Below are 56501 nucleotides of genomic sequence, written 5' to 3' on the forward strand. Positions count from 1 at the left end.
GGCGCCCGCTGTCGCGGTCTGGTGAAATCCGACCTCATAGTGCGACCGCCCCAGCCACAGGCCAAGCCGGATGGAGACCTCCATTCCGATCAGTGCCGCCTCAAGACAATCCTGCAAGCCTTTGTCTTTCCAATGCGCGATGGCAAAGGCAGCCGGAAAGATCGCGACCGAGGGGTGGCCGATATGGGCAAAATGCGTGTCATCATAGTCGAGCGCATGACTGACGGTCCCGTTGACCAGAGCGGCCATCCGAGCAGGCGCATGACCACCGCCAAACACCGCCGCCTGCGGCGTGCCGCTTTCCGCTTTGGCAAGGTTGCGCAGGATGTGGCCAACCGGTTCGCCAGCCCCGGCGCGCCCGCACGAGAGCCAGTCCAGGGCCGAAAGTCGCGCAATTTCAGTGGCAAGCGCACTGGGACGGACAGGCCCACAGGAAAATGCCGCCAACTCTTTGGTGAAACCGTCGCTCATCTCGCCTCCCGCCGCGCGGGAGGCCCTATCCATAAAGCTCGGCCGCGCGTTTCTCGAATGCGCGCACGATGCGCTGCATTGCCTCGTTGAATACCACCCCGATAATGCCCTGAAGCACCGCGTTCTTGAACTCGAAATCGACAAAAAAGGCCACATCGCAGCCCCCATCGGGGCGATCCGCAAACGCCCAGTTGGATTTCATATAGCGAAACGGACCATCCAGATATTCTGTATCGATCTTGTGCTCGCCGGGGAACAGCGTCACCCGGCTGCCGAACCGTTCACGGAACACCTTGAAGGAGATCACCAGATCGGCCTCCATCACCTCGGCCGCGCCTTGGGGAGTGCGGCTGCGAATGCGTGCTGCGGCGCACCAGGGCAAGAATTTGGGGTACTCTGCCACATCCGCGACCAGGTCGTACATCTGCTGTGCCGTGTAAGGCATCTGGCGGTTTTCCGAGTGGGTAGGCATGGCTGAGGCAATATTCCTGCTTTGATCGTGCCGCGTCATGTCCTATGAACGCGCGGGAAATTCAAGGGGTCAGCCATGTCACAGCGTCCATATGTCATCGATGTGATGATTTCAGCCAAGGCCATTGCCGCGCGGATCGAGGAGCTGTGCGGCGATATTCATGCGGAATTTGCTGATACCGACAAGCTGGTCGTGGTCGGCCTCCTGCGCGGCAGTTTCGTTTTCATCGCGGATCTGGTCCGCGAACTGGATCTGCCGATCGAGGTGGATTTTCTCGAAGCCTCATCCTATGGCGACGCCATGGAAAGCAGCCGGGAAGTACGAATTCTCAAGGACTTGCGCGGTGCCATTGAAGGGCGTGACGTGCTGGTCGTGGAGGATATCGTCGATACCGGCCACACGCTCAACCACGTGATCAAGCTCCTCGAAAGCCGCAAGCCCGCGCGGCTCAAATCTATCGCGCTTCTCGACAAGCCGTCCCGCCGAGAGGTAGATTTCCGCTCCGACTGGATTGGTTTTGAGATCCCGGATGAATTTGTTGTCGGTTACGGCATCGATTTTGCCCAGAGAAACCGTAACCTGCCCCATATCGGCAAGGTCCGCTTCCTTGAAGAAGGCTGATCGCTAGCGGTTACCTTTTGGGGTTTCGTTCAGGATCGCATCAATAACACCGGCAAAAACCGCGGATCCCACCGGGATGATCTCGTCTGGAAAGTCATAGTCGGGATTGTGCAGCTGGGGCATACCTTCACCGGCTCCCAACCAGAACATCGCTGACTTGGAGACCTTGGCGAATTGGCCAAAATCCTCCGACCAGGGCTGTGGTTGCTGCCACACCTTTGGATCGTACCCGTTTGACTTTGCAGCATTAGTGAGGATTTCCGCGGCCTCGGGGTGATTTGTGCAGGCCTCGAACACATCGTCAAAGGAAACCATGCATTCCAGCCCCTCATCGGTGCAGACCCGGCGTGCCTCCTGCGTGACGGCCTCGACCAGCACTGACATGCGTTCGTCCGTCACGGTCCGCAAAGTGAGCCAGATTTCAGCCTCTCCGGGAGCGATGCCAAAGGTGGCCTCGCCCAGCCACGCATGGGTCAGCGTGACCAAGGCGTAATCGGGCGTGCGATCACCGCCCGGCCCCAAAGCCACAAGCGACGGCATAAGCCGTGTCATGGCCCCCGCTGGCGAGCGCCCATCCTGGGGCGCCGCAGCATGAGAGGTCTTGCCCTTGAGCTTTAGCCGCATCCCGCACGAAGCGCAGTTTGCCGGGCCAGTGCAGATGGCAATCTGCCCTCGAGCCAGCCCAGGGTAGTTGTGCAGTGCAAAGGAATAATCCGGTTTGATCCGCTCGAACTGCGGATCTGCAATGACGGCCGCTGCGCCCTTGCCGGTTTCTTCGGCAGGCTGGAAGAGCAAGACGACCTGTCCACATGCCGGGCGTTGTTGCGACAGGCGATCCGCAAGGGCCGCCACCATGACCATATGCCCGTCATGGCCGCACAGATGTCCACGCCCGGAGTGGATGGAGCGATACGGCGCCGCCGACTGCTCTGTGATCGGAAGGCCATCAAGCTCGCAGCGGATCAGGACCGCAGGACCGTCTTCTGCGCCCCGAAAAACGGCTGCAACGCCGTGTCCCCCAAGGCCGGTCAACAGCGCGTCTGGTGAATGCTCGCTCAGGTATCTGGCGATATGCGCAGCAGTTTTCTCTTCAGAGCCAGAGACTTCTGGGATCTTGTGAAGGTCGTGGCGCAGCCGGGTGAGCCGCGCCAGCTGTTCTGGCGTCATGCAAGCCCCAGCTTGGCATTGCGGGCCTCACGCAGGCGGGCAAAATCATCTCCAGCGTGATAGGAGGAGCGTGTCAGCGGCGTGGCAGAAACCATCAGGAAACCTTTGCCATAGGCGGCTTTTTCGTAGGATTCGAACTCTTCCGGAGTTACGAACCGGTCCACCGCATGGTGTTTGGGCGTCGGCTGCAGATACTGTCCGATGGTCAGGAAATCGATGTCTGCCGCCCGCATGTCGTCCATGACCTGACGCACGGCCTGCGCGTCCTCGCCAAGGCCCACCATGATACCGGATTTCGTGAACATGGAAGGATCCAGTTCCTTCACCCGTTGCAGCAGCCGCAGCGAATGGAAGTAGCGCGCACCCGGTCGCACCTCGGGGTAAAGGCCGGGCACTGTCTCGAGGTTATGATTGAACACATCCGGGCGGGCTTCCACAACGGTTTCAAGTGCTTCCGGGCCGCACTTGATGAAGTCCGGGGTCAGGATTTCGATGGTTGTCCTTGGGCTGCGGTGGCGCACGGCGCGGATGGTCTGGGCGAAATGCTCGGCCCCGCCATCCTCGATGTCATCGCGATCAACCGAAGTGATCACCACGTGGTTCAGACCGAGTTTTTCAACCGCATGGGCCACCCGGCCCGGCTCAAAAGCGTCCAGCGCCTCTGGCGGCTTGCCGGTTGCAATGTTGCAGAAGGTACAGGCACGCGTGCAGACCTCGCCCATGATCATCATCGTGGCGTGTCCCTGGCTCCAACACTCGCCCACGTTCGGACAACCAGCTTCCTCACACACCGTGACGAGGTTGTTTTCCCGCATGATCTTGTGAGTGTCCGCATACCCCTTGCCACCGGGCGCCTTGACGCGAATCCAGCTGGGCTTTTTGGGCTGAGCATTATCGGGGCGATGCGCCTTTTCCGGGTGGCGCTGCGCGGGGATTTTCAGGTCTCTCACGGGGTTTTTCCCTTGCGGCAACAGTTTGATGTTCCATGTAGCACAGGCGCATGAGGATGACACGGCCATTTCTGCATGGCTGGCTTTCAAGAATTGCAAAGACGCGTGAATATTGCCTTTCCATTTCAGGTCCCGAACTTCGTTCTGCAGTGCCGCAGGCCCATTCGCACCCGCAGCATTTCCCATTGCACCTTTTGCGTTCGTTTAATAGGTCAGCGCACAAAACCAACTTGTCGATGGAGACTGTCATGAAAGCCGGCGTCAAACTGCCCGAAGTAACCTACCACACCCGCGTGCGTGACGATTCGATCGAAGGTCCGAACCCGTTTCGCTGGGAAGACAAGACCACAGCCGACTACTTTGCCGGAAAGCGGGTCGTCCTGTTCTCCTTGCCCGGCGCCTTTACCCCGACCTGCTCGACCTACCAGCTGCCCGGGTTCGAAAATGGTTTTGCGGATTTTCAGGCCGAGGGCATCGATGCCATCTACTGCATGTCGGTCAATGACAGTTTTGTGATGAACAAATGGGCCGAGGCGCAAAAGATTGAAAACGTTCAGGTCATCCCCGATGGGTCCGGCGAATTCACCCGCAAGATGGGTATGCTGGTCGCCAAGGATAACCTCGGTTTTGGCGCACGTAGCTGGCGCTATGCGGCCGTTGTGAATGATGGCGTGATTGAAGCGTGGTTCGAAGAGCCGGGCCTGTCCGACAATCACCCCGAAGACCCCTATGGCGTGTCCTCGCCGGACACCGTGCTGTCCTACCTGAAGACTGCGAAGTCCGAAGTGGCTGCCTGATAGCAGGCAGGAGTGTTGGCTCAGCGGGCATCAGACAGGCGCCTGCTGAGCCGTTCTAGGTACCGGCATCCACCGCAGGTGCTGCTCTGCTCTCGGTAACGATTTGCAGGCCGACCGCGCCGACGACCTCCAGCAGTTGCTCAAACCAGTCCGTTGCCTCGGTTGTATCACGCCGCACCAGGCCGATCCGCCGATAGGGTTCGGGCGAAGGAAACCGCTGAACGCACAGCCCGTCGGCAGCAGCACATTCGGCACGCATGGCCAGTTCCGGCATCAGGGTCAATCCGAACCCGGCGGCCACCAGCCGAGACAGGGTGGCAAGGGAGCCGGCCCCCATGTTGATCTCGGGCGCGTTGCGCTGCATGCCGCAGATTTCCAGCGCCTGATCCGTCAGGCAGTGACCGTCCTCCAAAAGCATCAATTGTTCCGAGTGCAGATCCTGCGGGCGGATCTCGGTCCCTTCTGCATTGATCTGGGCCAGCCGTTTGGCCGAACCGGCAAGCAGGAAACGATCCTGAAACAGTTCCACCTCCACCAGCCCATGCCCGCCGGTCGGCAAGGCCAGGATCGCAGCATCCAGATCTCCGGTTCGCAGCGCGGCAAGAACACGTTCCGTGGTCGCCTCACGGACCTGAATCGACAACTGAAGATCGGTCGCGCGCAACCGAGCCAGGACCCCCGGAAGCAGATAAGGCGCGAGCGTCGGGATAACCCCAAGCGCCAGGCTGCGCTGACCATTGGTTTGCTCGCGCGCCATGCGCCCCAATTGTTCGGCCGCGGTCAGCACCGCCTCGGCTTGCTGCAGAACCTGACGGCCCAACGGCGTCAACACAACGTCCCGCGCCCGGCGCTCCACCAGCAACCCGCCCATCGCTTCTTCCAGGGACTGGATTTGCACAGAAAGCGCTGGCTGAGACACATGGCAAAGCTCGGCAGCCCGGCCAAAGTTCCGCTGGTCGCACAAAGCCCGGAAATAGGTGAGTTGACGCAATGTGAAGTTCATAACTTCAAATTATTCAGTTTCACCATCACCGCAAGCCTTGATTATGGGCTGGCAAATGGCGCCGCTCCTTCCGGTTCACCCGATTTTTCGTTCGCCGGTTTCTGTGCCATCGATTGCGTCGTAGTGTGACTTGAGCTGTTGCAGGGCAATCCGCAGCACGATCTTCCCCGAACGCGCAGACCAGCCCAATTGCCGCTCCGCCGTTTCAAGACCTTCAAGATAGCAGCAACAGCGCAGGGCAATATCGCTGAGCCCTGCCCCAAGTGCCGACAACGCCTGTTTCGCGCGGCGTTCCGCGTCTCGGGCGCAGGGGCTGGACAGTTTTACTGTTCGGCTTGTACCGCAGGTAAGGCTGTCAAAATGACTTGCCTCTTGCGACAGATGCTGCCCAACCTGGGCAACCTCAAAGTCTTCCCGCAGGCGTTTGCCGGCCTGAACCAGATCTGCAGGCAGAAACGGTTCGCCATTCTTGTCGAACAGGCGCGCCAGCATGTCCAAAGGGGTCTCGCCCGCCCCGTACCGCGACCTTCGCGGACGGGGCTGTTGTTTGCCATTCGGCGTGGCCATGCCTGGAGACAGGTTGCATTCGACCCGGCTCCGCGCCCTGTTTTCCCGTTCGGCCACGATGCGTGTCAGTGCATTGCGCCCATTCTGCGTGATCTGGTAGCGGCTCAGCCGTCCCGCTCGCGTGCAGGAAATCCACCCGAGCAAGGCCATGGCACCGGCAAGCCCCCGGTGAACGGGAAATTTGACCTCTGCCGTATCGCCCTGCCGTACAACGACGGCATTTTCCATTCCATCGGCGACGGCAAGAACCGCACCGGGCTGCGACAAGCGGGTCAATACCTCTGCCGATCGCTCCTCCAGCGCATTGGCCTGGTAATTGGTGGGACCAGCCGCACCCGCCTGCCTAACATGCCAGCGGGCCAGTTCTGTCAGCATGCCGTCAATCAACGGGTCTTCGCGCTGGTTCTCGATCCTGCGCACCTGACGCAGAACGGTTGAGGGATGGCATCCTGCACGCCGTGCAAGTTTGCGGATGGATTGCCCGGTCTCGGTGTGTTCCAGATAACGCAAGGCATCTTCGGGAACCCAATCCGGCAGCTTCGAGACAGTCAGTGTACACATCTTAAAAGATCCCCAATCGTCACAGAGGCAAATACTCCACCATCCGCCCCCTTGGTTCTCCACAGGCACGTCGTGGCCTACCCACCTGTTTTTGAACAAAACTTCGCGACTCCCCATCATTGTTGCCAAATTTGTCTCAATCAACAGGCAATAGACCGTTCGCCGAAAGTGTCGAGCCCGCAACACCCGCTTTGGTTGTGTTATGACAACGCTCGTTGTCGTTCAGGAAAGGATCTTTCGATGCAAGATGCCCTAAGCCGCCTGTCTTCGCTCCACCGCCCCCGTTTGCTGGTGCGCGCCGCGCGAATTGGCGCCGCCACCTACATCCGGGACAAGACGCTTCATCGTCTTTTGGGATACGGCACCTTGCCGAAACCGTCGGCGGCCATCCTGAAGCTTCTGGACATTGAATTCGTGCTGAATGCGCGCCGCCTGTCCGGCGATGCGGGATACACCATGGCACGTCATATCGATGTATTGATTGCCCTCATGGGAGAGGCCAATCTCTTGCGCCTCAGCAAAGCCGGCTGATCGCGCAAAGAAAAGGGCGGCAGCCCGAACGCCACCGCCCCAAGAGGAATTGTTGTCTTGCCAGTGCCAGCGACCCGACGTTACAGGAAGGAGTCCGGCATTACGGCCTTTCTTTCCAGTACGAAGGCTTCGAGGGCCTCTTTGACGGCCGGATCCAGTGCAGGCGGCTGATAGGTCGCCAGCAGATGATCCACGCGGGCCGAAGCAAGCGCATAGGTATCCCGCGCGCCCTCTTCTTCCCAGGTCTCGAACGGTTTGTAGTCGAGCAGATCGGATTTCCAGAAGGCGGTCTTGAAATTGGCCTGCGTATGGGCGCAGCCAAGGTAATGCCCGCCGGGGCCGACCTCGCGGATCGCGCCCATGGCCTGGTCTTCCTCGCTGACGCCAACTCCCTTTGCCAGCCCGTGAAGTGCGCCAAGCTGGTCCGCATCCATGACGAATTTCTCGAAATCGGCAACCAGCCCGCCCTCAAGCCACCCACAGGCATGGAGCATGAAGTTGACGCCGGACATCAGGCCCATGTTCAGGCTGTTTGCGGTTTCATATGCGGCCTGCGCATCGGGCAGTTTCGAGCCGCAGAACGAGCCGGCCGAGCGGAACGGCAGCCCCATCCGCCGGGCAAGCTGCCCCGCGCCATAGGTCACCAGCGACGCTTCGGGCGTGCCGAAGGTGGGCGCGCCCGAGTTCATGTCGATCGAAGAGACAAACGCCCCGAAGATAACCGGCGCACCGGGACGAACCAGCTGGCTGTAGGCCACCCCGGCCAGGACTTCTGCCAGAACCTGCGTGAGCGTGCCCGCGACCGAAACCGGTGCCATCGCCCCGCCCACGATGAAGGGAGAGATGATGCAGGCCTGGTTGTTCTTGGCATAGACCTCAAGCGCGCCCATCATCACATCGTCGAATGTCATCGGAGAGTTGATGTTGATGAGCGAGGTCATCACAGTGTTGTCCTGAACGAACTCCTTGCCGAACAGCACCCCGCACATGTCAACGGAGTCTTGGGCGCGGCTCGGCTCGGTGACCGACCCCATGAACGGCTTGTCGCTCAGCGTCATATGCGCCAGCAACATATCGAGGTGGCGTTTGTTCACCGGGACATCCGTCGGCTCGCAGACCGTGCCGCCGGAATGGTGCAGCCACTTGGACATATAGGCCAGCTTCACGAATTTCTGGAAATCCTCGAGCGTGGCATAGCGGCGCCCCCCCTTGGCATCACGTACGAAGGGCGGGCCATAGACCGGCGCCAGCACCAGGTTGCGACCGCCGATCTCGACGCTTTTCTCCGGGTTGCGGGCGTGCTGGGTAAAGCTGGACGGCGCTGTTTGGCACAGTTTGCGCGCCAGGCCGCGCGGAATGCGGACCCGTTCGCCCTGCACATCCGCACCGGCATCGCGCCAGCGCTGCAAGGCTGCCGGATTGTCCACGAAATTCACGCCGACCTCTTCGAGGATCGTGTCGGCGTTGGCCTCGATGATCTCGATGGCTTCCTGGCTCAGGACCTCGAAGTTGGGAATGTTCCGCTCGATGTATTTTGCGGTCTCGATTCGAATGCTCGAACGTTCGGCGCGGCGGGCGGCGCCCCCACCCCCGCGGCTGCGCCGACGCGGTGCTGCTTCAGCCATTGCTTATCCTCATCAAAGGCATGTCGTTGGGCAGGTTCTACCCCGTTGCCCGCGCCCGGCGCAGAAGGATAACGGCCAATCCGGTTGAAAACCGACATGAAACCATCAAAACAGCCAAGTCTCCTGCCCAGACTCCCGCAAGACTTACGCCCGCAACGTCCAGTCGCGCTGCCAAGCGTTCAGGCCGCAACAGGCATCGAATCCCATTGCCGGCTTTGGCGCAGCTACTCCCGTCGCGCGATCTGCCCCCTTGCAAGCAGGCCTGTCACGCCCTATGAGCCAGACATGAGCCAGACATCCCACGAACGCCTCCTGATCATCGACTTTGGCAGCCAGGTCACGCAGCTGATTGCGCGCCGCCTGCGCGAGCTGAACGTCTATTGCGAAATCCACCCCTATCAGAATGTCACAATGGACTTTGTGCGCGAGATGGCGCCCAAGGCCGTGATCTTCTCCGGTGGTCCTGACAGTGTGACACGCGAGGGTTCTCCCCGCGCGCCGCAAGAGATCTTTGACTACGGTGTGCCGATCCTCGGCATCTGCTACGGCCAGCAGGTGATGATGCACCAGCTGGGCGGCAAGGTGCAGACCGGACATGGCACCGCGGAATTCGGTCGCGCCTATGTGACGCCGACCGTGAAATCCCTGCCGCTGCTCAAGGGCTGGTTTCAGGACGACAGCGACCGCGAACAGGTCTGGATGTCGCACGGCGACCACGTGAGCGAGATCGCTCCGGGGTTCGAGGTTTACGGTACCTCCCCCAATGCGCCTTTTGCCATCACCGCCGATGTGAACCGCAATTTCTATGCGGTTCAGTTTCACCCCGAGGTGCATCACACCCCCAATGGCGCAAAGCTCTATGAGAACTTTGTGAAACTGGCAGGGTTCACCGGCGACTGGACCATGGGCGCCTACCGCGAGCAGGCCATCGAAGCGATCCGTCAGCAGGTCGGCGACAAGCAGGTGATCTGCGGTCTGTCGGGCGGCGTTGACAGCTCGGTTGCTGCCGTGCTGATCCACGAAGCCATAGGCGACCAGCTGACCTGCGTTTTCGTCGACCATGGCCTGTTGCGCAAAGGTGAGGCCGAAGAGGTCGTCACCATGTTCCGCGACCATTACAACATGCGCCTGATCCATGCGGACGAACAGGAGTTGTTCCTGGGCGAACTCGACGGTCAATCCGACCCCGAGACCAAGCGCAAGATCATTGGCAAGCTGTTCATTGACGTGTTCCAGAAGCACGCCGACACGATCGAGGGCGCCGAGTTCCTTGCCCAAGGCACCCTCTACCCGGATGTGATCGAAAGCGTCTCCTTCTCCGGTGGTCCGTCGGTGACGATCAAATCCCACCACAATGTGGGCGGCCTGCCTGAAAAGATGGGCCTGAAGCTGGTCGAACCCCTGCGCGAGTTGTTCAAGGACGAGGTGCGCGCGCTGGGCCGTGAACTGGGCCTGCCCGAAAGCTTCATCGGCCGCCACCCCTTCCCGGGGCCGGGTCTTGCCATCCGCTGTCCGGGCGAAATCACCCGCGAAAAGCTGGAGATCCTGCGCGAAGCCGATGCGATCTACATCGATCAGATCCGCAAGCACGGTCTTTATGACGAGATCTGGCAGGCCTTCGTGGCCATCCTGCCGGTGCGCACCGTGGGCGTCATGGGCGATGGACGCACCTATGATTACGCCTGCGCCCTGCGGGCGGTTACCTCGGTCGATGGCATGACAGCGGATTACTATCCGTTCAGCCACGAATTCCTGGGCGAGACAGCCACCCGGATCATCAATGAGGTCAAGGGCATCAACCGCTGCACCTATGACATCACCTCAAAACCCCCGGGCACGATCGAGTGGGAATGATCTGAAACGGTTTTGGACCAGTGCTTTTTGCAAAGCACTGGTCCTCTTTCCTGTTGGTCCGCGATATCTCTCAACGAGACGGGCATCATCTGCCCTTTATTCAGCGGCTTCAGTCTTGACCTTTGGCGCGATTTCCCCCCTTCTGCAGCCCAATCACGGGGAGTGAGGCACCATGGACAAGCAACCGGCTGAAATCGCAAAAGCTGCGCTTTGGATGACCGGTGCGATCGTATCCTTCTCCTCCATGGCCATCGCCGGCCGAGAAGCCGGTCTTACGCTCGATACATTTGAAATCATGACCTACCGAAGCCTTGTCGGGGTCATTGTCGTCGTCGCGGCCCTGACCGTGTTCCGTAAATGGCATCTGGTGCGCCGGGATCGGCTTGGGCTGCACGCGGTTCGCAACCTGGCGCATTTCACCGGGCAGAACCTGTGGTTTTTTGCTGTCACGGCTATTCCCCTTGCGCAGGTCTTCGCGCTTGAGTTCACCTCCCCCATATGGGTGATCATTCTGTCTCCCCTGATGCTGGGGGAACGTATGACGCGACTGCGGGCGGGGGCGGCTGTGCTTGGCTTCATAGGCATTCTGATTGTCGCACGCCCGTCCCCCGAAACGATCAGCCCCGGAATCCTGACCGCAGCGGCCTGTGCGATCTTCTTTGCGCTGACGGCGATCTTCACCAAGAGACTGACCCGCCACGAAGACATCACGTCGATCCTGTTCTGGCTCACCACCATGCAGCTCGTCTTTGGACTGGTGATGTCCGGCTGGGATGGAGACATTGCAATCCCGGACCTGAAAACCCTGCCCTGGCTGGTCCTGATCGGTCTTGCCGGCCTGGCCGCGCATTTTTGCCTGACGACGGCATTGTCCCTGGCCCCGGCCACAGTGGTAATGCCCATCGATTTCACCCGTTTGCCGGTCATCGCCATTGGTGGCATGCTGATCTACGGCGAAGAAGTGGTGATCTGGACCATCGTCGGCGCCATTGTGATTTTTGCCGCCAACTACATCAATATTCTGGACGCATCCGGGAAACTGCGTGCGCGAAAGCCGCATATCCAATAAGCCGCAGGAACCGGGTCGTTTTGGACCCGGTCAGGGGTCATGGTGGCGGCATGACACAGCAAAAATCACTCTCCACTCGTGCTCTGCTTGAGCTTCTCGTCCTGGGCACGCTCTGGGGCGGATCATTCCTGTCCATCCATGTGGCGCTTACCGAGGTTCCGGTGCTCACCTCGGTCCTGCACCGCTGCGGGTGGGGCGCTTTGGTTCTGTGGGGGGCAGTCCTGGTCTTGCGCCTTCCGGTGCCCCGCGCCCCCGGGATTTGGGGCAGCTTCCTGGTCATGGGTCTGTTGAACAATCTTCTGCCCTTCAGCCTGATGGCCTGGGGGCAGCTTCATATCGAAACCGGTCTGACCTCGATCCTGAATGCCACAACCGCGGTTTTTGGGGTCCTCGTCGCCTCGATTGCCTTTGCCGACGAGAGGCTGACTCTCCGGCGCTGTATTGGCGTATGCTTTGGCTTTCTGGGCGTTTCCACCGCAATCGGCCTCGATAGCTTTGCAAGTTTGGACCTACGAAGCGGCGCGCAGCTCGCGGTTCTTGCCGGCACCTTCTCCTATGCGCTGGCCGCCGTATGGGCGCGCCGGTTTTTGTCCGCTCTTGCCCCGCAGGTGGCGGCTGCCGGAATGCTCACGGCTTCGGCCCTGTGCCTGGCGCCTTTTGCCATCTTGATCGACGGCAAGCCAAGCTGGAACCTTGCGCCGACAACCTGGGCCGCCATTTTTTACTACGCTGTCTTTGCAACCGCCGGGGCCTACCTTTTGTACTACCGGATCCTTGGCATGGTGGGCAGCGGCAACCTCATGCTGGTGACGCTGATCATCCCGCCAGTCGCAATTGTCCTCGGGGCGCTCGTTCTGGATGAGGCTCTGCAGCCTCAGGCCTTTGCCGGATTTGGCCTTCTCGGGCTGGGCCTGCTGATCCTGAACGGCTGGTTCAGATGGCCGCTGCCCCCGCGGCGCAATTGACCCCGCCTCCGACACTGGCTAGCAAGGCGCGAAGACCTCAAAACCGATCTGGAACACACATGCTCTATTCTTCCGCACAGGACTGGCGCGATGCTGCCCACAAACGTGTCCTCTTTTTTGGCATGTCTGGCCTGGGCAAGACCTATGTCAGCAATATCCTGCGCGGCGCCGGAGACTGGTTCCACTACTCGATCGATTACCGCATCGGCACCCGCTACATGGGCGAATACATCGCCGACAATGCAAAGGCCGAGGCGATGAAAGTACCCTTTCTGCGCGATCTGCTGTTGTCGGACTCGATCTACATCGGCTCCAACATCACCTTCGACAACCTGACGCCCGTCTCCTCTTATCTGGGCAAGCCCGGCGATACTGCAAAAGGTGGCCTGCCAATGGACGAATACCGTCGTCGGCAGGAACAGTTTCGCATGGCAGAAATCCATGCGCTGCTCGACACCGAGTATTTCATCGACCGCGCCGGGCGGCTCTATGACTATCCGCATTTCATCTGCGACACCGGCGGGTCGATCTGCGAATGGGTCGATCCGGAAGACCCCAATGATCCGGTCCTGTCTGAACTGTCAAAAAATGCGCTGATGATCTGGATCAAGGGCGATGACGCGCATACCGAAGAGCTGATCCGCCGCTTTGACCGCGCCCCCAAACCCATGTCCTATCAGGCAGAGTTCCTGACCCGCGTCTGGGAAGACTATCTTAGCAAAAACAGGATATCAGAGGCGGATGTCGACCCAGATGCCTTTATCCGATGGACCTATGCACAGGCCCTTGCCCATCGCCAGCCCCGCTATGAAGCGATGGCGCGCAACTGGGGCATCACTGTCACTGCCGATCAGATCAGTGCGGTGCGCGATGAGGCCGGTTTCATGGACTTGATCGCAAGCACCCTTGAGACGGCAGCCTAAGCGCCCTATTTCTGGCCCTCCAACCCTCCACACCAACCTTCAGGACCTGACATGCCTATCAAGATCCCTTCTGACCTGCCCGCCTATGACGTTCTGACGAACGAAGGCGTGATGGTCATGTCGCCGGATCAGGCGGCGCGTCAGGACATCCGCCCCTTGCGCATCGGTCTGCTCAATCTGATGCCCAAGAAGATCCAGACCGAAAACCAGTTCGCGCGTCTTATCGGGGCCACCCCGCTGCAGATCGAGCTGTCGCTTATCCGCATGACCGAGCATCAGACCAAGAACACCGCCGCCGAGCATATGGCAGAGTTCTATCGCCCCTTTCAGGAGATGAAGGAAGAGCGGTTCGACGGGCTGATCATCACCGGAGCCCCGATCGAACACCTGGACTTCACCGATGTCACCTATTGGGATGAGCTGTGCGAGGTCTTTGACTGGACGCAGACCAATGTGCATTCCACATTTGGCGTCTGCTGGGGCGGCATGGCCATGATCAATTACTTCCACGGCGTGAAAAAGCACATGTTGGATCACAAGGCCTTTGGCTGTTTCCGGCACCAGAGCCTTGTGCCCGCCTCACCTTACCTGCGCGGCTTTTCCGATGACTGCGTGATCCCGGTCTCGCGGTGGACGGAAATGAAGCAGGATGAGATCGACAGCCACCCGGAACTGACCACCCTGTTGGGAAGTGATGAAGTCGGCCCCTGCCTGGTCGAGGATCCGGGCCATCGTGCCCTCTATATCTTCAATCACTTCGAGTACGACAGTGACACGCTCAAGCAGGAGTATGACCGCGACGTGGCCAATGGCACCGAGATCAATGTGCCGATCAATTATTACCCGGGGGACGATCCAAGCTGCCCGCCACAGAACCGTTGGCGCAGCCATGCGCATCTGTTGTATGGCAACTGGATCAATCAAATCTACCAGAGCACGCCCTTTGATCTGAACAACATCGGGCAATAAATCCTTGATTTCCCTTGTCGCAGCTCTTGGTGCGGGGATCGGCGTGACGGCCCTTCAAAACCGTCGCCGCCAAAGCCGCGCCCGCACCACGCATCCGCCCCGGGGACAGTTTATCGATGTCGGCGGCACCCGGATTCACGCGGTCGAAATCGGCCAGCCCGCAGGCAGCGCGCCGGAGGTGGTCCTGATCCATGGCTCCAACGGCAGCACCCGCGACATGAGCTTTCGCCTCGCACCCGCCCTAGCGCCCCGTTACCGGGTGCTGATGCTGGATCGGCCGGGTCTTGGCTATTCCGACCCGCTCGGAGCACAGCCTGCCACCCTTGAAGAACAGGCCACCGTTCTGTCTGAGGCTGCAAGAACGATGCGGTTTGAACGCCCAATCGTGCTGGGTCAAAGCTATGGCGGAGCTGTGGCGCTGGCTTGGGCACTGCATCGCCCGGACGGCCTGTCGGCCTTGGTGTCGGTCTCGGGTGTCTCACACCCCTGGGATGGGTCATTGGACCTGTTTTACCGAGTGACTTCGACCCGCGCCGGGCAGCATCTGTTGATCCCCCTGATCACTGCCTTTGTTCCCGACCAGACGGTGCGACGCGCTTTGACGGACGTTTTTGCTCCGCAAGAGGTTCCGCAAGGCTATGCAGAACACCTTGGCATCGGTTTGACCCTCCGAAGTGGCACCCTGCGGGCCAATGCCCGCCAGCGGGCAGCGCTGTTCGAAGACATAAAAAAGCTATCCCCGCACTATGACCGCATCACCGCCCCCGCCGAGCTGGTCCATGGTGATGCCGACACTACGGTCGGCTTGCAGATTCACGCCAGAAGGCTGGCTGAGGACCTGCCAGCGGCAAATCTGACCGTCCTCCCCGGAATCGGCCATATGCCCCACCATGTCTCGACGCCCGAGGTGGTCGATGCCGTCGACCGCGCTGCCCTGCGGGCAGGATTGCTGTAAATCGGGCTCACATTGCCCGGTCCGATCCCCTATATAGAACAGATGACAGAAAGGCTTTCCCCATGACTCTGCCATTTGACGGCGCCATCAGCCGCTATTTTGAGACAGAAGCGCCGGATGCTGTTCGCAGCGCAATCCAGTCTGCGGACAAGGATGACATACTGGACCCGAGTTATCCGCACGAACAGCGGATGAAGGGAAAGCTCTATAATGCCGAAATGGCGGCCCTGCAGATCGAACTTGTGAAACTGCAGTCCTGGGTGAAATCCACCGGCGCCCGCATCTGCATTGTCTTTGAGGGCCGCGATGCGGCTGGTAAGGGCGGAACAATCAAGAGGTTCCGCGAGAACCTTAATCCGCGCGGCGCGCGGGTTGTTGCACTTTCGAAACCCAGCGAAGCCGAACAAAGCCAGTGGTATTTCCAGCGCTACATCGATCATCTGCCTTCGGGTGGCGAAATCACCTTCTTCGATCGCAGCTGGTACAATCGCGGCGTGGTCGAACATGTCTTCGGCTTCTGTACCCCTGAACAACGCGAACGGTTTTTCCATCAGGTCACGAGCTTTGAGGAGGCCCTTGTCGAAGACGGGATCCACCTGTTCAAACTCTGGCTGAACGTCGGCCGCGCCGAGCAGCTGCGACGCTTCCTGGCACGTGAAAACGACCCCCTAAAGCACTGGAAGTTAAGCGACATCGACGTCAAAGGCCTGGCGCGCTGGGCGCCATACACAAAGGCCATCGGTGAGACGTTGACCCGAAGCCACACTGCGATTGCGCCCTGGACGATCGTCCGGTCGGATGACAAACGTCGCGGCCGCCTCGAAGCGATCCGATCGGTTCTTCACAGGATCGATTACGACAACAAGAACGCGGTCGCCATCGGCAATACCGATGAGATGATTTGCGGCGGGCCTGAGATCTGGCATGCGTAAACGCGGCTATCATCATGGCAACCTGCGGCAGGCTCTGGTTGAGGCCGCCCTGGGCCTGATCGAGGCCAAGGGCCCCACGGGATTCACCCTGTCCGAAGCGGCAAAGCAGGCGGGCGTCACGCCGGCCGCTGTTTACCGCCACTTTGAAGGGCGCGAGGATCTCATTGCAGAGGCAGCGAAACAGGGTTTCGTGATGTTCGCCGACCTGATGCAGCACGCCTATGACAAATACCAGCCGTCGGCCCTGGCAGCCTTTGAGGCCACAGGCCGGGCCTATCTGGCCTTCGCACGCAAGCATCCGGGCCATTACATCGCCATGTTCGAAAGCGGCATCTCGGTCAATCGCACACCCGAGCTTGCAGATGCGGCTGCCCGCGCCCGCCGCATTCTGGAACAAGCCGCATCAGATCTCAGCCAGCACATCCCGGCAGACAAGCGTCCGCCCGCCTCCATGTTCTCGGCCCATATCATGGCGCTGAGCCATGGTGTCGTTGAGCTCTACGCCCGCAATGCACCGGGTGCGGCCTCTCCGTTTTCACCGGATGACCTGTTGGAGAGCGGGATCATGATCTACCTGCGCGGCCTGGGCCTTATCGATCCCGATCGATAAGGCCGCAGCATCACAGGAACTGCCTCCGACAACAAAAAAAGGCCGCAGATTTCTCTGCGGCCTTTTCCATCTGTGAACCCAGGCGATTAACGCTTGGAGAACTGGAACGAGCGGCGGGCCTTGCGGCGGCCGAACTTCTTACGTTCAACGACACGGCTGTCGCGGGTCAGGAAGCCTGCTGCTTTCAGTGCGCCGCGCAGCGACGGATCATAAAGCTGCAGCGCCTTGGAGATGCCGTGCTTGACCGCACCGGCCTGACCGGACAGACCGCCGCCCTTGACGGTTGCGACGACGTCGAACTGGTCTTCCACACCGGCCACGGTGAACGGCTGGCGCAGGATCATCTGCAGCACGGGACGGGCAAAATACGCCTTCATTTCCTTGCCGTTCACGGAGACCTTGCCGGAGCCCGGCTTGATCCAGACACGGGCAACCGCATCTTTCCGCTTGCCGGTGGCGTAGGAACGTCCCAGCTCGTCACGGACGGGCTCACGGGAAATGGTTTCTTCAGCGACAGCTTCCACGCCTGCAACGGCGCCCAGCTCTTCGAGAGTGTTGATCTGATCAGCCATCGGTCTCAGCTCCGCGTGTTTTTCTTGTTCATGGATTTGACATCCAGAACCTCGGGGGCCTGGGCCTCATGCGGGTGCGCGGCACCGGCATAGATACGCAGGTTGGTCATCTGCTTGCGCGACAGGCGGTTGCCCGGCAGCATGCGCTTGACGGCCTGGTAAACAACACGCTCGGGGTGCGCGCCTTCCAGGATCTGCTGCTTGGTGCGGGACTTGATGCCGCCCGGATGGCCCGTGTGCCAGTAGAAGTGCTCTTCGCGCTTCTTGCCGGTCATCTGCACCTTGTCGGCGTTGATGATGATGACGTTGTCGCCCATGTCCATGTTGGGCGTGAACGAGGCTTTGTGCTTGCCACGCAGGCGCATGGCAACGATCGAGGCAAGACGGCCCAGAACAACGCCCTCGGCGTCGATCAGGATCCACTTCTTGTCGATATCTGCCGGTGTAGCAGAGAAGGTTTTCATGGCAGGTCTATCCTGTTTGTCGTGAAGGCGCACGGAGAACCCCGGCACCTGAATTCGATGGACGGGGTTTACGGTGAAGAAAGTGGCGCGTCAACACATCAAAACAATAATTTACCCTTCGCATTCAATGACTTAAAAATTAGGTATTAGAATACCCCACGCTAAACACTGATTTGCTCGGGCGGATTGTCCAAAAGGGCCCGCAGACGCAGCATGGCATCCTCGAATTTGGCCAAAGACACCTGACCGTTGATGGTGATGCGCACCGCGTTGGGCGCGCGTCCATCGCGCAGGGCGAATTCATCAGCAGAACGGATCTGCACTCCCTGGCCCTCGGCAGCGCGGGTAAAGGCTGCGGAGCGCCAGCCCGATGGCAGCCTCAGCCACAGAAAAGGCACCTCATCATTCCAGGTGAGTTCAAACGCACCCAGCGCATTGACCGCAACGCGCACGTATTTCGCCATCTCTTTACGCACCTCCTTGGCGAGGGCCTTGCTGCGCGGATCGGACAGCAGGACACGGGTCAACTCGGCCAGTGGCTGCGCAAGACCGAAAAAGCTGTACTCCGCTGCGCGGCGCAGATCCTGCTCGTGACCTTTTGGCGCAAGGGCAAAGCCAACCCGCAAGGCCGGCGTCAGGATCTTGGAGATCGAGCACACATGCCAGGTGATGCCGGGGGCAAGGGCGCGATAGCTGGGAGCGCGCGCTTCGCCCATTCGATAGCAGTCGTCCTCGATGATCTGCACGTCATGGCGCCGGGCCACCTTCAGAATCTCCTTGCGCCGCTCCAGCGGGGTGAAAAGCCCCGTCGGATTATGCACCTCAGGGCTTGTGCACAGCACGGTCGCCCCGGTCTTGCGGATCGCCAGCTCAAGCGCATCGGGCCTTATCCCGTGTTCGTCCATACCGACGCCCACAACTTTGGCCCTCAGCAGTTCTGCCGCCCGCCGAAACCCCGCATAGGAAAGATCCTCGACCAGAAGCGTCGGCTGGGCCTCTTTCAGAACGGCCTGCATCACCGTCAGGATTCCATTCTGGCCCCCGTGCGTCAGAACCACCTGGTTTTGATCCAGCGGTCCGAGCGGCTGATCGGACAGCCACTCTACGACCGCTTCGCGAACCGGACGATAGGCGTCGCGGGTGGGATAGTTCAGGAACATGAAGGGATCAGCCGCGGCGACCTTCTTCAAGGCTTCACGGATGGCAGCCACTTGCCCCACATCCGCAAGACGCGGGCTGAACAGGCTGACATGATCCGGGTCACGCAGCTCCTGCAGGTGCAATTCGCGGGACCAGACATCATCCAGGACCTTGGTCTGCCGCTCGGCGACAAAGGTGCCCCGCCCGACCTCGGCCTGCAACAGCCCCTCATCCGTCAGAACCGAATAGGCCCGGGCGACCGTCCCCGGCGTAATGCCAAGCTGATAGGCCAGTTCCCGCACCGGGGGCAGCTTTGTACCAATACGCAGAGTCTCATTTTCAACCGCCGCGCGGATTGTATCGGCCACCCGCTGATACTTCGGACCCGGCTTGTCGCCAAGGGATGGCGCCCAAATTGTACCCATTACAATGCTTCCTTGGACAGCTGAGTCGGACTTTTGTATCAAACACCCATAGCAACAATGCAGGATTGTATCAATACAATAAAGGACACAGACCATGACACAGCCTACACCCTCCGCCTATCCGAACGTTTCTTTTCTGAACACCCAGCCGGCCCTGCCGCTGCTGGCACAGATTGCGGTACAGGTTGCTGTTCTGGTCACCAAGTGGTCCCTGCGTCACCGCAGCCGAAAACAGCTCCGCCACCTGAGCGATGCGCAACTCCAGGACATCGGGATTTCGCGCGCCGAAGCCCATTATGAAGCCACTCTTCCGTTCTGGCGCCCCTGATCCCCGGGGCACGGAACCACCTGACGGCCGGGGCCAGTTCCCCGGCCTTTTTTGTGCTCCAAAGCCGTTTGAGCAAAATTAACCCTTGATCGAATCCTCCATGGCGCCTAGATGCGCCTCACTTTCGGTACCGATCCCAACCCCGGACCCTTATCCGGGGGGGCGCTAAGGACCGTCTGGATTGTCATCTACTGGAACGAAGGGGAGTGTCATGAAAGACGCCAACCTCTTCCAACTGGGGATCGGTCTGGAGACAGGCGCCCATGAGGAAGATACCGCCCGCGGTGTAACCACCGCGATGCTTGAAACCGTTGTGGACAGCGACCGCGAAGACCATTTCATCCGCCGTGATGGAAAAGTGTTTGCCGGAACCCACCTGATCATCGAAGTGATGAAGGGCACGGGCCTGGATTGCGAGACACGCATCCAGAACGCGTTCCGCAAGTGCGTCGAGGTCTGTGGCGCCACGCTGCTGCACATCCACACGCACAAATTCTCGCCTCAGGGCGTGTCCGGCGTTGCCGTTCTGGCCGAGAGCCACATCTCGGTCCATACTTGGCCCGAAATCGGCTACGGTGCGTTTGACGTCTTCATGTGCGGCGATGCGCAGCCCTGGCTGGCGGTCGGTGTTCTGAAAGAAGCCTTTGCGACCGATCACGTTGAGGTCCGCGAACTGCTGCGCGGGGAGGAGCTCATCGCCAAGGAGGTCGCGGCATGAGCGAGACCTGGATCACCGAACGCCTGCACGACCACTACGCCCAGTCTCTGCGCGTGGACGAGATGCTATATGACAGCAACACCGAGCATCAGCGCCTGAAAGTGTTTCAGAACGGCACCTTTGGCCGGATCCTCACGCTGGATGACGTGGTGCAGACCACGGAAGGCGACAACTTCATCTACCACGAGATGATGACCCATGTGCCGATCCTGGCGCATGGGGCTGCAAAACGCGTGCTGATCATCGGCGGCGGTGACGGCGGCATGGCGCGCGAAGCGCTGCGGCACGCCTCGGTCGAACATGTGACCATGGTGGAAATCGACGGCGGCGTCGTGGATTTCTCCAAGGAATACCTTCCGATGCTCAGCCAGGGGGCCTTTGACGATCCGCGCCTCGATCTGGTGATCAATGATGGCGCCGCCTTCATGCGTGAGACGGACCAGAAATTCGACGTGATCATCGTCGATTCCACCGATCCGATCGGTCCGGGCGAAGTGCTGTTTACCAACACCTTCTACGGTCATGCCGCCCGCGCCCTGACCGATGATGGGATCATCGTCACCCAGAACGGCGTGCCCTTCATGCAAGGGGACGAACTGACCGGAACCATGCGCGCGTTCAAGGCGCTCTTTGCCGATCACAGCTGCTATCTTGCGACCATTCCCACCTATGCGGGCGGACCGATGGCCTTTGGCTGGGGCAGCCATTCCAAGGCGGCGCGCAACGTCTCGCTGTCCGATCTGGAAAAACGCTTTGCCGCCGCCGGGATCGAGACGGACTACTATACGCCCGAGGTCCACAAGGCCGCATTTGCCCTGCCGGGCTATGTGAAAAAGCTCTTCCCCTAAGGGCCAGGTAGAAAAGTCCAGAAACGAAAACGGGGGCCATCGGCCCCCGCAATTCTTTCAGCACCCTCTTTCGCCAACCCTGGCAATCACGCTTCGGGTTCCTGATAGACGCCCTGCTCTTTCAGCGCGTCCACGACCTCTTTGGGCATATAGGTCTCATCGTGTTTGGCCAGAATTTCAGAGGCTTCAAACACGCCGTTCACGTACCGCCCCGTCCCGACCATGCCCTGATTTTCAGAGAACAGATCGGGCAGAACCCCGGTATAAACCACCGGCACGGTCGCGCCGCCATCGGTCACTGCAAAGCGGATGCTTTCACCCTGTCCGCGCACGATGCTGCCTTCTTCGACAAGACCGCCAATACGGAACACCTCATCCTGGGTTGGGGGCTCGGCCATCACCTGGCTCGGTGAGCGGAAATAGTTGATGCCATCGCGCATCGCATAACCAATCAGGCCCGTGGAAACGATCAAGGCCACGGTCGCCAGCGCGATCACCTGGATACGGCGCTGTTTCTTGAGGTTTTTCACGGTGCTACCTCCCTGCCCGGATGTGGGCGTCTCGATTAGGGGAACAGCGGCGCCATCATCAGGCCCGCCGTTTCCTCTTCACCTAACATCAGGTTGGCATTCTGCAAGGCCTGACCGCTGCTACCTTTTGTCAGGTTATCCAGCGCGGCGATGACGATGGCCCGGCCTTCGATGCGGTCTGCCGTCACACCGATATGGCAGAAGTTGGAGCCACGCACGTCATGGGTGCTGGGCGCAGTGCCAAAGGGCAGAACCTCGATGAAGGGCTCATCCTTGTAGGCTGCGACAAAGGCCGCATGGATCGCCTGCGCGTCGCCCTTGACATAGACGGTCGCAAGGATGCCCCTGTTTGCCGGTATCAAGTGCGGGGTGAACTGCACCCTGACGGGACGGCCTGCAAGTCTGGAGAACTCCTGATCGAACTCGCCCAGATGCCTGTGTGTGCCGCCAATGGCATAAGCATTGTACCCCTCGCTCAACTCTGCATGCAGGAGGTTTTCCTTGAGTGAGCGCCCAGCCCCGGAAACCGCGCATTTCAGATCGAGAATAATATCATCAAGATCGATCAGACCGCCCGCAATCAGCGGCCTCAGCGCGAACTGCCCGGTGGCCGCATTGCAGCCCGTGCCAGCCACCAGCCGCGCCGTGCGGATTTCATCCCGGTAGAATTCGGTCAGGCCGTATACGGCCTCTTCCTGCTGTTTGATCGCAGCATGGGGGTTGCCGTACCATTTTTCATAGTCCGCCGGATCCCGCAGCCGGAAGTCTGCCGAAAGATCGACGATCTTCAGATCGCCCGGCAGGGTTGCGATGACCTCTTGGCTGGTCTTGTGCGGCAGGGCGCAGAAACACAGATCGATAGAAGAAAAGTCGATCTCATCGATCTTGCACAGCACCGGCAGATCCATATGGCGCAGATGCGGGAAGACCTCGGCCATTGTCATGCCCGCCTTGCGGTCTGCCGCCAGCGCCGCGATTTCGATGTTGGGATGCTGGGCAATCAGCCTCACCAGTTCCGCGCCAGTGTAACCGCTGGCGCCAAGGATAGCCACTTTGTGGGTCATGTCAGACCTCATGTCCTGAATTTTGAATGATGTTTACCGCAGCAAAGCGCGGCAAGGATAGGGAAAAGTCACTGAGCGCAGATGCATGGGGCGAACATTCGCCGGGCATCAGGCCGCTTCAAAGGTGATTTGTCGTCGCAAGAACTGCGTCGCGCGGGCGCTGACGCGCGCCGGATCACCGGTGGTGTAAAAGCCCGCCTTGCCCGAACCATACATATCCGGGTGCCGTTCCAGATAGTCCGCCAGACTGTCGGCCACCAGATCCCCCTGGCTAAAGACCTTCACATCCGCGCCAAGCGCCTCCTGAAAGGTCTTTTCCATCAAGGGGTAGTGGGTACAGCCCAGAATTGCCGCCTCGGGATGGGGCATCTTGCGCTTCAGGGCATCCACGTGACTGCGCACCAGCGCTTCGGCCAGGATCATGTCGCCCTCTTCGATGGCGTCCACGACACCTCCGCAGGCCTGCGCCTCCACGTCGACACCAATGGCGCGAAAGGCCAGCTCGCGCTGGAAGGCCCGGCTCGATACGGTTGCAGGGGTCGCGAACAGCGCGACATGCTTGACGGCCACCTCACGCGGCGGTGAGTTGTCGCCCCACTGCCGTTCCGTCAGCGCTTCGATCAGCGGCACGAAGACGCCCAGAACCCGTTTGCCAGCTGGCAGTCCGCCCTCCTGCAGGCGGCGCAATGCTGCGGCCGAGGCCGTGTTGCAGGCCAGGATCACCAGATCGCAGCCCTTGTCCCACATGTTTTCAACGGCGGCCTTGGTCAGATGGTAGACGTCCTCGGCATCGCGCACCCCATAGGGCGCGTGGGCATTGTCGCCGTAATAGATCAGCTCTACATCCGGCAGGCGCTTGTGCACGGCATTCAGAACCGTGAGACCACCCAGACCAGAATCGAAAATACCTACCGCCATGTTCCACTTTCGCGACAAAGGTGAGGTGGAGCCGGGTCAGGCGCGGTGTTTTTCTTCAAACTCATAGCCGCGCAGGGCCGGATCCACGGGAGTCGGGGATAGCTCATAAGTCGCTTTGCGCAGGAAATCCATCATTGCTTTGGCATTTGTGGCCAGTGGGTCAAGTTTGTCGCGGCCGATGGGTTCGCCGATCACCATACGCACCGGGGTATCGACGCGCCTGTGAAATTCCTTGATCAACAGCCCCATGCGCAGGGTGGCATGCAGGTGGCTGGCGATCTGAAACAGACGCGAGGTGTGTCCATCGAAATAGACCGGCACCACCACTGCGTCGGATTTCGCGATCATGCGCGCGGTGAAGCTGCGCCAGCCAGGGTCCATGGGCTGCGCAAAGGGCGTGGCCGCGGTTGAAACCGTACCCCCCGGAAAGATCCCGATGGCGCCGCCCTGCCCCAGATACGACAGCGCCTCTTTTCGGGTTTCAAGGTTGGTGCGCAGCGCCGCCTGCGTTTCGGCAAAGTCGATGGGCAGAATCACATGATTCAGCTCCTCAGCCTTGCCAAAGACCTGATGCGCCAGAATGCGAAAGTCGCCCCGGGTTTCGGCCAGGATATGCCCCATCATCAGCCCATCGAGAATGCCATAGGGGTGATTGGCAATCAGCACCATGGGTTTGTCGCGGGGGATATTGCCCAAAGCTCCGCCCACCACGTCAAGCGACAGCCCATAGCGCTCGGCGATCACACTCCAGAAGCTGCGCCCATTGGCGACCTCCAGCTCATAGCCCCGCGCACGGCGAATGAGTCCCAGCCGTCCGGTGGTGTTTTCCATCAGGCGGATCACCATCCGCCCGGATCGGGTCCGGGCCGAATGCGCGTATGAGATGTCACGGGCGATCTGGCGTGAGCTTTGCATCAACGGAACTCTCTTGGCGGCCTTGCTGACCTCGCCGGGTCAGGGAAAACTGAATAGCTGACCTGCGTAACAGTCTCATGACGTCCACAGCCCCGCCGCAGAGCGCAAAAGCGCCGCGCATCAGCGCGGCGCCCTGCCCAACGGGTGCGGCGCATGTTCCATGCGCCCGGAAACGGGCGGGAGTGCCGCCCTCGGCCCTATTCCGCCGCTTCTTTCAAAGGCGCACCGCCCTGCCGCAGGGCCGCAAGCAGCTCTTCGCGCCGCTTGGCCGCCGTCTGCTCGCTTTCCAGCTTCACCGGGCCAAAGCCCCGGATCTGCAGCGGGAGCTCGGCCAGCGCAACCAGCGGATCCATGATCTCGGGCGCCGCCTTGGGCAGCCACTCCTTCATGTCACGCTCGTACTGCTTGATCAGCGCGCGCTCCATCTTGCGCTCATCCGTGTAGCCAAAGATGTCGAGCGGTGTACCGCGCAGGCCCTTGAACTTGGCCAGAAGGCGCAGCCCCCGCTCCATTCCCGGGCCAAAACGGCGTTTTTTCGGACGACCATTGGCGTCTTTCCCACCCAGGATTGGCGGCGCCAGGTTGTAAGAGATCTTAAGATCCCCCTCGAACTGTTCCTCAGCCTTTTCCCGGCTGGTCAGCAGCAGCCGCGCGACCTCATATTCGTCCTTATAGGCCAACAGTTTGTGATAGCCCTTGGCGACCGCCTCTTTCAGGCGCGCATCCTTGATGCCGTCCAGCATCTTCGCATAGCGCCTGGCAAGTCCCTTGCCCTGATAGGCGATCAGATGATCACGGCGGAAGGCGATCTTCTCATCCAGTGTCTTGGGCAGTTCCACCACATTGGCGGGCTTGATCAGTTTGGCGACTTCATCGGGATGGAGCACAGCCCAGCGACCGATTTCAAAGGCCCGAATGTTCTTTTCAACGGCAGCCCCGTTCAACTCGATCGCCTCGGTGATCGCCTCATGGCTCACCGGGATCAGCCCGCGCTGGAAGGCCCCGCCAAAGACCATCATGTTGGAGAAGATCGAATCCCCCATGGTGACACGCGCCAGTTCAGAGGCGTCGAACATATCGAGCCGCTCGCGCAGGCGCGCCTCAAGAGCGACCTCAAGGCGGTCGGTGGGCAGCTGGAAGTTTGTGTCGCGGGTGAAATCGCCGGTGATGATCTCGTGGCTGTTCACCACACCGCCGGTCTGCCCCGTGCGCATCAGGCCGATGGTCTTGGCCCCGGCGCTGACAACCAGATCGCCGCCGATCAGGGCATGCGCTTCGCCGGTGGCGACGCGAATGGCGCTGATATCATCCGGGCGCTCTGCAATACGGCAGTGGATATGAACCGCGCCGCCCTTTTGGGCGAGGCCGGCCATTTCCATCATGCCCGCGCCCTTGCCATCAATCTGCGCCGCCTGCGCCAGAACGGCGCCAATGGTCACAACACCCGTACCGCCAACGCCGGTGATGACCACGTTGTGGGTGCCATCGATCTTGGGCAGCTCGGGTTGCGGCAGATCGGGCAGGTTCAGCTCGGCCGTGGCTTCCTTGCGGATCTTGGCGCCCTCGATCGTCAGGAAAGACGGGCAGAAGCCGTTCACGCAGGAAAAATCCTTGTTGCAGGAGGACTGATCAATCGCCCGCTTGCGCCCCAGTTCGGTCTCCTTCGGCACGATGGAGACGCAGTTCGACTGCACGCCGCAATCGCCGCAGCCTTCGCACACGTCGGAATTGATGAAGACGCGCTGATCGGGATCGGGGAACAGGCCCCGCTTGCGCCGACGGCGTTTCTCGGCTGCGCAGGTCTGGATGTAGATGATGGCTGAGACGCCCTCCACATCCTCGAATTTCTTCTGCACATTCATCAGCTCAGACCGTTCATGCGTGGGAACACCTGCCGGGAATTGCTTGAAATCGATCTCTTCTTTCTCGTCATAGACGATGGCAAGGTTTTCGACTCCCATCGCCTTCAACTCATGCGCGATCCGGTATGCGCTGAGGCCACCCTCGTTGCCCTGACCGCCGGTCATGGCCACCGCATCGTTGTAGAGGATTTTGTAGGTGATGTTGGTCCCTTCGGCGAGCGCAGCGCGGATCGCCTGCACGCCCGAGTGGTTGTAGGTGCCATCGCCCAGGTTCTGGAACACATGCTTGCGTTTCGAGAACGGCGCTTCGCCGATCCAGTTGGCGCCCTCTCCGCCCATATGGGTGAAGCCCAGCGTTTCGCGGTCCATCCACTGCACCATGAAGTGACAGCCGATGCCCGCATAGGCGCGGCTGCCCTCCGGCAGTTTGGTCGAGGAGTTGTGCGGGCAGCCCGAGCAGAAATACGGCAGGCGGGCTGCAATTTCCTCGGCATTGTCGGCGCGGCGCGCCTCATCGAGGCTGGCAAGCCCCGCGCGGATCGCTTCGGTATCACGACCCTCCTCAATGAGGATCTCACCCAGTTTTTCGGCGATCATGATCGGATCGAGCGCATAGCGCGTCGGGAACAGCTCTGGGCCATGCATGGAGCCTGCGCCGCCGCCCTTGTGCCAGCCATATACCCGGCGCCCCTGGCGATCATCAAAGATGGCTTCCTTGATCTGAACCTCAATGAGCTTGCGCTTTTCCTCGACCACGACGATGAGATCGAGCTCCTCGGCCCAATCGTGGAACCCTTTCATGTCAAGCGGCCAGACCTGCCCAACCTTGTAGGTGGTGATGCCCAGACGTTCGGCCATCGCCTCATCAATGTTCAGCAGCGACAGAGCATGAACCAGGTCGAGCCAGTTCTTGCCTGCCGCAACAAAGCCGATCTTGGCGCCGGGCTTGCCCCAGATGCGCTTATCCATCTTGTTGGCATGGCTAAAGGCTTCGGCGGCAAAGCGTTTCTGGTCGATGATCCGGTCTTCCTGCTTGAAGCGGTCATCCACAAGGCGGATGTTCAACCCATCGGCAGGCATATCAAAATTCGGCAGGGTCAGCTGCACACGATCCGGGCTGGCATCCACGACAGACGTCACCTCGATCGTGTCTTTCATGGTTTTGAGCCCCACCCAAAGCCCGGAATACCGGCTGAGCGCATAGCCATACAGGCCGTAGTCCAGAATCTCCTGTACACCGGCCGGGCTCACGATCGGGATGTAGGCATCCATCAGGGCCCATTCGGACTGGTGCAACACTGTGGAGCTTTCGCCAGTATGATCATCGCCCATGGCAACGAGCACGCCGCCATGTTTCGACGTGCCGGCCATATTGGCATGACGGAAGGCATCACCGGAACGGTCCACGCCCGGGCCCTTGCCGTACCACAGGCCAAAGACGCCGTCGTATTTGCCCTCACCGCGGATTTCAGCCTGTTGCGCGCCCCAAAGCGCAGTGACCGCAAGATCCTCGTTCAGCCCGAACTGGAAGGTGACATCCGACTCTTTCAACTGCTTTTCGGCCCGGCTCATCTGCATGTCGACGGCACCCAGGGGCGATCCGCGATAGCCGGTCACCAGCCCGGCTGTGTTGAGGCCGGCAGCGACATCGCGCGCCTTCTGCATCAGCATCAGCCGCACCAGCGCCTGGGTGCCATTCAGCATGACGGGCGATTTGCTCAGATCATATTTGTCATTGAGTGAGATCTTCTGCGTGCTCATCCGGTCCTCCCAACCAAAACTGGCTTGCAATCTTTTTGATCGATATTAGGTCACAAATGCTGACCTGTATCGGGTCTTTTGTCAATATCCTTTCCGCGGGGCCTCGCCAGCGATCGGAAATTGATCCAAGTGTAGGGTTTCATGTAGTCTAAAATGGGCAGAGCGAAAGTAACGGACATGGATTGGGACAAGCTTAGAATTTTTCACGCCGTTGCGGACGTTGGCAGCCTGACCCATGCGGGTGACAAGCTGAACCTGTCGCAATCTGCCGTCAGCCGCCAGATCCGCGCGCTGGAAGAGAGCCTGAACGTCACGCTCTTTCACCGCCACGCGCGGGGCCTGATCCTGACGGAACAGGGCGAACTTCTGTTCGATGCCACCAAATCCATGTCGAAACGGCTGGAGGCGGCCTCGGCCCGGATCCGCGACAGCGAGGAAGAGGTGTTCGGCGAGTTGCGCGTGACCACCACCTTCGGGTTCGGCACGCTCTGGCTTGCCCCGCGCCTCACCAAGCTTTTCGAGCAGTACCCAAACCTCAAGATCGACCTGATGCTGGAAGAGCGGGTGCTGGACCTGCCCATGCGAGAGGCCGATGTGGCCATCCGCATGAAAGAGCCAAGCCAGGCCGACCTCGTGCGCAAGCGTCTGATGACCGTGCAGATGCGCCTTTATGCATCGCGCGCATATCTCGACAAGGCCGGCACGCCGCAAACCATAGAGGATATCAAGGATCACCGTCTGATCTGCCAGAATCAGAATTCCGCTCAGGTCGGCTCTGCCGCCGTGCTTGTACAGAAACTGATTACCCACAGCCCCGCATCCATGCTGTCGGTGAACAACTACTTTGGCGTGTTGCAGGGCGTGTTGCACGACCTCGGAATCGGGATTCTGCCTGACTACGTGACTGAGGACTTCCCCGATTTGGTGCAGGTTCTGCCTCATGAGGACACCAGCGGCGTACCCGTTTACCTGGCCTATCCGGAAGAATTGCGCCATTCCCAACGCGTTTCCGCCTTCCGTGATTTTGTTCAGAACGAGATCATGGCGCACCGCAAACACATGAAAGAGTTGGGGAAACTCTAAACCCCCAGCCCCATGACGCAGAGCTATGCAAAAAACGCATATCAGAAATGACGCAATTTGGGACGAAAAATTCTTGAAGCGGAGGGGGGCTATCCCTAAATCACCCTCATGAAGACGGCGCCTCGGCGCTCTTCATACCTCCCTGTTGGACTACGGCCGAGCTTAGTGCTCGGCCTTTTTTTTGTTCCCGACAGCCCCGGGCGATGCCATTTGCGGCACGTCTCGTAAGAAACAGTCCACATGACCCGCGTGGCGACAACAGACAGGGGAAGAATTTTCCTGTTTCGCCAGCTCCTGCCAGATTTCCGGCCAGAAATGCCAGCCGCCAGATGTCAGTTGCACAAAATCGAGGCTCTTGTGGAACGGCTGCGCCCTCCACAGCCAGCCGGCAAAAAGAATCACCAAGCCCGGTTCATTGGCATAGATCGCCAAAACCACTGTCCTTTTCTTCCCTTTACGCTTTGCCCTTCCTTCGCGCGCGTCCATGGCCTAAAAGGCGCGCAACCGCAGCCACTGGGGATATGACACGGATGCAGGAACCAGCCATCACGCCGGAACTGATTGAGAGCCACGGACTGAAACCCGAGGAATACGATCTGATCCTCGAGATCATTGGCCGCGAGCCGACCTTCACGGAACTCGGCATCTTCTCTGCCATGTGGAACGAGCATTGCTCCTACAAATCCTCCAAGAAATGGCTGCGCACCTTGCCCACCAGCGGCCCGCAGGTGATCTGTGGCCCCGGCGAAAACGCGGGCATCGTCGATATCGGGGATGGCGATGCGGTGGTCTTCAAGATGGAAAGCCACAATCACCCCTCTTACATCGAACCCTATCAGGGTGCTGCGACGGGCGTCGGCGGCATCCTGCGCGATGTCTTCACCATGGGCGCACGTCCCATCGCCTCGATGAACTCTCTTTCTTTCGGTGAGCCCTCCCATCCCAAGACACGCCGTTTGGTGAACGGAGTGGTTGAAGGGATCGGTGGCTACGGCAACTGTTTTGGCGTGCCCTGCGCGGGTGGCGAAGTGCGTTTTCACCCCGCCTACAACGGCAACTGCCTGGTGAATGCCTTTGCTGCCGGCCTCGTGAAGACCGACAGCATCTTCTATTCCGCCGCCTCGGGTGTTGGCATGCCGGTGGTCTACCTTGGTGCCAAGACCGGCCGGGATGGCGTTGGCGGGGCCACCATGGCCTCTGCCGAGTTCGATGATACCATCGAGGAAAAGCGCCCCACAGTTCAGGTTGGCGATCCCTTCACCGAAAAGCGCCTGATGGAAGCCACGCTCGAGCTGATGCAGACCGGCGCGGTTATCTCGATCCAGGATATGGGTGCAGCGGGCCTCACCTGCTCGGCCGTGGAAATGGGCGACAAGGGTGAGCTGGGCATCAAGCTGAACCTGGAATGCGTTCCGCAGCGCGAAGTGGGCATGACTGCCTATGAGATGATGCTGTCGGAATCCCAGGAACGGATGCTGATGGTGCTGAAGCCCGAGAAGGAAGCCGAGGCCAAGGCCGTCTTCGAGAAATGGGATCTGGACTTTGCCATCGTCGGCGAAACCATCGCCGAAGATCGCTTCCTCATCATGCACAACAACGAGGTGAAAGCCGATCTGCCGCTCTCGAAACTGTCCTCCTCGGCGCCAGAGTACGACCGTCCCTGGGTGCCGACCCCGGCAGCTGAGCCGCTGAAAGATGAGGATGTACCGACCATCGATCCTATCGACGGCCTGAAGGCGCTGATCTCCTCGCCCAACTATGCGGGCAAGCAGTGGGTCTACGAGCAGTACGACACCACCGTGATGGGCGATACCGCCCGTCGTCCGGGTGCGGGTTCGGGCATCGTCCGCGTGCACGGCACCGGCAAGCAGCTGGCCTTCACCTCGGACGTAACCCCGCGCTATGTGAAGGCAAACCCCTTTGAGGGTGGCAAACAGGCCGTGGCCGAAGCCTATCGCAACCTTTGTGCCGTTGGCGCCTTGCCGCTGGCGACCACCGACAACCTCAACTTCGGCAACCCCGAAAAACCCGAGATCATGGGCCAGTTCGTCGGCGCCATCAAGGGCATCGGCGAGGCGGTTGCAGCTCTCGACATGCCGATCGTCTCGGGCAACGTCTCGCTCTACAACGAAACCGATGGTCAGGGCATCCTGCCCACCCCCACCATCGGTGCTGTCGGCCTGATCGCGGATGGTGAAGAGGCCATTACCGGTGAGGCGCGCGAAGGCCATATCGCCCTTTTGGTCGGAGAAACCGCTGGCCACCTGGGTCAATCAGCCCTGCTCGCCGAAGTGTTCAACCGTGAAGATGGCGATGCACCGGCAGTGGATCTGGCGGCTGAAAAGCGCAACGGCGAATTTATCCGCACCAATCGGGACCTGATCAAAGCCTGCACCGACATTGGCGACGGCGGCCTCGCGCTCGCGGCCTTTGAACTGGCCGAAGAGGCCGGTGTTGGCGTTCAGATCGATGTCGGCGACACCCCGACCCTCTTTGGTGAGGATCAGGCGCGCTATCTGGTGGCCTGCAACTTTGACCAGGCCGAGGGTCTGATGCTGGCCGCCGGTCAGGCAGGCGTCACCGTCACCACCGTTGGCCGCTTCACCGGCGAAACAGTGAAGCTGGGCGGCAGCGAAGCGCCATTAGAAGAGCTCTCGCAGATCTTCCGCAACAGCTTTGCCGAGGCTGTCGCCTGATCAAAAGCAACAGGGGCGCTCTCCCGCGCCCGCAGGTGCCCTTTTGCCCATGGCAAGGACCCCTTGGCGGCCTTGGGCCCGGCAGCGCGCTTTTGCGCGCTGCCGGGCCCAACTCGCAAGGTCAGATTTCCAATCTGAACGTGCGGGGGGGGGAGCATCTCCTCGCTTGAACTGCCGTTGAGACAGCCCTACATTTTCATCGAACAGAACCACGAGGATCACACGCAATGCCCATGCAGGCCCATGAAATCGAAGAGCTTCTGCGCGCCTCCTTCCCGGACGCACAAATCCAGGTCGGCGGCAACGACGGCGTGCACATGTCCGCCATGGTCATCGACGAGAGCTTTCGCGGCAAGAACCGCGTGCAACAGCAACGTGCCGTCTATGCGGCGCTGAAGGGCAAGATGGACGGCTCGAACGGTGAACTGCATGCTCTGGCCTTGACGACGAAGGCGCCCGAGTAGCAGAGATGTCTGTGTACATGTCCCTTCTCCTGATCGGCGTGATAGTATTGATCGCAGTGACTTCGATCATCGGTCAACGTCGCGCGCCCTTGGAGGAAGACGACACAGACCCCGACTTTCACACCCTGAGATCTGACTACCAGTCCGGCATGGGCGGAGGCTCCGTGCGTACCTGGAAAGTCCCCAAGGATCCTGAGGAATACGCAAGGCTCTTTGTTCCGAAGCGCAAAACCTAACGCCGTCAACTTTACCGGTACAAAGTCGCAGGACGGATTGGCAGTCAATCAGACTTTTCCCTATATCACGGACAGCGGAACACTGGCTCGAACGCCAAAAGGAATTGCAAGATGGACGCATCACAGATTGAATTTCGTGCACTTGCCCTGCTCACCGGGGCGCCGAGATGACGCCCCAGCTCTGGATGTTGCTGGGCGGCGTGGCGCTGCTCACCTTGGTTATCTTCGTCCAAAGTGTTGCAAAACGCGGCAAACGGCGCCCCCTGTCCCATACGCAACCAGAATCAGACAAACGCACCCAAGCTCCTGAACTGGGAATGGAGGCAACTGACCTGGATCTCGTGGAGCGCGTAAAGCGAGAAAACAAACGGCTGGAAGCGGTCAATTCCGAAACCAATCGGCGCTTCCGGCATTGAAACGAAACTAGATACGCCAGACATTCGAGGAAAACCCAAATGAGCGACGCAAAGACCCGTATCGACGAAATCGTCAAGAACAACGACGTGGTGCTTTATATGAAAGGCACCAAGGAAATGCCCCAGTGCGGCTTTTCCTCCCGCGTGGCGGGCGTTCTGAACTACATCGGCGTTGATTACACCGATGTGAACGTTCTGGCCGACGAAGAGATCCGCCAGGGCATCAAGGAGTATTCCGACTGGCCCACCATCCCCCAGCTTTACGTCAAGGGTGAGTTCGTGGGCGGCTGCGACATCATCACCGAGATGACCCTGTCGGGTGAACTAGATGGCATGTTCGAAGAAAACGGCGTGAACTTCGACAAGGCCGCGGCCGACAAGATCCGCGAAGCCAACGGCTAAGCCCATCCGTCACAGAAATTGAAACGGGCCTGTCCGCAAATTGCGCGACAGGCCCGTTTTCTTTTGAGTGTGATATACTGACCCGCCCGCAGTCTTACTGCGCAGCGGCAGCTTTTTCCTCGATCTGCTGGGCCAGCGCCTCGGCCCGGGCGGCAACCTCCGCCAGGCCTTCCTCGACCTGCGGGGGCACAACCGGCACTTCGACCCGCTCTGGCTCTGGCGGCGGCGCATTGCGCAGCGCCTCGATCTCGGCGTCGCGCTTGGCAAGTTCCGCCTCGCGTTCGGCGAGGACCGCTTCGACTTCCTTGATGCGATCCTCGACGGCGGCGGTCTTGTCAGCCAGCATCAGCCCTGCCATCAAAAGCATCCGAGCCTCGGGCATGCGACCGATCTGGTCCGACAGGACCTGAGCCTCATCATCGAGCATCTTGGCCGCCGAATGCAGGTAGCTTTCCTCCCCTTCCTGGCAGGAGACTTCAAAACCGCGGCCGCCGATATGAATGGTCACTTCGGGCATCAGACTTCCTCTCCTTCGGGCAGATTGGGTGCACCGGCCAGCAGCGGCTCCAACCGTGCGAGAACCGCATTGACCTGGGCCTTGTCACTGGCTTGCGCCGCGCGCAGCCCATCAATTTCCGCTGCCATGGCGGCATTGATCAATCCGGCATCGCCCAGACCTTCGGCATTGGCTTCGCGAAGGGCGGCGTTTGAAGTGCGCAACTGCTCATTGGCGAGGCGCAGCTGCTGGAGTTCCGTATCAAGGCGGACCAGCATTTCGTCTGCCGTCTCGGCAGGCTCGCCGCTTTGCCCCATCTCCTCATCAGCGTCGACAGAACCTCCCAGACCCGCATTCAGCGCGGCATTGGAGGCCTCCAACTGCTCGATCCGGTCCTCCAGGGTTTCCTTCTCGGTCGCTGCAGTGTTCTGAACGGCTTCCAGTTGGGACTTAAGCCGTGCGACTTCCTGTTTCAGCGCCTCGGTCTGGGGCGAATTTCCAGCCTCATTGCGCAGAAGCTCCAGCTCGGCCTTCATGGCAGCGATGTCTTCCGCGCTCTCACCGCCCTCCGGGGCTGGCGCACCGCCACCCTGCGCTTCCAGCTCTTTCTGTCGGGCCCGCAGAACCTTGACCCGCTCGGTGAGCTGGGCATTCGCGATCCGTTCCTCCTCAAGGGCATCTTCCAGTGCACTGGTGTCTGCTGCCTCAACCGCGCGGGCCTCGGCGGCGGTCTTGGCCGCTTCGAGGCTTCCCACCCCGGCGCCGATCCGTTCCATCGCGGCCAGAATGCGCCCCTGCAAATCTTCGATCTGGTTCATGCCTGTCCCTCACCCGTCAACGTAGCCACAGCGCCGTGCTCGCCTCATCGCCCTTTGCCGCCGCGTCCGGCTCCACCACCTTTTCGCGCGAATCACATTGGGGCTACGAAACCTTGTTCACCTTAGCCAATGCAGGAGTAAAACACCCCCTGTTTGCTTTCAAGCACTTGCAGGCAAACCTTCGTGTTCCGGCAGAAGAAACCCCCGCCAGCGCTTGATCTTTGCCGCATCACTGGTATTGAGCGCGCAATCTGCCTGCCAATCTAAAGGAACAGTTCAGTGGACCTGACAGCCCTGCGCAACGCAAATCCCGATCATTGGAACAAAGCCGCGGCGATCCGCGCCCTGACCCTCGATGCCGTCACCGCCGCCAACTCCGGCCACTCCGGCATGCCGATCGGCATGGCCGATGTGGCCACCGTCCTGTTTGAAAAGCATCTCAAATTCGACGTAAAGGCACCAAAGTGGGCCGACCGCGACCGGTTCATTCTCTCTGCGGGCCATGGCTCGATGCTGATCTATTCGCTGCTCTATCTCATGGGCGATGAACAGGTGACGCTGGATCAGATCAAGAACTTCCGCCAGATGGGCGCGCTGACGGCCGGTCACCCAGAAAACTTCCTGATCGACGCCGTCGAGACCACCACCGGTCCCCTGGGCCAGGGCATTGCCAATGCCGTGGGGTTTGCCATGGCCGAGGAAATGCAGCGCGCTCACTACGGCAAGAAGATCGTCGATCACCACACTTATGTGATCGCCGGCGACGGCTGCCTGATGGAGGGCATCAGTCACGAGGCCATCGGCATCGCCGGTCGCCAGCAACTGGGCAAGCTCATCGTTCTTTGGGACAACAACAACATCACCATCGATGGCACCGTCGAACTCTCGGACCGCACCAATCAGGTGCAGCGTTTCAAGGCCTCTGGCTGGCATGTCCTGGAAATCGACGGTCATGACCCCGAAGCAATCGACGCTGCAATCACTGCCGCGAAAAAGAGCAAGAAACCCTCGATGATCGCCTGCAAGACCCATATCGCCCTGGGCCACGCAGCCCAGGACACCTCGAAAGGGCACGGCGCGCTGACCGACAAGGATCAACTGAAAGCGGCCAAGGAAGCCTATGGCGCTCCCGTGGGCGATTTCGAAGTCACTCCCGAGGTCAAGGCACAATGGGAAGCCATCGGAACCCGTGGCGCCGCCGAGCGCGCTGCCTGGGAGGCCCGCTTTGCCGAGGTCTCCAAGCAGAAACAGGACCGGTTCAACCGCGCCTATGCGCTGGAGGCGCCGAAAAAACTGTCTGCCGCCATCAAGGCGCTGAAAAAACAGATCAGCGAAGAGCAGCCGAAGGTCGCCACTCGTAAATCGAGCGAAATGGCCCTGGCGGTGATCAACCCGCTGATGCCCGAAACCGTGGGCGGATCGGCAGACCTGACCGGGTCCAACAACACCAAGACCGGCGACCTGGGCGTCTTTGACACCGACAACCGCAAGGGCCGCTACGTCTACTGGGGCATCCGTGAGCACGGAATGGCCGCGGCAATGAACGGGATGACCCTGCACGGCGGCATGCGCCCCTATGGCGGCACCTTCTTCTGCTTTACCGATTATGCGCGCCCCTCGATGCGCCTGGCGGCCCTGATGAAGATTCCGACCGTATTCGTGATGACCCACGACTCGATCGGTGTCGGCGAAGATGGCCCCACCCACCAGCCGGTCGAACATCTGGCGATCTGCCGCGCGACCCCGAACACCTATGTCTTCCGCCCCGCCGACACGGTCGAAGCGGCCGAAGCATGGGAAATCGCCGTCACCGCCAAGGAAACCCCCTCGGTCATGGTGCTGACCCGTCAGAACCTGCCTACCGTGCGGACCGAGCACAAGCTGAGCAACCTCACCGAAAAGGGCGCTTATGTCCTGGCCGAGGCGGAAGGCAAGCGTCAGGTGATCCTGATCGCCACCGGATCCGAGGTGTCACTGGCGATGGAAGCCAAGGCCAAGCTGGAGGCGATGGGTATCGGCACCCGCGTCGTCTCCATGCCCTGCATGGAGCTCTTTGCGCAGCAGGATGAGGCCTACCGCCGCAAGGTCCTGCCCGCAGGCCCTGTGCGCATCGGCATCGAAGCAGCGGTGCGTGCTGGCGGCTGGGATCGCTGGCTGTTGGGTGAACGCGGCCAGGAAAAGAAGGCAGCCTTCATCGGCATGGACCGCTTCGGCGCCTCCGCCCCGGCAGACGAGCTGTTCGAGAAATTCGGCATCACGGCCGAAGCGGCCGTCGCGAAAGCCAAAGAGCTGCTTGGCTAACCTGCGGCCGATCCGATCACAGATCCGAGGCGCCCCGACCGGGCGCCTCTTTTCTTTTGCAGACATACTGGCCAGTCCAGCCGGAGGAACCGCGCCCTGCTTTTGCAGAAGGAGCGCCTGTAACCTCTTGCGATAGCAAAAAAACGTCTCGAGCCACCGAAGGGGTCGCACGATGAAATGTATAGAACAATCTGTTCGGGAGATGAGGCTGGTACCCAAGGCCGGACTCGAACCGGCACGCCCGCAAAGGCGGGGGATTTTGAATCCCCTGCGTCTACCATTCCGCCACTTGGGCCTCGACGCTGTTGTTACCCAAGGCATTGGGAGAGGTCCAGAGCCAAAGATCAATCCGCCAGCAGAAATCTGCAGAAAGCACCGACATCAGGGCGCGCAATATTGACCTCCCGGCCGCGCCATGCAACCTCGGCGCAAAGGTGACAGAAGCGGGAAAACAATGCTGCGCAGGCTATATAATCGCACGATGGCCCTGGCGGATCATCCCCACGCGCTGTGGTGGCTGGCGGTGGTGTCTTTCGCTGAAAGCTCGGTCTTTCCGATCCCTCCCGATGTGCTGATGATCCCGATGATTCTGGCCCGTCCATCGCGTGCTTGGCTGATCGCTCTGGTCGCTCTGGTTTCATCCGTTTTGGGCGGGATCCTCGGCTATGCCATCGGTGCCTTCTTTTACGAAGGGATCGGACAGCCTGTGCTGCAGGCCATGGGCAAGGCTGATGCCATGGAAGCCTTCAACACGCGATTCAATGATTTTGGCTTCTGGGCCGTTCTGGGCGCGGGGATCACCCCCTTCCCTTACAAGGTGATCACCATCATGTCCGGCTGGACCGGCATGCCGCTGGCCACCTTTGTGGCCACCTCGATCCTGGCGCGGGCGGTGCGCTTCTTTGCGGTGGCCGGGCTGCTCCGCCTCTTTGGCGCGCCAGTGCGGGCCTTTATCGAACAAAGGCTCGGGCTCGTCTTTACGGTCTTCGTTGTCCTGCTGTTCGGGGGATTCCTTGTTGTGAGGTACCTATGACGCTCAGATCCCTGCTGATCCTTCTTGCCGCCGGCGGCTCGGCTGCACTTTTGCTTGGAGCCTTTGGATTTCAATACATCGGCGAGATGCCGCCCTGCAAAATGTGCTACTGGCAGCGGTATCCGCATGGTGCGGCCGTCGGCATTGGTGCCCTCGCCCTGCTCCTGTCCGGCAGCACCCTGCCCTATCTTGGTGCTTTGGCCGCGCTGACCACCTCGGGCATCGGCGCCTTTCATGCGGGCGTCGAGCAGGGCTGGTGGGAAGGACCGAGCACCTGCACGTCCGGTCCGGTGACTGGTCTGACGCCCGAACAGCTTATGGAGCAGATCATGGCCGCCCCGCTGGTGCGTTGCGATGAAATCCCGTGGGAGATGTTCGGCCTTTCGATGGCATGCTGGAACGCGGTAATCTCGCTTGGTCTCGCGCTGATCTGGTTTGCAGCGGCCCGCCACAGCCGCTGAGCGCGTCAGGTCTCTTTCTTGGTGGCCAGCAGAAGATTTGTTTCGCTGTTGGCGACTCCTTCGAAATTCCGGATCTTCGTCAGGGCGATATCGAGCGTTTCCAGGGTTTCGGTGCCCAGTTCCACAATCAGATCCCAGCGCCCGTTGGTGGTGTGGATCGCGCGCACCTCTGGCAGACCCTGCAGCTGGCGGATGATCCGGCTGGCGCCGCGTCCTTCTATCCCTATCATCATCAGCCCGCGCACCGGATCACGCAGAACATCCTCTTTGAGGACGACTGAAAAGCCAAGGATGTCTCCGCGTGATTGCAGCCGTTCGATCCTTGCCCTGACGGTGGTCCGCGACAGGTTGAGTTGAAGCGCCAGATCCGACAGGGAGGCGCGCGCATTGTGCCTCAGGGCGCCAATCAGGCGCTCATCCGTTTTGTCCATATTGACCTCCGAAATAACCATTCGCAGCCCAATATGGACACTTTTTTGGCTTTCATCCACCCCGAAACGGATATTTCTTTCCATAAACCTCAATGCCTTCACAGGAGCTGCACAGGTGACTGAACAACACTGCGTTCTGATCGGCGCGCCGGTCGACAGCGGGAAACGCCGCCCGGGCTGCCTCATGGGACCGGACGCCTTTCGCACGGCCGGCCTGGCCAAGGCCCTGTCGGATCTGGGGCACAGGGTCTCGGATCTTGGCAACCTCTCGCCCGCATCCCATGAGCCGGACACGGATGATGCCCGTCTCTTTGCCCTGAACCGCACCATCGGCTGGACAAAGACCCTTGCCCGTGCCGCACAGGAGGCCATGGGCCAAGGTCTGCCCATTTTCCTCGGCGGGGACCATTCGCTTTCTCTGGGGTCGGTTCTGGGCGCCGCCAACCACGCGGCAACGCAAGGGCGTCCGCTGTTTGTGCTCTGGCTGGATGCCCATACGGATTTTCACACGCCGCAGACCACCGACAGCGGCAATCTGCATGGCACTCCGGTGGGCTATTTCACCGGGCGCAGCGGATTTGACGGCTTTCCCGAGGTTCAAAACCCGGTTCCAGAAGAAAACGTCTGCATGATCGGCCTGCGCTCGGTGGATCGTGCCGAACGTGCCGCGCTTGAGAACAGCCGGATCCGCCGCCATGACATGCGCGATATTGACGAGAACGGCATCAAGGGCCCGCTGACTGCGTTTCTGGACAGCGTGGCCGCTCAGAACGGCATGCTGCATGTCTCGCTGGATGTGGACTTTCTGGATCCATCGATCGCGCCCGCGGTCGGCACCACGGTTCCCGGCGGCGCCACCGTTCGCGAGGCGCATCTGATCTGCGAAATGCTGCATGACTCGGGCCTCGTGACCTCGCTCGACCTGGTCGAGCTCAACCCTTTCCTTGATGAACGCGGACGCACTGCGCATCTGATGGTCGATCTTTGCGCCTCGGCCCTAGGCCGCCGCGTCTTTGACCGTCCCACACGGAGCTACCAATGACCCAGCCTTCGGAAAAAGCGCTCGTTCCTTTTGTGAGCGTCGACAATATGATGCGCCTTGTTCATCACGTTGGCATCGAAGCGATGCTGCGCGATCTGGCCACCTATGTCGAAGAGGATTTCCGCCGCTGGGAGCTGTTCGACAAGACGCCCCGAGTCGCCAGCCATTCCGACGTCGGGGTGATCGAACTGATGCCCACCTCGGACGGAGAGGCCTACGGGTTCAAATACGTCAACGGCCACCCCAAGAACACGTCCGAGGGGCTACAGACGGTGACCGCTTTCGGTCTTCTGGCGGATGTTTACACCGGCTATCCGGTACTGCTGACCGAGATGACCCTGCTCACAGCACTGCGGACCGCCGCAACCTCGGCCATGGCGGCCAAGTATCTGGCGCCACAGGGTGCGGATACAATGGCAATGATCGGAAATGGCGCCCAGTCGGAGTTCCAGACTTTGGCCATGAAAGCGATCTGCGGGCTGAAATCCGTACGCCTTTATGACAAGGATCCCGCCGCAACCCGGAAATGCGCCCGCAATCTGGCAGATTCCGGCCTTGAGGTGGTCATCTGCACCAGCCCGGAAGAGGCCATCGAGGGCGCGCAGATCCTCACCACCTGCACCGCAGACAAGCAAAACGCCACCATCCTGAGCGACAACATGGTCGGCCCGGGCGTGCACATCAACGCCATCGGCGGCGACTGCCCCGGCAAGACCGAACTGGCAGCAGGCATTCTGACCCGCTCCGATGTCTTTGTGGAATTTCCCCCGCAGACCCGCATCGAGGGCGAGATCCAGCAGATGCCCGATGATTTTCCGGTCACCGAACTCTGGCAGGTCATCTCCGGGCAAAAGCCCAGTCGGCGCGACGGCCAGCAGATCACCCTGTTTGACAGCGTCGGCTTTGCCATCGAGGATTTCAGCGCCCTCCGTTACATCCGGGACCGGATCAAGGGCAGCGCCTTCTACACCGAGCTGGACATGCTCGCTGACCCCGACGATCCGCGCGACCTTTTCGGGATGCTGCAACGCTCAGGCACCGCACACCCCGCCTAGGGTTCAGGCATCCAGTTCGGAATCCCAGTACAAGAAGTCCATCCAGCTTTCGTGCAGATGGTTGGGTGGAAACTTGCGCCCGATATTGCGCAGTTCCTCGGCACCGGGACGTCGAGGCGCTTTGCGCAAATGCATACCTGCGCGATGTAGCGACTTTGACCCCTTGCGCAGATTGCATTTGGAACACGCCGCAACGACATTTTCCCAGCTGGTTACGCCCCCCGCCGCGCGCGGCACCACGTGATCAAAGGTCAGATCACCGCGTGCGCCGCAGTATTGGCAGCAGAATTCGTCCCTCAGAAACAAATTAAAGCGCGTGAAGGCCACGCGCTTTTGAGGTTTCACATAGTCTTTCAATACGACAACCGAAGGTATTCGGATCTCGGTACTGGGGCTGTGAACGACAGTGTCATATTCCGCGACGATCGCCACCCGATCCAGCCAGGCCGCCTTGACCGCATCCTGCCAGGGCCAGAGTGAGAGCGGATAATAGGATAAGGGTCTGTAGTCCGCATTGAGTACCAGCGCCGGGTGGTGTTTCAACGCCCCGGGTTCACGTACAAACTCGCTTCTGAAATCACCGTCCATTCTAAACGTCTTCCTCGCCCTGCCTGCCGGTTGCCTGACACCAGAGCGGGGAACCCGCCCCAGTCTGAGATTGACTATATATCGCGATGAAAGGCTGACAAGCCCCTTGCGCATACTAGATCTCGGTCCCGGGAATAATCCGATTCCATGACACTCTGATAACGATACTGCCCAAGATCCTTGCACCCTACGCACCGCCCCCCTATTGCGGCCCCATGACCCGCCTTATTCGTTTCAACAAACCCTTTGACGTGCTGCCGCAATTCACCGACCGCAGCACCGAAGGAGGGCCACGCAAGACGCTCAGCGATTTCATCGACTGCCCCGGCGTATACCCCGCCGGCAGGCTGGACCGAGACAGTGAAGGTCTGATGCTTCTGACAGATACCGGGCGGCTTCAGGCCTGGATCAGCGATCCGCGCAACAAGATGCCAAAGACCTATTGGGTCCAGATCGAGGGCACACCGGATGAGACCGCCTTGCAGGCGCTCCGCGAGGGGGTTGAACTGAAGGATGGTGTGACCCGCCCCGCCAAAGCCCGCCTTATGGAACAGCCTTCCGGCCTTTGGGCGCGAATGCCACCGATCCGGGTGCGCAAATCCGTGCCGGACACATGGCTGGAACTGACAATCACCGAAGGGCGCAACCGGCAGGTGCGCCGCATGACCGCTGCCGTAGGGCACCCCACGCTCCGCCTGATCCGATATGCCATCGGCGCCTGGACCCTGGATGGGCTGGCGCAAGGCGCTTGGGAAGACCTTGAGCCGCCCAAGGTGCCCGGACGCCCAAAACCAGCACATGTTCCAAACCGCAGGGCGCAAACCAGGCGGGCGGAAGGAAAGGCTAAAGAGACCGCAGCCAAAGGAAAAGGCGGCAAGCCCCGAAAGCCCCGCCGCCCGTCCTGAATCAGAGATGCTCTGTCGCCTCAGAGGCTCAGCTTGTCCCGCATGAAGGCCAGCGCCACGCTCAGGCCATCCGGCGCAATGCCATGGCCGGTGCCCTTTTGAATATGGGCAAAGACCTCCTGAAACCCTGCTTCTTGCAGAGCTTCGGCCGCCTCTGGCAGGGATTGCACCGGCACCACATCATCCGCATCGCCGTGAACCAGCAGCACCGGCATGCGGCTGACCACCTCGTCCTTGAAGGTATCCGGGCCCAGAAGGCGGCCCGAGAAGGCGACGACGCCCGCCACCGGATCTTCGCGGCGTGGCGCCACGTGAAGGCTCATCATCGTGCCCTGGGAAAACCCGAAGAGCACCACCTGCTCGGGCAGGACATCCTCATCCACCATCAGGGCATCGAGAAAGGCATTCAGGTCCTCGACCGCCGCCTGCATGCCGCGCATGCTTTCCTCCTCGGACGATCCATCGATCCAGGGGATCGGGAACCACTGATAGCCCATGGGCGCCCCGGCGCAGCGCTCGGGCGCATCCGGCGCCACAAACAGCGTATCGGGCAGATGCTCGCCCAAGGGGTCCGCCAGCCCCAGAAGATCGGCGCCATTGGCGCCATAGCCATGCAGAAACACCACAACCGATCGGGTAGAGCCGGAAAACGGCTCTTTGCGCCCCGCAGTCAAAACACGTGTCATCGAATACCTTCCCTGTCCTTTGCCACATGGTAATAGGCCCAGAGCAGCCGCGCCGCAACCGACCGCCAGGGCGACCAGGCCGCTGCCATCTGGCGCAGGGCGCGCTCCTTGGGCCGTTCGGGCAAGTCAAACAGGATCCGCGCGCCCTCCTGCAGGGCCAGATCGCCGGGCGCAAAGACATCGGCGCGCCCCAGCGAAAACATCGCGTAAATCTCGGCCGTCCAGATTCCGATGCCGGAAACCTTGGTCAGAACAGCAACGACCTCCGCATCAGGAGCGCTTCGCAATGCATTGAAATCTATACCCGCTTCGGACAAGGCGCGGGCATAACGGATTTTTTGACGACTCAGCCCCGCGCCACGCAAGTCATCCTCGGTTGCCTGCAAAATCCTGTCCGGCGCGGTGAAGCCGGCCGCCTCCATCCGGGCCCAGATCGCCCGCGCCGAGGCGACACTAACCTGCTGGCTGACGATCGCACTCAAAAGCTCGGCAAAGCCATCCGGCTTTCGCCTGAGCGGCAGGGGGCCTGTCAGTTCGAGCGCTGCGGCAAAGCGGGAATCGCGCGCGGCCAGCCACTCCGCCCCTTCGGCCACGCAGGCATCGCTACGGATGATACGGCCAATTCCCGGACCCATGAGCTGATGTGACACCACGCCGCTCTTTCCTTCACCTGTTATCTAATGCACAGAGACCTGTGCTTTTCGCCCAAGCCGCGCAAGGCGGCTTGTTCCTGAACACATTCACGGTTACGCATCTCACATGACTCAGAGCATGACCACCCCCGACGATACCGTCGCCAAGAAGAACGTCGCCATTCTTGTGATGGCGCAGGCCTTTCTTGGCGCACAGATGCCAATGATCTTTACCATTGGCGGGCTGGCGGGGCAGTCGCTAGCCTCGAACCCCTGTTTCGCGACCTTGCCGATCTCACTGATCGTGGCCGGATCGATGATGGCAGCAACCCCCATTTCAGCAATCATGCAGCGCTGGGGCCGCCGGGCCGGCTTCTTTACCGGCGCGTTCTTTGGCGCCCTCGGGGGTGTGGTCGGAGCCTACGGGCTTTATCTGGGGTCCTTTCCGATCTTCCTTCTGGGCAGCCTTCTGACCGGGGTCTACATGAGCGCGCACGGGTTCTATCGCTTTGCCGCCGCCGACACTGCCTCCGAAGAATTCCGCCCCAAGGCGATTTCCTACGTGATGGCCGGGGGTCTTTTGTCTGCAATCATCGGGCCACAGCTGGTCAAGGCCACAAGCCAGGCCTTTGTCGTCCCCTTCATGGGAACCTATATGGCTGTGATCGCGGTCAACGTCTTGGGTGCGGCGCTGTTCCTGTTTCTCGATATTCCCAAGCCCCCGGTCCCCAGCCATGACGCACCCAAGGGCCGCAGCCGGATCGAGCTCTTGAAAACCCCGGTGATCGCGGTCTCAGTTATCTGCGCCATGGTCTCTTATGCGCTGATGAACCTGGTGATGACCTCCACGCCGCTGGCCGTGGTAGGATGCGGTTTCACCGAAGGCAACGCCGCCGATGTGGTGACCGCCCACGTTCTGGCCATGTATGTGCCCTCTTTCTTTACCGGGCATCTGATCGCACGGTTCGGTGTGCACAAGATCGTCGCCGCCGGGCTGTTCATCCTCGCAGGTGCCGGAGCGGTTGCCCTGAACGGTGTGGAGCTTGAAGACTTTTTCATCGCTCTGGTCCTGCTGGGCATCGGCTGGAACTTTGGCTTTATCGGCGCGACCACGATGCTTGCAGGCGCGCATGAGCCGCACGAGCGGGGCCGGATGCAGGGCCTGAACGATCTCCTGGTCTTTGGCGGTGTCACCATGGCCTCGCTGGCTTCGGGCGGTTTGATGAACTGCTCGGGCGGGAACCCGGTGGATGGCTGGAGCGCAGTCAATATGGCGATGGCGCCCTTCCTGGTTCTCGCGGGCGGCGCGCTTCTGTGGTTGGTTCTGCGCCCAAAGCAGATCTAGTCCGCCGCACAAGCGTCTGCGAAAAAACAAAAAGCCGCCCCAGCGCCGGGCAGCTTTTCCTTGATCTGGACGCCGACGTGCCTACCAGCGCCCAAGGGCCGCGCGCAGCATCAGGCTGGTCCGGCGACGGAATTCGCTGGTGCCGAGCGCACCTGCGGCTACACGCTCGGGCTCTTTCATGGCCTGCCTCAGAACGTCCCGCGCCTGCCATCCCGCAAGCAAGGCAACACCCGCCTCTTTGGAGACCTTGTTCCGGGACTTGACCGCCATCAGAATATGCTCATGGCCCTTGGTGGCCAGCCTGCGCACCCCGTCTGGTGTACCGTCCAGCAAGGGAACACGTTTTTGCTTTTCCAGCTCGGGAATGGCCCGCAACCAATTGGCGATGCCGACGCCGCGCCCAAAGCTCCGGATGGTGCCTTCATCCGCTTCACCAAGTGAGCCTGCTGCCATCCACATAAGACTGCCGGAGGTGGCATCGATATAGGACTCAAAAGCCGCTTCATCCTCAAACGGATCCCGGTAGATATCCCAGCGCCGCGCCTCGGCCATTCCATCGATGTGGCGCGCAACGTCGGGCCGCAACATCCGCGCAAGGGGCGTGGCCACGTAGTGACGGCGCACAGGTTGGCTTTCTGCGAGCTCAGCCCCGACATCCCGCCACCATTGAACACGCATTTCTGCGATCATGCTTTCCTGGCTCGCCCAGGGCGCGCGCGACAATTCCAGATTGAACGCGTAGAGCGCGAAAAGCACAGGCCGCGCAGCAACCGGCGCAGCCATGGTGGCGAGGAACCGGTCCGGATCGCCCTGGCGGACAAGCTCGGCGCACCCTTTCAGATCGTCGTCAAACTCCACTTGGTTTCGCCCCTCAGCTTGCCGAAATCACGTGCTCTGCCCGCTGCAATCGCGGATCAGCTTCCAGCGGATCGCATCCAACAGCGCCTCAAAGGAGGCATCTATTATGTTCGGGCTGACGCCGACCGTGGACCAACGGCGCCCTTGGCTATCGACGCTGTCGATCACGACGCGCGTCACCGCCTCGGTGCCGCCTTGCGTGATACGCACCTTGAAGTCCACCAGACGCATGTCGTCGATCACCTCGGAATAGCGCCCCAGATCCTTGGCCAGCGCCTTGGCCAGCGCGTTCACCGGTCCGCGGTCGCTGCCAGTCTCATCCATGGATTCGCTGACAGACAAGCGCTTTTCACCGTCCACCTTCACGACAACAACCGCTTCGGACAGGCTGACCATCTTGTTGTACTTGTTCTTGCGCCGCTCAACCGTGACCTTGTAGCGCTTGACCTCAAAGAAACTCGGCAGTTGCCCAAGCTCCTCGCGCGCGAGCAGCTCGAACGAGGCCTGGGCGGTGTCATAGGAATACCCTTCGTCCTCGCGCACCTTGATCCGCTCAAGGATACGGGCGAGCGCCGGATCTCCCTTTTCGACCGTCAGCCCAGCATCCATAAGACGTTTGCGCAGGTTGGACTGGCCCGCCTGGTTGGACATCGGGATGATGCGGGCATTTCCCACCAGACGGGGATCGATATGCTCATAGGTCGAGGGATCCTTCAGGATCGCACTGGCATGCAGCCCGGCCTTGTGCGCAAAGGCAGAAGCTCCCACGTAGGGCGCCTGCTTCATCGGCACCCGGTTCAATATGTCATCCAGCATCCGGCTGAGCTGTGTCAGCCCTTTCAGGGCCTGCAGTGACACACCCGTATCAAACTGGCTCGCATAGGGTTCCTTCAGCAGAAAAGACGGGACCAGCGTGGTGAGGTTGGCATTTCCACACCGCTCTCCCAACCCGTTGAGCGTGCCCTGCACCTGCCGCACGCCTGCATCCACAGCCGCCAGCGAACAGGCGACTGCGTTTTCGGTGTCGTTGTGGGTATGGATGCCGAGGCGATCTCCGGGAATGCCAGCAGCAATCACCTCGGACACGATCCGGTGCACCTCGGCAGGCATGGTGCCGCCATTGGTGTCACACAGCACCACCCAGCGCGCACCGGCATCCAGCGCCGCACGGCAGGCTGCCAACGCATACTCGGGGTTGTCCTCGTAGCCATCAAAGAAGTGCTCGGCATCATAAAGCGCCTCGCGCCCCTCGGCGACGATATGCGCGATCGAGGCGCCGATGTTTTCGAGGTTCTCTTCCAGGCTGATGCCAAGGGCGGCCGTTACGTGATAATCATGCGCCTTGCCCACCAGACAAACCGTATCGGTGCCTGCGTTCATAACGGCGGCCAGCACATCGTCATTGGCAGCCGAGCGCCCTGCCCGTTTGGTCATGCCAAAGGCAGCCAGCCGCGCGCGCGTCTTGGGCGCCACCTCGAAAAAGGCGCTGTCGGTGGGGTTGGCACCGGGCCAGCCACCCTCGATATAGTCGATCCCGAGTTCATCCAGCGCCTTGGCGATCTGTTGCTTTTCGGCGGTCGAGAACTGCACGCCCTGGGTCTGCTGCCCATCCCGCAGGGTGGTGTCATATAGGTAGAGACGTTCCTTGGTCATTCCTGCCTCGTTTTGCTGTGCGGGCGCTCCCCGATCAGGGGTGGGCGTTTCGGGTCAGAGGTCATCCAGCTTGGCCGGATCGAACCCCGGCCCCGGCACCAGTTCAACGCCAGTCTTGCTCATGCGGACCTCAAGCCCGGCCTTCATGTAGGCCGCCTTCAACCGGTCAACCTCAGAGAAATCCTTGCTTTCCATAGCGGATTGGCGCGCTACGAACAGGCGTGCCTCATGAGCCGACAGGTCGATCACCGGTCCTTGCGCCCATGCTCCCATATCGTCACCCAGCAAACCGACCATCGCAGCCGAAGCCAGAAGTCCGGCGGCATCGCCAGCGGCGGCAAGCTTGTGCAACTCTGCAATCACCCCGGCGGTATTGAGATCATCGGCCAGCGCCTCCAGGACCGCGGCAGCCGCCTTGGCGGAGGGTTCGACGCCCTTCGTCAAGGCACGCCACTTGCGCAGCGTTGCCTCTGCTTCCTTGGCCTTTTTCTCGGTCCAGTCCATCGGTTTGCGATAGTGGGTCGACAGAAACACAAAACGGATCACCTCACCCGGCACGCCCTGCTCCAGAAGATCATGCACGGTGAAGAAATTGCCGAGCGATTTCGACATTTTCTTGCCTTCGACCTGCAGCATCTCGTTGTGCAGCCAGTAATGGGCAAACTCCCCTTCGGGATGGGCACAGCAGCTTTGGGCGATCTCGTTTTCATGGTGCGGGAACATCAGATCGTTACCGCCGCCATGAATATCGAAGGTCTCCCCGAGCAGCTCATAGGACATGGCGGAACATTCGATGTGCCAGCCGGGGCGCCCACGCCCCCAGGGGCTGTCCCAACCAGGCAGATCGTCGCTCGACGGCTTCCACAGCACGAAATCCATCGGGTTCTTCTTGTAAGGCGCAACCTCCACCCGGGCGCCGGCGATCATATCATCGATGGAACGGCCCGAGAGTTTACCGTACCCCTCGCGCCAGCTGTCCACCGCGAACAGAACATGCCCGTCGGCGGCATAGGCGTGGCCCTTGGCGATCAGCTCTTCGATCATGGCGATCATCTGCGGGATATACTCGGTTGCGCGCGGCATGTGGTTCGGCTCCAGCGCGCCAAGCGCGCCCATGTCGTCGAGGAACCATTGGGTCGTCTCAGCAGTGATCTCACCAATCGGGCGGCCGCTTTCGGCGGCGCGGGCGTTGATCTTGTCGTCCACGTCGGTGAAATTGCGCGCATAGGTCACGTGATCGGCCCCGTAGACGTGGCGCAAAAGCCGGTACAGCACGTCAAAGACCACAACGGGGCGCGCATTGCCCAGGTGTGCACGGTCGTAAACCGTCGGCCCACAGACATACATCCGCACATTCTCGGGATCGATCGGAATGAAGTCCTCTTTCTTCCGGGTCTTCGTGTTGTGCAGTTTGAGTACTGTGTCGGTCGTCATGACAGCTCCTAGGACGGGCACGGGCGTGCAGGCTTAAAGACCAGGCGCAGGGCGCGCAGCGCGGGCTTAGCAATTTGTCACTTGGAAGGGAACGACGAAACCAGCCCGCTGTGAATTTCAGCAGGTAATGCAGCAGCAGATAATCAGAGTGCGGGTTTCTTTCATGCCCCATCCTTAGCAGCCTTTCACGGCTCGGCCAAGGCAAATTGGCGGATCAGGCCCAAACGTTCCGACACGGCCAGCAATCATCGCCACTGCCGTGCCCATCAGAACCGAAAGGCTGCCTCAACCGAAAGAATGTCACCCCGAAGGACGCCATCTCTGCCATCCTGCGCCCCTTCCCGGTGCAGGACTTCGCCCGTCATCTGCAGGATCCGGTTCACCGAAATCCGCAAACCGAACCCGTAAACCTGATCGGATTGTTCCAGGGCGCCGCGACCACTACCGACCTCTCCAACGGTGAAGTAGCCAAGGCTTTGTCCAAAGTCGTATCCGGCCCGCAGATCGATTCTCTGCACATCATCGCCGAGGCCAAGCCCCCCAGATCTGACGCCCCGGCCCTGGCGGAAGGATCCGCCAAGCACGATATCACCAAAATCCTGATCGAAGGTGGCCACAAGCCCCCCGGCACCCGGTCCGAGCTGTGCCAGACCACCCGCTGTCGGCGCGTTCGAAACAATCACCCTTGGTCCCCCAGGTTCCAGTGAAACAGGTGCGGATGACCAGTCCCCTGCCCGCGCGGGAACGGCCGCGGCAAGTCCGATCAACAGGCCGACCACCGCGCTGCCACAGCGCGGAACTCCAAAAATTCGAGAGATAGATCCTGACATCATGTGGCCCTGATTCTGCGCTCTGACACGCGCGACAACCCCACCGAACAACATGCCGATTATTGGTTAACACTTGGTTCTGTTGCCGTATCGGCAAGGGCGGAACCGGCGGGGACCACGCGCGGCCCTCAGGTGCCTCCTCGAACGGTGCTGCTGGCTGAATTGAAAAAGATGACGTTTTTTTCACAGGGGTCGCAAACGCGATAGTCTTTGTGGTTTGCCGCGGCAGAATGAACGCAAGAGGAGAAGGAGCGCGTGATGCAGGCGGAGCGCAGCCGCATTAGCCTGATTTTGCGGACCATCGGGGCAGCCCGGGGGCGCGCGGCACGTGGGCGACCTGCGAGAGGCTGACCCAGGTTCCAGTTCTCTTCCCCTCGCCCAGAAAGGCTTCCCATGACAGAGCTTTCCCCAAACCGCGCCGCAGGCCGCAATGGCGGGCGCGCAGCGCGTCGCGCCGCCCGCGCGGCGCCTCTCTCCTCCTCTCTGCGTCCCATCCGCCCGGGAATGTCCGGCGGAACCTATTCCCCGCTGACGGACGCCGGAGTGCAGAGGATTCACCTTGCGGCCCTGGAGGCCCTCGAGCGTATTGGCCTTGCCGATGCGCCCCAAAGCGGTGTTGACCTACTCACCGCCGCAGGCTGCACACTGGGCGACGATGGACGGCTGAGGTTCCCGCGCGCACTTGTCGAAGACGCTCTGGCCAAGGCCAACCGATCCGTGACACTCCATAGCCGAGATGGCCAAACCGATCTGGATCTGACCGGCACGCGCGTCCACTATGGCACCGCCGGTGCGGCGGTTCACATGGTCGATGTGGAGGGGCGCCGGTACCGGGACTCGACCGTGCAGGACCTGCACGATGCGGCCCGGATATGCGATGCTCTGGAGAACATTCACTTCGTTCAGCGCCCGATGGTGTGCCGTGATATCACCGACAACAAAGAGCTCGATCTCAACACGATCTACGCCTGTTGCTCGGGCACCTTCAAACACGTAGGCACCTCGTTCACCGACCCGAGCTTTGTTGCGCCTGCGATCGAGATGCTGCACCTTATTGCCGGCGGCGAGGACAAATGGCGCGCACGTCCTTTCGTATCGAACTCCAACTGTTTCGTTGTACCGCCGATGAAGTTCGCCACCGAAAGCTGCCTGGTGATGGAGGAATGCATCCGCCACGGCATGCCTGTTCTTTTGCTTTCGGCCGGCATGGCGGGCGCAACGGCACCCTCCACCATTGCCGGTGCCATCGTTCAAGCCGTCGCCGAATGCCTGGCCGGTCTGGTTTATGTCAACGCCAAAAGTCCCGGCCACCCCGCGATTTTCGGAACCTGGCCCTTTGGGTTGGATCTACGGACGGGGGCCATGACGGGCGGCTCTGGCGAGCAGGCCCTGCTGACGGCGGGCTGTGCGCAGATGCACCGGTTCTATGGCCTTCCCGGCGGCGCCGCGGCCGGCATCGCTGACAGTAAACTGCCCGATATGCAGGCCGGATGGGAGCAGATGTGTTCCAACGTCATGGCCGGCCTTGCGGGTGTGAACATGATCTATGAAGCCGCAGGCATGCATGCGTCGCTTTTGGGATTCTGCCATGAATCTCTGATCCTTGGCGATGATCTTATCGGGCAGTCGCTGCGCTGTGTGCGCGGCATAGAGGTCACCGACGAGACCCTCGCGCTGGATCAGATCGCCGAGGTGTGCCTTGGTGGCAGCGGGCACTATCTTGGCACCGAACAGACCCTGTCCCGGATGCAGACAGACCATGTCTATCCGAGCCTCGGCGATCGAAGCTCTCCGAAGGAGTGGGAGGAGAAAGGCAAACCCGATCTTCTGGACAAGGCCCGACAGCGCAAAGAGGAGATTCTGTCGCAAAGAAGTGCGGCCCGTTTTGCTCCCGATGTGGACCAATGCCTGCGCCGGATGGTGAACATCCACTTGCCGTCGTAAGCGTTTGAAAAAAGGAAAAGGGGCGGTTCTGCGCTCCACCCGCCTTCCCAGCCGGACTTGAGCACTCAGAGGGCTTTCAGCCTTTGCCTGAGGTATTCCAGATGCCCGGTCAGCCTGGTATTCCCTTTGAATTTTTCGAGGATATACCGCAGCTCTTTTTGTCGCAGTGCCTTTGAGACACCTGCACTCACCTGCCCGTCATGCACCCGGTTCACCACCAGGGGTGCCGGCAGGATCACCGGATCTCCATGGGCATCCCAGAGCCGTTTGTAGAAATCCACATCCATCAGCCAGATCAGGTTTTCGTCAAACCGTTCAGTGCAATCCCGGCGCATGGCCAGCACCGAGGGGCTGGAGACCGTGTTCTTCCCGAAATGCAGTTTCGGCCCGAGCCGCGGTACCATTGGCCGCTCCAAGGGACCGCCGTTACGGCTGATACCCGAGCCGCACAGCAGCCAGTCTGAGGATCCATGCGCCAGAGCATCAGATATGTCCTGCAAAGCGCTATCTCCATTCAGATAATCGTCCTGAAAGAGGATTTTCAGGATATCGCCGTTCGCGTGGTCCATCGCGAAATTGACATTGGCTGAGGCCTGACGCAGCCCGTCGCGGTTCCAGATATGCCGAATGGCCAAAGACCCGGCAAACCGGGCGCAAACCTCCGCAACCGCCGTATCTTCCGACTGATCCGACACCACCACTTCGAAATCCGGGTGGGTCTGGCGGCTCAGAACCTGCAGCGACTCGGCAAGGAACCCCGCCCCGTGCCCGCCCATGGCATAGGCGGGAATACAGACGCTGATCTCTGGCATTGCGGGTCTCCGGGTCCAAGGTCGACCTCATCGCCCTACCAAAGCGTCCGCCAAAGGCCAAGCCATTGCGCAAAGCCAAACGGGCATGAAAAAACCTCCTCCGATCGAACGGAGGAGGTAAGTTTCGCCAATCAGGCTCTTTGCTGCACCGCCCGAGGTTTATTGCCTGGGCCTTCTTGGCGTCCAGGGCGAGCGCACTCGCCCCTGATCTGGATCAGCTGCACCCGGAGGTGGAACCGCAGGTGTTGCACTTCATGCAGGTGCCGTTGCGCACCAGCGTATAGTTGCCGCATTCACCGCAGGCCTCGCCCTCGTAGCCCTGCATCTTGGCCTTGGTGCGCGCGTCCATGCCGGTCACCGTGACCGAAGTGGTTTCCGTCACCGAAGCGGTTTCCGTCACCTCTGGCACCAGCGTTTGCAGGGCCGAAACCGGATCCGCTCCACCAATCGGGGAAATCCCGTCCAGAACCGTCTGCCCGCCATTGAACACAACCAGCTCCTGCGGCAGGCGCTTGCGCAGATATCCGGTCGAGGAGATCTGCTTGAGCACCTCGAGCGAACGCGTGGCCGCGCTCTCGCTCAGCTCGGTCACATTCGAGACACCCTCTTCTTCACCGCGGCCGATGTCGTCAAAGGCGGGGCCTTCGGGCTTTACATGGGCCAGATCGGTGCGATCCAGGTAGCTGACCGCCAGTTCGCGGAACACATAATCCAGGATCGAGGTCGCGTTCTTGATGCTGTCGTTGCCCTGCACCATGCCGGCCGGTTCGAACTTGGTGAAAGTGAAGGCATCGACGAACTCTTCCAGCGGCACGCCGTACTGCAGACCAACCGAGACAGCGATGGCAAAATTGTTCATCATCGCCCGGAAGCCCGCGCCCTCTTTGTGCATATCGATGAAGATCTCACCGAGGTTGCCATCCTCATATTCGCCGGTCCGCAGGTAGACCTTGTGACCACCGACAACCGCCTTTTGGGTATACCCCTTGCGGCGATGGGGCATCTTGGTGCGATGGGATTTCACCACCTCCTTGATCACAACCTTCTCGACGATCTTCTCGGCCAGGGTGATCGCTTTTTCCTGCGGGCTGCCGCTTTCAAGGATCTCGGCCGCCTCGTCGTCGTCTTCAACCAGGGCCGCCGCCAGAGGCTGGCTCAGTTTCGATCCGTCCCGATACAGCGCGTTTGCCTTGACACCCAGCGACCAGGACAGCTCGTATGCCTTCTGGCAATCCTCGATGGTGGCGTCGTTGGGCATGTTGATCGTCTTGGAGATCGCGCCCGAGATAAAGCTTTGCGCTGCTGCCATCATTCGGATGTGGCTATCAACGCTCAGATAACGCTTGCCTTTCTTGCCGCAGGGGTTGGCGCAGTCAAAGATGTGATAGTGCTCTTCCTTCAGGTGCGGTGCCCCTTCCAGGGTCATGGTTCCGCAGACGTGGTCATTCACCGCCTCGATATCAGCCTTGGTGAACCCAAGATGACGCAGAAGATCGAAGGTCGGATCGTTCAGCTTTGCCGTCGGAATGCCCAGAACGCCGGTGCAGAACTCTTCGCCCAGGGTCCACTGGTTGAAGACGAAGCGCACGTCGAATGCGGCCTCCAATGCGCCGTCGATCTTGGTCAGCTCAGCGGTACCGAAGCCATGGCCGGTGAGCGAGGTATGGTTGATCCCCGGCGCGTTGCCGATGGTGCCATGGCCGACCGCATATGCAACGATCTCTTCGATCTGGGCCGAGGTATAGCCAAGACCTTCAAGTGCGGCGGGAACCGAGCGGTTGATGATCTTGAAGTAGCCGCCACCGGCCAGTTTCTTGAACTTCACCAGAGCAAAGTCAGGCTCGATCCCGGTGGTGTCGCAGTCCATCACCAGACCAATGGTGCCGGTCGGCGCGATAACGGTCGCCTGCGCATTGCGATAGCCATATTTCTCACCCAGTTCCAGCGCCTCGTCCCAAGCGCCCGCAGCCAGATCGGTCAGGCGCGCATCCGGGCAGTTCTTGAGATCCAGCGGAACCGGCGGCACCGCCAGGCCTTCATAACCGTCGGCCTTGCCGTAAGCCGCCGTGCGGTGGTTGCGCATCACCCGCAGCATGTGCTCGCGGTTCTTGTCAAAGCCGGGGAACGGGCCCAGTTCCGATGCGATCTCGGCCGAGGTGGCATAGGCAACACCGGTCATGATCGCAGTGAGCGAGCCGCAGAGCGCGCGCCCCTCGTCGCTGTCATAGCCATAGCCCATGTTCATCAAGAGGCCGCCGATATTGGCATAGCCCAGTCCCAGCGTGCGGAAGTCATAGGACCGCTGCGCGATTTCCTTGGAGGGGAACTGCGCCATCATCACGCTGACTTCGAGCGTCAGGGTCCACAGGCGGCAGGCATGCATGTAATCCTCGGCCTGGAACTCTCCGTCCTTGAGGAAGGTCAGGAGGTTCAGAGAGGCCAGGTTACAGGCGGTATCGTCCAGGAACATGTATTCCGAACAGGGGTTGGAGCCACGAATCTCACCGTCTTCCGGGCAGGTGTGCCAATCGTTGACCGTGTCGTGGAACTGGATGCCCGGATCGGCGCAGGCCCAGGCGGCATGGCCTACCTTTTCCCACAGATCGCGCGCCTTCACCGTCTTTGCAACGCGGCCATCGGTGCGGTTGATCAGCTCCCAGTCTGCATCCTTTTCCACCGCATGCAGGAAAGCGTTGGTGACGCGGATCGAGTTGTTGGAGTTCTGCCCCGAGACCGAGGAATAGGCTTCGCTGTCCCAGTCGGTGTCATAGGTCGGGAATTCGATCGAGGTATGACCCTGTTTGGCGTAATCCAGCACCCGCTTGATATAGGTCTCCGGAATTGCGACCTTTTTCGCCTCGCGGATGGCTTTCTTCAATCCGTCGTTTTTGCTCGGTTCATAGGCATCGGCTTCCAGACCATCCCATTCACGGATCGCGGCGAAAATCCCATTCAGCATCTTCTCGTGCATCTTGGATCCGGCAACGATCGAGGCCACTTTCTGCTCTTCGATCACTTTCCACTGGATGAAATCCTCGATATCCGGGTGGTCCGCATCGACGATGACCATCTTGGCGGCGCGGCGGGTGGTGCCGCCGGATTTGATCGCGCCGGCAGCCCGGTCGCCGATCTTGAGGAAGCCCATCAGACCCGAGGATTTGCCGCCACCGGACAGGGGTTCGCCCTCGCCGCGCAGGTGGCTGAAGTTGGTACCGGTGCCGGACCCGTATTTGAACAGGCGCGCCTCACGCACCCAGAGATCCATGATCCCGCCATCGTTCACCAGATCATCG

At 60.6% G+C, this 56501-nt stretch carries 56 protein-coding genes and 1 tRNA gene (2 of these 57 running past the window's edge); 28 read left to right on the forward strand and 29 right to left on the reverse strand.

Translation table 11 applies throughout. From position 1 onward, the window contains the following. Both AADA15_RS00535 and AADA15_RS00540 read right to left on the reverse strand, forming a co-directional pair. Positions 1-471: the 5' end (the start) of an MmgE/PrpD family protein gene (locus AADA15_RS00535; RefSeq protein ID WP_341639591.1), read on the reverse strand. Its footprint begins 825 nt before the window's first position; the window shows 471 of its 1296 coding nt (coding positions 1-471); its start codon is at positions 469-471; the stop codon falls past the left edge of the window. Positions 472-496: 25 nt separating this feature from the next. Continuing rightward, a complete protein-coding gene (locus tag AADA15_RS00540) occupies positions 497-943 on the reverse strand; it encodes a type II toxin-antitoxin system RatA family toxin (protein ID WP_341639592.1) in 447 nt (148 codons plus the stop codon). A gap of 75 nt (positions 944-1018) precedes the next feature. Between AADA15_RS00540 and hpt the strand changes: the two genes are divergently transcribed. Then, positions 1019-1564: a hypoxanthine phosphoribosyltransferase gene (gene hpt / locus AADA15_RS00545; RefSeq protein ID WP_341639593.1), complete on the forward strand. Its 546-nt coding sequence runs from the start codon at positions 1019-1021 to the stop codon at positions 1562-1564. Between the two features lie 3 nt (positions 1565-1567). On the opposite strand, the gene AADA15_RS00550 is transcribed toward hpt, so the two are convergent. Together AADA15_RS00550 and lipA are read right to left on the reverse strand one after the other, a co-directional pair. After that, entirely contained in the window at positions 1568-2731 is a 1164-nt protein-coding gene (locus AADA15_RS00550; protein ID WP_341639594.1) for an amidohydrolase, read from the reverse strand. Continuing rightward, on the reverse strand, positions 2728-3681 hold the full coding sequence (gene lipA, locus AADA15_RS00555; protein ID WP_341639595.1) for a lipoyl synthase: 954 nt from the start codon (positions 3679-3681) through the stop codon (positions 2728-2730). Before lipA ends, AADA15_RS00550 begins: the two co-directional genes overlap by 4 nt. 248 nt (positions 3682-3929) lie before the next feature. Between lipA and AADA15_RS00560 the strand changes: the two genes are divergently transcribed. Continuing rightward, the gene (locus AADA15_RS00560) at positions 3930-4478 is read left to right on the forward strand and encodes a peroxiredoxin (RefSeq protein ID WP_341639596.1); all 549 of its coding nucleotides are present in this window, start codon (positions 3930-3932) and stop codon (positions 4476-4478) included. 55 nt (positions 4479-4533) lie between these two features. Here the strand turns inward: AADA15_RS00560 and AADA15_RS00565 are convergent, their stop codons facing one another. After that, positions 4534-5481 (reverse strand): hydrogen peroxide-inducible genes activator, encoded by a 948-nt coding sequence (locus AADA15_RS00565; protein ID WP_341639597.1) that lies wholly within the window; start codon positions 5479-5481, stop codon positions 4534-4536. 75 nt (positions 5482-5556) lie between these two features. Next, positions 5557-6609 (reverse strand): DUF6456 domain-containing protein, encoded by a 1053-nt coding sequence (locus AADA15_RS00570; protein WP_341639598.1) that lies wholly within the window; start codon positions 6607-6609, stop codon positions 5557-5559. Between the two features lie 240 nt (positions 6610-6849). On the opposite strand from AADA15_RS00570, the gene AADA15_RS00575 reads away from it, so the two are divergent. After that, positions 6850-7140 (forward strand): DUF6477 family protein, encoded by a 291-nt coding sequence (locus AADA15_RS00575; RefSeq protein ID WP_341639599.1) that lies wholly within the window; start codon positions 6850-6852, stop codon positions 7138-7140. 80 nt (positions 7141-7220) lie between these two features. Here AADA15_RS00575 and AADA15_RS00580 read toward each other — a convergent pair whose 3' ends face one another. Further along, the gene (locus AADA15_RS00580) at positions 7221-8765 is read right to left on the reverse strand and encodes a trimethylamine methyltransferase family protein (protein ID WP_341639600.1); all 1545 of its coding nucleotides are present in this window, start codon (positions 8763-8765) and stop codon (positions 7221-7223) included. Positions 8766-9050: 285 nt separating this feature from the next. Here AADA15_RS00580 and guaA point away from each other — a divergent pair, with 285 nt between their 5' ends. From guaA to AADA15_RS00620, 8 genes are all read left to right on the forward strand, one after another. After that, positions 9051-10619 carry a glutamine-hydrolyzing GMP synthase gene (guaA, locus tag AADA15_RS00585; protein ID WP_341639601.1) on the forward strand — a complete coding sequence of 523 codons (1569 nt, stop codon included), beginning with the start codon at positions 9051-9053 and terminating at the stop codon, positions 10617-10619. Between the two features lie 172 nt (positions 10620-10791). Further along, a complete protein-coding gene (locus AADA15_RS00590; protein WP_341639602.1) occupies positions 10792-11688 on the forward strand; it encodes a DMT family transporter in 897 nt (298 codons plus the stop codon). Between the two features lie 50 nt (positions 11689-11738). Next, on the forward strand, positions 11739-12653 hold the full coding sequence (locus AADA15_RS00595; protein WP_341639603.1) for a DMT family transporter: 915 nt from the start codon (positions 11739-11741) through the stop codon (positions 12651-12653). A 59-nt stretch (positions 12654-12712) separates the two neighbouring features. Beyond that, on the forward strand, positions 12713-13576 hold the full coding sequence (locus AADA15_RS00600) for an ATPase (RefSeq protein WP_341639604.1): 864 nt from the start codon (positions 12713-12715) through the stop codon (positions 13574-13576). Between the two features lie 51 nt (positions 13577-13627). Continuing rightward, a complete protein-coding gene (gene metA / locus AADA15_RS00605) occupies positions 13628-14545 on the forward strand; it encodes a homoserine O-acetyltransferase MetA (protein ID WP_341639605.1) in 918 nt (305 codons plus the stop codon). Positions 14546-14588: 43 nt separating this feature from the next. Beyond that, entirely contained in the window at positions 14589-15500 is a 912-nt protein-coding gene (locus AADA15_RS00610; RefSeq protein ID WP_341639606.1) for an alpha/beta fold hydrolase, read from the forward strand. 62 nt (positions 15501-15562) lie between these two features. After that, positions 15563-16432, forward strand: coding sequence for a polyphosphate kinase 2 (gene ppk2, locus AADA15_RS00615; RefSeq protein ID WP_341639607.1), 870 nt, complete (start codon positions 15563-15565; stop codon positions 16430-16432). Next, positions 16425-17042 (forward strand): TetR/AcrR family transcriptional regulator, encoded by a 618-nt coding sequence (locus tag AADA15_RS00620; RefSeq protein WP_341639608.1) that lies wholly within the window; start codon positions 16425-16427, stop codon positions 17040-17042. Before ppk2 ends, AADA15_RS00620 begins: the two co-directional genes overlap by 8 nt. 86 nt (positions 17043-17128) lie before the next feature. Here the strand turns inward: AADA15_RS00620 and rpsI are convergent, their stop codons facing one another. The 3 genes from rpsI to AADA15_RS00635 all read right to left on the reverse strand — a co-directional run bounded on the left by rpsI (position 17129) and on the right by AADA15_RS00635 (position 19643). Beyond that, a complete protein-coding gene (gene rpsI / locus AADA15_RS00625) occupies positions 17129-17614 on the reverse strand; it encodes a 30S ribosomal protein S9 (RefSeq protein ID WP_341639609.1) in 486 nt (161 codons plus the stop codon). A gap of 5 nt (positions 17615-17619) precedes the next feature. After that, positions 17620-18078, reverse strand: a complete 459-nt coding sequence (gene rplM / locus AADA15_RS00630; protein ID WP_341639610.1) for a 50S ribosomal protein L13 — start codon at positions 18076-18078, stop codon at positions 17620-17622. Between the two features lie 161 nt (positions 18079-18239). After that, the gene (locus AADA15_RS00635) at positions 18240-19643 is read right to left on the reverse strand and encodes an aminotransferase-like domain-containing protein (protein WP_341639611.1); all 1404 of its coding nucleotides are present in this window, start codon (positions 19641-19643) and stop codon (positions 18240-18242) included. Between the two features lie 94 nt (positions 19644-19737). Here AADA15_RS00635 and AADA15_RS00640 point away from each other — a divergent pair, with 94 nt between their 5' ends. The 3 genes from AADA15_RS00640 (at position 19738) to speE (ending at position 21537) form a co-directional block, all read left to right on the forward strand. Then, positions 19738-19971: a DUF1127 domain-containing protein gene (locus tag AADA15_RS00640; protein ID WP_341639612.1), complete on the forward strand. Its 234-nt coding sequence runs from the start codon at positions 19738-19740 to the stop codon at positions 19969-19971. 211 nt (positions 19972-20182) lie between these two features. Next, on the forward strand, positions 20183-20689 hold the full coding sequence (speD, locus tag AADA15_RS00645) for an adenosylmethionine decarboxylase (RefSeq protein ID WP_341639613.1): 507 nt from the start codon (positions 20183-20185) through the stop codon (positions 20687-20689). After that, positions 20686-21537, forward strand: coding sequence for a polyamine aminopropyltransferase (gene speE, locus AADA15_RS00650; protein WP_341639614.1), 852 nt, complete (start codon positions 20686-20688; stop codon positions 21535-21537). The genes speD and speE overlap by 4 nt, the downstream gene beginning before the upstream one ends. Before the next feature lie 86 nt (positions 21538-21623). On the opposite strand, the gene ccmE is transcribed toward speE, so the two are convergent. From ccmE to AADA15_RS00675, 5 genes are all read right to left on the reverse strand, one after another. Beyond that, entirely contained in the window at positions 21624-22067 is a 444-nt protein-coding gene (gene ccmE, locus AADA15_RS00655) for a cytochrome c maturation protein CcmE (RefSeq protein WP_341639615.1), read from the reverse strand. 35 nt (positions 22068-22102) lie between these two features. Beyond that, a complete protein-coding gene (argC, locus tag AADA15_RS00660; protein ID WP_341639616.1) occupies positions 22103-23131 on the reverse strand; it encodes an N-acetyl-gamma-glutamyl-phosphate reductase in 1029 nt (342 codons plus the stop codon). Between the two features lie 108 nt (positions 23132-23239). Then, positions 23240-24049 (reverse strand): glutamate racemase, encoded by an 810-nt coding sequence (murI, locus tag AADA15_RS00665; RefSeq protein WP_341639617.1) that lies wholly within the window; start codon positions 24047-24049, stop codon positions 23240-23242. A gap of 36 nt (positions 24050-24085) precedes the next feature. Continuing rightward, positions 24086-24964: a lysophospholipid acyltransferase family protein gene (locus AADA15_RS00670; RefSeq protein WP_341639618.1), complete on the reverse strand. Its 879-nt coding sequence runs from the start codon at positions 24962-24964 to the stop codon at positions 24086-24088. A gap of 197 nt (positions 24965-25161) precedes the next feature. Further along, positions 25162-28587 (reverse strand): indolepyruvate ferredoxin oxidoreductase family protein, encoded by a 3426-nt coding sequence (locus AADA15_RS00675; protein WP_341639619.1) that lies wholly within the window; start codon positions 28585-28587, stop codon positions 25162-25164. Positions 28588-28764: 177 nt separating this feature from the next. Between AADA15_RS00675 and AADA15_RS00680 the strand changes: the two genes are divergently transcribed. After that, positions 28765-29670, forward strand: coding sequence for a LysR family transcriptional regulator (locus AADA15_RS00680; protein ID WP_341639620.1), 906 nt, complete (start codon positions 28765-28767; stop codon positions 29668-29670). A gap of 162 nt (positions 29671-29832) precedes the next feature. Here the strand turns inward: AADA15_RS00680 and AADA15_RS00685 are convergent, their stop codons facing one another. Further along, positions 29833-30102 (reverse strand): hypothetical protein, encoded by a 270-nt coding sequence (locus tag AADA15_RS00685; protein ID WP_341639621.1) that lies wholly within the window; start codon positions 30100-30102, stop codon positions 29833-29835. Between the two features lie 98 nt (positions 30103-30200). On the opposite strand from AADA15_RS00685, the gene purL reads away from it, so the two are divergent. The 5 genes from purL (at position 30201) to grxD (ending at position 33884) form a co-directional block, all read left to right on the forward strand. Then, positions 30201-32366: a phosphoribosylformylglycinamidine synthase subunit PurL gene (gene purL, locus AADA15_RS00690; protein ID WP_341639622.1), complete on the forward strand. Its 2166-nt coding sequence runs from the start codon at positions 30201-30203 to the stop codon at positions 32364-32366. 227 nt (positions 32367-32593) lie between these two features. Continuing rightward, entirely contained in the window at positions 32594-32830 is a 237-nt protein-coding gene (locus tag AADA15_RS00695) for a BolA/IbaG family iron-sulfur metabolism protein (protein ID WP_274846232.1), read from the forward strand. A gap of 17 nt (positions 32831-32847) precedes the next feature. Further along, positions 32848-33066 carry a hypothetical protein gene (locus tag AADA15_RS00700; RefSeq protein ID WP_341639623.1) on the forward strand — a complete coding sequence of 73 codons (219 nt, stop codon included), beginning with the start codon at positions 32848-32850 and terminating at the stop codon, positions 33064-33066. A gap of 167 nt (positions 33067-33233) precedes the next feature. After that, positions 33234-33482: a hypothetical protein gene (locus AADA15_RS00705; protein ID WP_341639624.1), complete on the forward strand. Its 249-nt coding sequence runs from the start codon at positions 33234-33236 to the stop codon at positions 33480-33482. Between the two features lie 39 nt (positions 33483-33521). After that, the gene (grxD, locus tag AADA15_RS00710) at positions 33522-33884 is read left to right on the forward strand and encodes a Grx4 family monothiol glutaredoxin (protein WP_341639625.1); all 363 of its coding nucleotides are present in this window, start codon (positions 33522-33524) and stop codon (positions 33882-33884) included. Between the two features lie 94 nt (positions 33885-33978). Here grxD and AADA15_RS00715 read toward each other — a convergent pair whose 3' ends face one another. Both AADA15_RS00715 and AADA15_RS00720 read right to left on the reverse strand, forming a co-directional pair. Further along, a complete protein-coding gene (locus tag AADA15_RS00715) occupies positions 33979-34401 on the reverse strand; it encodes a cell division protein ZapA (RefSeq protein WP_341639626.1) in 423 nt (140 codons plus the stop codon). Further along, positions 34401-35198 (reverse strand): coiled-coil domain-containing protein, encoded by a 798-nt coding sequence (locus AADA15_RS00720; protein ID WP_341639627.1) that lies wholly within the window; start codon positions 35196-35198, stop codon positions 34401-34403. Before AADA15_RS00720 ends, AADA15_RS00715 begins: the two co-directional genes overlap by 1 nt. Before the next feature lie 279 nt (positions 35199-35477). Between AADA15_RS00720 and tkt the strand changes: the two genes are divergently transcribed. Further along, a complete protein-coding gene (gene tkt / locus AADA15_RS00725) occupies positions 35478-37499 on the forward strand; it encodes a transketolase (protein WP_341639628.1) in 2022 nt (673 codons plus the stop codon). Between the two features lie 209 nt (positions 37500-37708). On the opposite strand, the gene AADA15_RS00730 is transcribed toward tkt, so the two are convergent. Next, a tRNA-Leu gene (locus AADA15_RS00730) sits at positions 37709-37794 on the reverse strand. A gap of 159 nt (positions 37795-37953) precedes the next feature. Between AADA15_RS00730 and AADA15_RS00735 the strand changes: the two genes are divergently transcribed. Together AADA15_RS00735 and AADA15_RS00740 are read left to right on the forward strand one after the other, a co-directional pair. Beyond that, entirely contained in the window at positions 37954-38532 is a 579-nt protein-coding gene (locus AADA15_RS00735) for a YqaA family protein (protein WP_341639629.1), read from the forward strand. Continuing rightward, positions 38529-38993: a disulfide bond formation protein B gene (locus AADA15_RS00740; protein WP_341639630.1), complete on the forward strand. Its 465-nt coding sequence runs from the start codon at positions 38529-38531 to the stop codon at positions 38991-38993. Before AADA15_RS00735 ends, AADA15_RS00740 begins: the two co-directional genes overlap by 4 nt. A gap of 5 nt (positions 38994-38998) precedes the next feature. On the opposite strand, the gene AADA15_RS00745 is transcribed toward AADA15_RS00740, so the two are convergent. Further along, complete coding sequence (locus AADA15_RS00745) at positions 38999-39424, reverse strand: Lrp/AsnC family transcriptional regulator (protein ID WP_341639631.1); 426 nt, start codon at positions 39422-39424, stop codon at positions 38999-39001. A 115-nt stretch (positions 39425-39539) separates the two neighbouring features. On the opposite strand from AADA15_RS00745, the gene rocF reads away from it, so the two are divergent. Both rocF and ocd read left to right on the forward strand, forming a co-directional pair. Next, a complete protein-coding gene (gene rocF, locus AADA15_RS00750) occupies positions 39540-40466 on the forward strand; it encodes an arginase (protein WP_341639632.1) in 927 nt (308 codons plus the stop codon). Next, positions 40463-41521 (forward strand): ornithine cyclodeaminase, encoded by a 1059-nt coding sequence (ocd, locus tag AADA15_RS00755; RefSeq protein ID WP_341639633.1) that lies wholly within the window; start codon positions 40463-40465, stop codon positions 41519-41521. The genes rocF and ocd overlap by 4 nt, the downstream gene beginning before the upstream one ends. A gap of 3 nt (positions 41522-41524) precedes the next feature. On the opposite strand, the gene AADA15_RS00760 is transcribed toward ocd, so the two are convergent. Then, on the reverse strand, positions 41525-42109 hold the full coding sequence (locus tag AADA15_RS00760; RefSeq protein WP_341639634.1) for an HNH endonuclease: 585 nt from the start codon (positions 42107-42109) through the stop codon (positions 41525-41527). Between the two features lie 215 nt (positions 42110-42324). Between AADA15_RS00760 and AADA15_RS00765 the strand changes: the two genes are divergently transcribed. Continuing rightward, positions 42325-43014 (forward strand): pseudouridine synthase, encoded by a 690-nt coding sequence (locus tag AADA15_RS00765; protein WP_341639635.1) that lies wholly within the window; start codon positions 42325-42327, stop codon positions 43012-43014. A gap of 20 nt (positions 43015-43034) precedes the next feature. Here the strand turns inward: AADA15_RS00765 and AADA15_RS00770 are convergent, their stop codons facing one another. Further along, positions 43035-43700: an alpha/beta hydrolase gene (locus tag AADA15_RS00770; protein WP_341639636.1), complete on the reverse strand. Its 666-nt coding sequence runs from the start codon at positions 43698-43700 to the stop codon at positions 43035-43037. Continuing rightward, positions 43697-44335 carry a DNA-3-methyladenine glycosylase family protein gene (locus AADA15_RS00775; protein WP_341640058.1) on the reverse strand — a complete coding sequence of 213 codons (639 nt, stop codon included), beginning with the start codon at positions 44333-44335 and terminating at the stop codon, positions 43697-43699. Before AADA15_RS00775 ends, AADA15_RS00770 begins: the two co-directional genes overlap by 4 nt. A gap of 124 nt (positions 44336-44459) precedes the next feature. Here AADA15_RS00775 and AADA15_RS00780 point away from each other — a divergent pair, with 124 nt between their 5' ends. After that, entirely contained in the window at positions 44460-45677 is a 1218-nt protein-coding gene (locus tag AADA15_RS00780) for an MFS transporter (protein ID WP_341639637.1), read from the forward strand. A gap of 81 nt (positions 45678-45758) precedes the next feature. Here the strand turns inward: AADA15_RS00780 and AADA15_RS00785 are convergent, their stop codons facing one another. From AADA15_RS00785 to AADA15_RS00800, 4 genes are all read right to left on the reverse strand, one after another. Next, a complete protein-coding gene (locus tag AADA15_RS00785; RefSeq protein ID WP_341639638.1) occupies positions 45759-46535 on the reverse strand; it encodes a squalene/phytoene synthase family protein in 777 nt (258 codons plus the stop codon). A 27-nt stretch (positions 46536-46562) separates the two neighbouring features. Continuing rightward, on the reverse strand, positions 46563-48188 hold the full coding sequence (gene cimA / locus AADA15_RS00790) for a citramalate synthase (RefSeq protein WP_341639639.1): 1626 nt from the start codon (positions 48186-48188) through the stop codon (positions 46563-46565). Between the two features lie 54 nt (positions 48189-48242). Further along, the gene (gene cysS, locus AADA15_RS00795) at positions 48243-49622 is read right to left on the reverse strand and encodes a cysteine--tRNA ligase (RefSeq protein WP_341639640.1); all 1380 of its coding nucleotides are present in this window, start codon (positions 49620-49622) and stop codon (positions 48243-48245) included. 266 nt (positions 49623-49888) lie between these two features. Beyond that, the gene (locus AADA15_RS00800; RefSeq protein WP_341639641.1) at positions 49889-50305 is read right to left on the reverse strand and encodes a hypothetical protein; all 417 of its coding nucleotides are present in this window, start codon (positions 50303-50305) and stop codon (positions 49889-49891) included. A 540-nt stretch (positions 50306-50845) separates the two neighbouring features. Between AADA15_RS00800 and AADA15_RS00805 the strand changes: the two genes are divergently transcribed. Then, positions 50846-52396 (forward strand): trimethylamine methyltransferase family protein, encoded by a 1551-nt coding sequence (locus tag AADA15_RS00805; RefSeq protein WP_341639642.1) that lies wholly within the window; start codon positions 50846-50848, stop codon positions 52394-52396. A 65-nt stretch (positions 52397-52461) separates the two neighbouring features. Here AADA15_RS00805 and AADA15_RS00810 read toward each other — a convergent pair whose 3' ends face one another. Together AADA15_RS00810 and AADA15_RS00815 are read right to left on the reverse strand one after the other, a co-directional pair. Continuing rightward, positions 52462-53208, reverse strand: a complete 747-nt coding sequence (locus AADA15_RS00810) for a glycosyltransferase family 2 protein (RefSeq protein ID WP_341639643.1) — start codon at positions 53206-53208, stop codon at positions 52462-52464. Positions 53209-53422: 214 nt separating this feature from the next. Further along, a protein-coding gene (locus AADA15_RS00815; RefSeq protein ID WP_341639644.1) for a vitamin B12-dependent ribonucleotide reductase crosses the window boundary here: on the reverse strand, positions 53423-56501 show its 3' portion. It continues 593 nt past the right edge of the window; 3079 of the gene's 3672 nt are visible here — the last part of the coding sequence; its start codon lies off the right edge, out of view; the stop codon is at positions 53423-53425.

The sequence above is a fragment of the Phycobacter sedimenti genome, assembly GCF_038148855.1.
Classification (GTDB): domain Bacteria; phylum Pseudomonadota; class Alphaproteobacteria; order Rhodobacterales; family Rhodobacteraceae; genus Phycobacter; species Phycobacter sedimenti.

What these genes read in the sequence shown, in the direction of transcription:
- cimA (WP_341639639.1), bottom strand. Translation starts at nt 48,188, where the DNA reads ATGACCAAGGAACGTCTCTACCTATATGACACCACCCTGCGGGATGGG.
- AADA15_RS00700 (WP_341639623.1), top strand. Translation starts at nt 32,848, where the DNA reads ATGTCCCTTCTCCTGATCGGCGTGATAGTATTGATCGCAGTGACTTCG.
- AADA15_RS00770 (WP_341639636.1), bottom strand. Translation starts at nt 43,700, where the DNA reads ATGACACGTGTTTTGACTGCGGGGCGCAAAGAGCCGTTTTCCGGCTCT.
- AADA15_RS00760 (WP_341639634.1), bottom strand. Translation starts at nt 42,109, where the DNA reads ATGGACGGTGATTTCAGAAGCGAGTTTGTACGTGAACCCGGGGCGTTG.
- ppk2 (WP_341639607.1), top strand. Translation starts at nt 15,563, where the DNA reads ATGACTCTGCCATTTGACGGCGCCATCAGCCGCTATTTTGAGACAGAA.
- AADA15_RS00735 (WP_341639629.1), top strand. Translation starts at nt 37,954, where the DNA reads ATGCTGCGCAGGCTATATAATCGCACGATGGCCCTGGCGGATCATCCC.
- AADA15_RS00640 (WP_341639612.1), top strand. Translation starts at nt 19,738, where the DNA reads ATGACACAGCCTACACCCTCCGCCTATCCGAACGTTTCTTTTCTGAAC.
- AADA15_RS00560 (WP_341639596.1), top strand. Translation starts at nt 3,930, where the DNA reads ATGAAAGCCGGCGTCAAACTGCCCGAAGTAACCTACCACACCCGCGTG.
- AADA15_RS00620 (WP_341639608.1), top strand. Translation starts at nt 16,425, where the DNA reads ATGCGTAAACGCGGCTATCATCATGGCAACCTGCGGCAGGCTCTGGTT.
- AADA15_RS00580 (WP_341639600.1), bottom strand. Translation starts at nt 8,765, where the DNA reads ATGGCTGAAGCAGCACCGCGTCGGCGCAGCCGCGGGGGTGGGGGCGCC.
- AADA15_RS00720 (WP_341639627.1), bottom strand. Translation starts at nt 35,198, where the DNA reads ATGAACCAGATCGAAGATTTGCAGGGGCGCATTCTGGCCGCGATGGAA.
- grxD (WP_341639625.1), top strand. Translation starts at nt 33,522, where the DNA reads ATGAGCGACGCAAAGACCCGTATCGACGAAATCGTCAAGAACAACGAC.
- AADA15_RS00575 (WP_341639599.1), top strand. Translation starts at nt 6,850, where the DNA reads ATGCAAGATGCCCTAAGCCGCCTGTCTTCGCTCCACCGCCCCCGTTTG.
- ocd (WP_341639633.1), top strand. Translation starts at nt 40,463, where the DNA reads ATGACCCAGCCTTCGGAAAAAGCGCTCGTTCCTTTTGTGAGCGTCGAC.
- AADA15_RS00765 (WP_341639635.1), top strand. Translation starts at nt 42,325, where the DNA reads ATGACCCGCCTTATTCGTTTCAACAAACCCTTTGACGTGCTGCCGCAA.
- AADA15_RS00595 (WP_341639603.1), top strand. Translation starts at nt 11,739, where the DNA reads ATGACACAGCAAAAATCACTCTCCACTCGTGCTCTGCTTGAGCTTCTC.
- guaA (WP_341639601.1), top strand. Translation starts at nt 9,051, where the DNA reads ATGAGCCAGACATCCCACGAACGCCTCCTGATCATCGACTTTGGCAGC.
- AADA15_RS00780 (WP_341639637.1), top strand. Translation starts at nt 44,460, where the DNA reads ATGACTCAGAGCATGACCACCCCCGACGATACCGTCGCCAAGAAGAAC.
- AADA15_RS00695 (WP_274846232.1), top strand. Translation starts at nt 32,594, where the DNA reads ATGCCCATGCAGGCCCATGAAATCGAAGAGCTTCTGCGCGCCTCCTTC.
- speD (WP_341639613.1), top strand. Translation starts at nt 20,183, where the DNA reads ATGAAAGACGCCAACCTCTTCCAACTGGGGATCGGTCTGGAGACAGGC.
- AADA15_RS00600 (WP_341639604.1), top strand. Translation starts at nt 12,713, where the DNA reads ATGCTCTATTCTTCCGCACAGGACTGGCGCGATGCTGCCCACAAACGT.
- AADA15_RS00680 (WP_341639620.1), top strand. Translation starts at nt 28,765, where the DNA reads ATGGATTGGGACAAGCTTAGAATTTTTCACGCCGTTGCGGACGTTGGC.
- AADA15_RS00740 (WP_341639630.1), top strand. Translation starts at nt 38,529, where the DNA reads ATGACGCTCAGATCCCTGCTGATCCTTCTTGCCGCCGGCGGCTCGGCT.
- AADA15_RS00675 (WP_341639619.1), bottom strand. Translation starts at nt 28,587, where the DNA reads ATGAGCACGCAGAAGATCTCACTCAATGACAAATATGATCTGAGCAAA.
- murI (WP_341639617.1), bottom strand. Translation starts at nt 24,049, where the DNA reads ATGGCGGTAGGTATTTTCGATTCTGGTCTGGGTGGTCTCACGGTTCTG.
- AADA15_RS00570 (WP_341639598.1), bottom strand. Translation starts at nt 6,609, where the DNA reads ATGTGTACACTGACTGTCTCGAAGCTGCCGGATTGGGTTCCCGAAGAT.
- AADA15_RS00810 (WP_341639643.1), bottom strand. Translation starts at nt 53,208, where the DNA reads ATGCCAGAGATCAGCGTCTGTATTCCCGCCTATGCCATGGGCGGGCAC.
- cysS (WP_341639640.1), bottom strand. Translation starts at nt 49,622, where the DNA reads ATGACGACCGACACAGTACTCAAACTGCACAACACGAAGACCCGGAAG.
- AADA15_RS00565 (WP_341639597.1), bottom strand. Translation starts at nt 5,481, where the DNA reads ATGAACTTCACATTGCGTCAACTCACCTATTTCCGGGCTTTGTGCGAC.
- AADA15_RS00745 (WP_341639631.1), bottom strand. Translation starts at nt 39,424, where the DNA reads ATGGACAAAACGGATGAGCGCCTGATTGGCGCCCTGAGGCACAATGCG.
- AADA15_RS00590 (WP_341639602.1), top strand. Translation starts at nt 10,792, where the DNA reads ATGGACAAGCAACCGGCTGAAATCGCAAAAGCTGCGCTTTGGATGACC.
- argC (WP_341639616.1), bottom strand. Translation starts at nt 23,131, where the DNA reads ATGACCCACAAAGTGGCTATCCTTGGCGCCAGCGGTTACACTGGCGCG.
- purL (WP_341639622.1), top strand. Translation starts at nt 30,201, where the DNA reads ATGCAGGAACCAGCCATCACGCCGGAACTGATTGAGAGCCACGGACTG.
- AADA15_RS00805 (WP_341639642.1), top strand. Translation starts at nt 50,846, where the DNA reads ATGACAGAGCTTTCCCCAAACCGCGCCGCAGGCCGCAATGGCGGGCGC.
- AADA15_RS00775 (WP_341640058.1), bottom strand. Translation starts at nt 44,335, where the DNA reads ATGGGTCCGGGAATTGGCCGTATCATCCGTAGCGATGCCTGCGTGGCC.
- speE (WP_341639614.1), top strand. Translation starts at nt 20,686, where the DNA reads ATGAGCGAGACCTGGATCACCGAACGCCTGCACGACCACTACGCCCAG.
- AADA15_RS00715 (WP_341639626.1), bottom strand. Translation starts at nt 34,401, where the DNA reads ATGCCCGAAGTGACCATTCATATCGGCGGCCGCGGTTTTGAAGTCTCC.
- rplM (WP_341639610.1), bottom strand. Translation starts at nt 18,078, where the DNA reads ATGAAAACCTTCTCTGCTACACCGGCAGATATCGACAAGAAGTGGATC.
- rpsI (WP_341639609.1), bottom strand. Translation starts at nt 17,614, where the DNA reads ATGGCTGATCAGATCAACACTCTCGAAGAGCTGGGCGCCGTTGCAGGC.
- metA (WP_341639605.1), top strand. Translation starts at nt 13,628, where the DNA reads ATGCCTATCAAGATCCCTTCTGACCTGCCCGCCTATGACGTTCTGACG.
- AADA15_RS00635 (WP_341639611.1), bottom strand. Translation starts at nt 19,643, where the DNA reads ATGGGTACAATTTGGGCGCCATCCCTTGGCGACAAGCCGGGTCCGAAG.
- AADA15_RS00540 (WP_341639592.1), bottom strand. Translation starts at nt 943, where the DNA reads ATGCCTACCCACTCGGAAAACCGCCAGATGCCTTACACGGCACAGCAG.
- AADA15_RS00550 (WP_341639594.1), bottom strand. Translation starts at nt 2,731, where the DNA reads ATGACGCCAGAACAGCTGGCGCGGCTCACCCGGCTGCGCCACGACCTT.
- AADA15_RS00670 (WP_341639618.1), bottom strand. Translation starts at nt 24,964, where the DNA reads ATGCAAAGCTCACGCCAGATCGCCCGTGACATCTCATACGCGCATTCG.
- AADA15_RS00705 (WP_341639624.1), top strand. Translation starts at nt 33,234, where the DNA reads ATGACGCCCCAGCTCTGGATGTTGCTGGGCGGCGTGGCGCTGCTCACC.
- hpt (WP_341639593.1), top strand. Translation starts at nt 1,019, where the DNA reads ATGTCACAGCGTCCATATGTCATCGATGTGATGATTTCAGCCAAGGCC.